Below are 57,671 nucleotides of genomic sequence, written 5' to 3' on the forward strand. Positions count from 1 at the left end.
TGGAAAGATTGATTTTTCAAAGGACCTTTATCATCGACATTCCCTTGAGTTAACATAAAATCAAGAATTTTACCCCGATCATTGATAATCAGGTGAAGTTTGAAACCAAAAAACCAGCCGACAGAACAATGCCCCTTAGTTAAGAGAGAAGCTAGGAATAGTGTGCAATCACTATTAAAATAACACACACAATTAGTACGATTGAAGTAAGTGTAGATAAGTACAACTTTAAGAAGTAGGATGGAGATGGAATCTAAGCTATTTCCTTTTTAGAACCACAAATAGAGTTTTCTCAATTTAAAAAAATAAAAACATGATGATATTTTTACATGAGTGTAAAAGTCATTTACCTGTTACCCCGAGTATTTATCCGTACTTTTATATTAAGGAAACTTATTGATAATAATTAAAATAAAGAATTTTGAATAATACTTTCCTTATTTATATCTTAGTACCATAAAAATATACAAGACAGGAGTTAAGGATGACAAAACAGGATCTGGTAAACAAAATCTCACAGGATACTGGCATAGATAAAAATTCAGTACTACAAATTGTGGAAGCTTTGATGGAAACCAATTAAGGTTTCCATGGCTAACGATCAAAACATTTATCTGAGAGGGTTTGGAAGTTTCATTGTTAAAAAACGGGCCAGGAAAATAGGACGGAATATGACCAAAAACATTCCCCTGATTGTCCCTGAGCATTTTATCCCTGCCTTTAAGCCTTCGAGGAAATTTATGGATCAAATTAAAACGAAAAAGATCTGATCTTTTTCGTCTTAAACAACCGATAATAACTTCTTTGTGCTTGTTTTTTCTATTTACTCTAGTGATGATCGACCTGAGGATGTATATTTTGTATTCTTGCATCCTTGTTTTTTCACAGTTTTCTTGCTATTTTCTCTCTGAAATAAATGCCTGTATTGTGAATTCCAGCGTTACCGTATATCCCATTTCCCCCGATATTAATACTGGCCCAATGGTCGAATGCTACCTTTGCTAACATTTACAATAGCTCCAGGCCGTATTTTTATTATTTTTCTGAATCCGAACTTATATATTTGTATCATTTTAAGTTAATAAGATGCAAAGATAGTGAATGTGTTTTAGTGCGGAAATATTTCCACTTCGTAATTTTGGGTGTTACACAGTAAAATATTTGACTTTTTGTTGCATAGTTGAGCAACAGTTTGTATCTTTGTAGCATGGAAAAGCAACGTGGAATTCTGACATACGGAGGGTTCTTTGAGGCTTTCATGGAAACATTGACCGATAAGGAGCAGCAAAAGATACAATATGGGTTACTGATGCTGAAAACACAGGAAAGACTGTCGGTGAGATATGTAAAGCTGATACGGGACGGCCTGTATGAGCTTCGTACGGAATATAAGGGTAACCTGTACCGTGTGTTTTTTATTTTCGACAAGGGGAACATTGTAGTATTATTCAACGGATTTCAAAAAAAGACACAGAAAACACCAAATAACGAAATAGAAAAAGCATTAAAAATAAAAGACGAATATTATGCACGAAAATAATCATCAAATAGTGGATTATGATGTAGTATTGGATGCTAGATTCGGTAAACCTGGCACTCCGTCACGCATTGAGGCAGAGGAAAAAGCTTATACTTTCTATACAGGGCAAATTATAGAGGATGCCCGTAAAAAAGCCAAGATCACACAGGCAGAACTTGCACGCCGTTTAGGTTGTAACCGCTCTTACATATCACGAGTGGAGCATGGTGAAACTGAGCCAAAGATATCGACCTTTTATCGTATAATGAACGCTTTAGGTTGTAATATCGAGTATTCGATGAACTTGTAAGGTTTTTACATTTTATTCCTGCCTTTAAGCCCTCAAAGAAATTTATGGATCAAATTAAGACGAAAAAGATCTAACCTTTTAGAAAATTTAGATGCTTCATCAAAGAAGGAAGGCAGCCATCAGGCTGCCCTTCACTCCCATTACCCTTGTTTGTCGCTGGCAGGTCGTCATCCCTGGCGGAGCCCGCTTCCATACTCGAAGGGTAATCAAATTTACAAAATATTTATGTAGTAATCAATCTTTTAGTTTATTTTTAATCCATTAGCACCGGTATTTTGTAGATCAAATCTTTATCTATGGTAAACAAGAAATTTCTTCCGCCTTCGGTTTCTTTCATCTCAAATTTTAACCTTTTATTATCCGGGACGGTAAATTTACTGGTGACAATTACGATATCCTTGGTTTGCTTTGCCACCAAGCGGTCAAAATTATTTAAGGTGAACACGGGTTCTATATTGCTGGATTGAAGGGTTGCTGACCGGATTTTCCTTTTACCCTGGATGGTTAAGTTGAAATAATCTACATCGTAGTTTATATTTGAATTGTTGTTTACCTTGAAATGGAAATACAAGCGGTCTTTGTACACGAATACATTGGTTAGGGATACAAATACATTTTTCTCCATTTCATCTACGTTATAGATGTCTTGTTTCTTGGTCAGTACCTGTTTACAGGCCTGTTCTATATCTTCCTTTTCCTTCCGTTCCCTTAAAATGGAATCATTTCTTATGATCTCTCCTTCGTTTTTTCCTTCCTGTTTAACCAATAACCCACTTCCGGCTGGTATATTGTAAATTAACGTATCGCTGTTAGGGGCATATTGAAGCAAAAAACTGTATATCGTTTCATCTTTTGTTTTCACCACCAGGCTAGTTTCCTGGAAACCTTCCGTTTTTGTGGCCAGTTTAACCATGTTTTCTTCTTTTTTCCAGAGTATGTCTTCCAGCCCAACGTCCACATATTTGACTTCCGAACTGAAAATAATGTGAACGGTCTTGTTAAATGAAAGGTAAATTTTCCTGGGCATGGTTTGCCCAAAGGAGCTTATGCCAATTATTAAGGCCAGGAAAAACAGGAATGTTTTTTTCATTTTGTTGCCCTAAGGATTAATTTATAGTTTTCTGTTAATACTGCCGTATTTTCATCTATTGCTTTTCTTCCCGTAGTTATGGGGACGCTTACAAAGGGGGTATTGATCTTGACCTGTCCCAGGGCATTGTTTGCTTCTTCTTTGACTGCATCATGCAGGATCAGATCCGGCACATCTACTCCTTCCAAGCCATCGCCATAGTCGTAGGCTACAAAATTTACAGGGTATAGTTTCCCGGTATATCCAATCGAGGGTACGCGGATATTTACCCTTTGGCTGCCCATGCTTACAATCCCGGATATGAAGGTATTTCTGGGGATTTTTACTCCATCTATGATAAATTCCTGAATGGCCCTCATTTTTACGGTTGAGCCGTTTTTCACTTTTTGCTGGTTGTGTATAACAACCATAACATCAGACGATGTGTGGGTTTCTTCGTTTACCTGCACAGTTTGATCCTGGGAATCGTTAAAATTATTTCTATACCTGGCCTGGCTTTTTACAGGGGTTTGAATCAATACCCGTTTTTCCATGGGGCGTATATCCGCATTTTTCTTTATAGTAGGAGGCTTATGATCATTTGTTGTCTTTGACTTTTCTTGTTTGGTCTTTGGACTTTTTAAATCCTGGGATTTTTCTTTTATCTCCTCTTTCTTTATTTCATTTTTATCACTTTCCCCAATATTATTGTTGCTTCCTGCTTTTTCCTTATCCTCAAAAAGCTTGCTCATGTCCACGTTGATGTCCTCTTTTACCTGAATTTTGATGCTTTCTTCATCCACCATTTTTTTCATGTTGTTGGATATTTTTCCGGTATCCTGGTTTAAAATTTCAACGCTTGCCGTATTAATATCATTCCCGTTATTTTTATCTTTTTTCTTTCCTGGAAACACAAAAAATGCCATTAAAATGATCATTCCGGCCACGATGACCAGGAAGATTATCCCGAATGTATTTTGTCTTTTCTGTACCATTTTTTATTCTTTTATTTCTTTAAAATCGCTTTGGGTCAGATTTTCTAATACAAAGCCGTGAGGGTTGGTGGCAAAAGTTTCTGATACCCTTTTTAAATAGAATTCTATGGTTACCTGAAATTTTTCGCATTGCATCTCTTCCCTCATGTTGATCTGAATGGGCACCCGACAAAAGTAAGGTTCCCGGCTTAGGTCTATTTGTATGTCTTTGTGGTTTACGATGGCTTCCTGCCTGATTCCCAGGCGGATGATGTCGCTGTACCAGCCTTTTTTCTGAAATCTTAAGTATAGTTCCTTTACTGATTTGTCCCCTATCCACAGGGCATTGTTGATGTGGTCTTCTACATTCCACTTGTCAAAATCATAAAAGTTTGAGATAAAATACAGGATTTGGTTTTTGGCTTCTATCTCCTCTGCCTGCCTGGCACTTATAAAGCTCATCTTCCTGGGTGTCCCGTCTGCATCCAGGATAGGCCTGTTGGTTTCCAGCAGGGATTTGGTTTTATATACAAAAATCGTGTAGGAAACGATCATTACCCCCATCAGCAAAATCATCCCGATCACCACATAGTCTTTTAGCCTGTTGTTCTTGGTGATATCGTTGTATTCATCAAGTAAATGCTTCATATTATTCTCCCTGAGTGTTTGCAAATAGTTTGATCAATAAATTTAAAGACCCTTTGATAATCCCTATTTTCACGATGATCCCGACTAAACTGACCATGGTGGTTGCTGCCGTTACGGAAAAAGAGGTAAAATTGGAATTCGTGTAGCATTCGTTTGTGACCACATCCATAAAGGTATTGGCCGCATATATCGGGATGATCCAAAGGAAATAGATGGCATAATACCTTAACCAATTGTAAATGGCATTGTGCCATTTATCGTAGATGCTAAATACCACCGCAATGGGGCCCAGCAATTTTAACGCGAACAACATAAAGGCCCTGATCATCAGGGAGGCCATATAAACAAAGGTCCCGAAAAAATCTCCTATCCATCCGAATATTTTGATCAATACGGAACCGGGATGTTTTATAAACTGGACCAACTGGCTGGTGTTTGACGCGATATAGTCATCCGAATACTGGTCGGCATCCAGCTTCAAACCGTCATATTTGTCTTCCACCGTATCCTTCAGGTTATTTCTGGTTTGCCTGAGCTTTGCCTTTAAGTCCCCTTCCGGGGTAATATTCCTTTGTATATAGGTGTCTCCTTCTTTTAGTACGTTTTCTACCCCATCCATGAAGTAATTATAACTTCCAAGTATGGCGCAAAGGACAAAGGGCCGGATAATATCCCTGGGACTGAAGATCTCATTTGCATTTTTTGCTTTCAGGTACTTGGACAGGAGTTGTACCACAACAAATATGATGGCCGCACCTTTGATGAAAGCCAGGGTGAATTCCACAAAAGTGTAATGGTTTATTTTATCCATTATCGTTGTGACGAACGAAAATGCATCATTCATGTCTTCCTGTCTTAATTGAACATCTTGTATGCCCGGGTCGATTCTCTTTCTTCATTGGTTGTCTTGGCTTCAAAATACTGGATCTTCATGACCGTTTGCTGGAAAGATAAGCGTTTGTCCATGTCTTTCAGTTCCCTTATGCGGTCTGCATCGCCCATGCTGAATTTCCCCGGAGTAAGTATATCCTTTACGGTTGAGATTATTCCTTCTGCACCCTGAACCACGATCAATAACTGGTCGTTTAGCCTTTTTAATTCTTCAGGGCTTAAGCTCTTTAGTTTTTGTGCTTTTACACTGATTTCATATTGCTCTTTTATTAAATCAACCTGGCGTTGGTAAACCTTTTTGGTCCAAATTGCAGTTTCCAGGCTGGCATTGATCGTTTTTAATAATTTTTCAGCTTTTTGCAAATACGTTATTGTGGTGGTCAGGGAGGTTACCATGGAACTTGTATTGGCGACTGTCTGTCCTTCCATGATCGTAGTTTTCACCAGCTGGGCATTATTCACCGGGTCATATACCACCGAGGCCCCTGCTTGTGGCAAAGCAGTTCTGCCGTTTGTGAGGAACAGGATGATGGATAAAAGCATCATTTTAATGGCTTTCATGTTCAATCATTTTTTTAATTGATGATTCAAAATTTCCTGTTTTTTGATATTCTTCAAACAGGGGTTTCTTTTGGTCTTTATCGCTGACATAAGCCCAATACACTTCACGGGGTACTTCAAGGCGGTAACAGTTCATCTTTTTCCCCAACTTGATGGCAAACTCCGTGTAGGGCGGTTTCCCCTTCTGGTTGGAACGTAAGGAAAGCAACTGCGATACATCGTGATCCGACAATTTCAGGCGGTGTTTTAAACTCTCCAATCCTTTGTCTTGTTCAAAAATAAAGAAGGTATGGGTATTGTTTAGGATGGCTTTTCCTATGGTGTCGTCCGGAATATTGTCTATCGTTTGAAGTATTAGGCCCATCCCGCCTTCATATTTTCTCACGGTCTGGGCTATATAGTCCATTGCCGTGATCATGCTCTGGTACTTTAACAGCTTTGCCGCTTCTTCATATACCAGTACTTTTTTGTTTTCACTGTTTTTCCAGATTTTGTTATCAATGGTATCCCTGATCATCAGGAACATGATCGGTAAGATGGTGGGATTGTTCAAGGCTTCGGACAATTCATAAAAGACAATGCCTTTTTCTCCCCCTCGGTCAAAAAGGCCGCTGTCGGCATAGAGGAAATCATATATCCCGGTCACATACTCATTGCATACATGCAAAAACTCATCCCTGTTGAAAAATTCAGGATTGATTTCCAAACGGTCCAATATCCTTTCCTCTTTTTTAACATAGTTGTAAAAGGAAGGAAAAGAATATCTTTCCTGGCAGTTCAGGTAATAATCCGAAATGATTGAATTCATGGATACCCTGACGGTATCCTCCGGTTTTTTTTCTTTGAGCCAATGAATGAAGACAAAATCTGAGAGGGTCTCTATTTTGGCAGCGGTCAGCCCTTCCTTTGAGGAAAGTAAAAAGGGGTTGATCCCAAAGGGCTCACCTTCCTTATACCGGATATATTGAACCTTGTCCTTGTACAGGGTCGCGATACCTTCATTGGAGTCTCCGATATCACAGAGGATCAACGAATAATTTTGTTCTATGTAGGTCCGGTACATGTGGGTTGTAAAAAAGGATTTTCCCCCTCCTGTCTCTGCGATCACGGCAAAGTTCCTGGCAAGGATCTGCTTGGTTGCATAAGGTTTCTCCCACAAGTCTTTCAGGATGGGGGTATTGTTTACCCGGTCATTTAACAGAATCCCCTTTTCATCATGTTCATAATTCCCCACCAGCTGTGTAAAGACCAAGGCCTGGTTGATGTCTGTCATATACGTTTCTCCCTTGGGCATAAATGAGGCATTGCCGGGGATGGAGCTTAAAAAATAGTGGGCATGGTCTATATAGATGGGCGAATAAGGGATCAGGTCCAGTTCGGAAAAGGCAGTGGTGATCTCTTTTTCTATCTTGTTCAGGCCTTCTGTTGTGTTTGCAAAGGTAAACACGTTGTAATGTGCCCTGCAGAGCCTTATATTTTCATTTTCGGCCATTTCTTCGAGGTAGCCGTCTATCGTTTTAAAATTGTGCTCGTTTTCCTTGGAAAATTTTGAAAAGGTCCGAAATTCCTGGTCTGTCTTTTCTATTTCGATTTTAAGCCTATGGTGGTCCTCTTTAAAGATGAACTGGTTAATTACATGGTTGCACTTTAGTTCCAGCCCCAGGGAGTGCGTAAAGGCCTTATAATAGATATACCGGTCTGTGGATATCTTGCCGTCCTTTTTGCAGCTGTATATTTTCTCAGGCAAATTGTCCTGGTTACAGATCGCGTAACAGTTATAGTAATTACTGCCTATTTTGAAGGGTTCGAAGTTGATATCTGTCAGTTTGCCGGGCTGATACCCGACCAAAAAATTAAAAATAATATCCTTGATCGTGTATTCATCCAAGGGGCTCACCTTAAATTGCCTGGAGGTGTTTAAGGTGGCTATTGCTTTGTCTACTTCCTTTTGAAAACTAATGATCTTTTCAAGATCTTCCCGGATAATCCGGTTTTTATTACTAAAAACACTTAAGGAGAAATTCTTTTGGAGGCTTTCCAGTCCCGGCAAAATCACATACATGAAGCAAGTATGCTCCAGGTATTTTTTCCCTTCATAATATTCCTGGGTGGCTTTCTGCAGAAATGTGAAACCCGGCAGGGATGCCTTCTCTATTGTTTTTTCAAGATATACATTTTGAATATGGATGATGGTGTTTGAGGGCAAAGTCTTAATAAACCTGTACAGTTCCGTCTGCATCATTTCGTAATCATTTTCAGACGGGCTGTATATCTCAGGCAGTTGCATACTGAAATACAGGACGATATCCCCATTGCGGTTCAATACACAATTGCCATCTATTTTATAGATGTTGTACAAGTCTTTAATATCAATAATCATCGAAACGGCTTAAAAGAATTTATTTTTATTGAGACCTTATCACCATAAAATTTTTTGCTGAAGGCATTCATCTTTTTCTCTGTTACCTGTGATAACACGATATAGGAAAACAGGTCAAGGATAGTGATCAGGATGACCTTGGTCAGCGAAATCCCTGAGAATAATGAAAAGGCAGAGAAGAAAAGTATGGCGAAAAAGATTATAAAATTTACCACCGGCAAATTGTAAACCAGGGGTTTTCTTTCTATAGCCCTTCTGGTTTTATATTCTTTTATCATTATACAATAAGTGCCTTAACCGCTTCGGCAATACCCAATACAAAGGCCGGGTAAACAGCCATTTTCACGCAGGAGAAAAATGCTTCTTTGGCATATTCACCCCCTTTAATAAAATCAGAATATTTTAAGATGCCGGTTACCACAAATACGACGAAAACCAGGGCGATCAATGCCGGCCGTATGTACTGTGTATACATGCTGTTTAGGGTGGTTTCGAACGAACCCGCTGCAAATGCCATTGCGGTGGCATAAGCCATCATCAGGACCAATGATAAAAGTTTTTTCTTGTTCATGGAGGTAATATTTAATTGGTTAAGGAATTGCTGCTCACTAAAGTCAATTATCTATTATCCGGGTCTTGCAGAGCATTATAAAATTCTGCAATCCTGTACATTTCTCTAATTGTGAAAGTTTGTGATTTTAATTTTCGGTCTAATGTGGCCTTTGAAAGCCTGATATGTTCATACAAGGCTTTCTTTTGCATGCCGTAAGCTTCGATAATCCAGGGTATTTTCTTTTGAAGTTCTTCAAAGTCCGATATTATCTTGGTTTCTAATATCATTGAAGGATTTTTTTTGAATTTTGACCTCTTATATATAAATATACAAAAGTTTCATAAAAACACCATAAAAGATAGATATTTAATACCTTAAAAATATATTTAACCCTTGACTCTTATTGAGAGAAGGCTAAGCAAAATCCAAGGGATTGGGAGGATCATAAAAAAACATTTTTTATGAATGTACTTTAAAATAGGTGATTATTAAATTCTACTTATCCTGTGAATTAAGGGTTAAAAATTAGCAACTATTTTACCCTAAATGTTTTTTTCTTATTCCTTTTTATTCTCCACGTATTGCCTGAGGATATTCAATAAAATCCAATGATTTTACTATTAGGTGCGAATGCCTTTTCCAATAATCAAATTGCAGTATGTGTGATTTTTTGCCTATTCCTGGATGTATCAGGTTTTCTTTTTTACTTCGATTTTAAACGGAAGCAGTTTCCAGTCTCAGAAATTTCTGGATATTTTGCTAAAAAATGCAGAGAACAACCCTTTAATCAATCATTTGTCTGAAAACACAGTTGACTTGCGGCCAGGTTTAATATTTAAAAAAATTACTTTGTTTGAATAAAAAAATCTACCTTTAAGTCTGAGAATAATCTTAAAAAGATTTATTCTGATGCAATAAAACAAATGAAAGCAGTCAAAAATAAGATAAATCAATTTACTACAAAATGTTAACGCCTATAGATAAGGCCGATATAACAGCAATTATGCAGTTACAGAGATGTTACCAGCAAGTGTAAAGACACGCTGCTACCAATTTTGATAAATTATAAACTAAATATGACTAAATAATCTAACAGAAATCCCATGAAAATTAATTATGACATAAAAGCATGGAAAGGGAAACAGCCGGTAAAAGTATTGGAAGATAAACTTGATGATTATAAAAAAGAAGTATTAACTAATTTGAATTTAATCCAATATGAAAATGTGTTTGACTATGATTACACCGAAATATCAATTCAAACAGGTCCTTTTGCTGGAATTGATAAAAGAATAAAAATAGAAGAATCATTTCAATCATTTATTTGGATTTGGTCTTATTGCCTAATGACATTATATGATGAAGGTGTTGCAAAACCAAGATTGAAGATTACAAACTCTAAATCAAAGATTAAACAAGCTTTTGATTTATTAGATTATGGATATACATTACTTGACAATTTCCAGAATTGGGATTTAAAGCTTCCAAACCCTCAAGAATATGATATATCTGATTCTTATTATATAGAAAAGGCAAATGGCGTTTACATTTTCGCCATGAATGAATTATATCTGCATGAAATTGGACATATCCATAATGGAGATATTGATAAACTTATAAATCATAATACTGGTAGGTATATTATAGATTTAGCTGAAAGGAAATCTTTTGAATATAATGCAGACAAATTTGCTTTTGAAAAGTTAGTAATTGGTATAAAAAATCCAATTTATAACAAAACAATTGAGTTTGGAATAATCTCTGGCTTCTCAGCTCTCATTATGATTCAAACTACATTGAAAGACTATTCAGGTATGTATCCAGATGCAGATGAAAGATACAAAATAGCGATAGAATCTCTGAATATTCATGAAGAAGATAATCTATGGGGAATTGCTTGTTTGGCATGGAAACTATGGAGTAATAAAAATTCAAGAGATTTAGATTGGGCAGTAGAATACGACACCTACAAAGAATTATTTCAAGCAACAATTGTAAAAGTAAACGATTTTAAGTAAAATAAAATAACACCAGCTGGTAACACGCGGTCATAAAACATTGGGGTTTAAGTGGTATGCCAAGCTCATCCCTCGCTGGCAAGGTTCTTATCGGTTGATAGATTCGCAGCTCCGAATTCCCCAACGTTTCATACCACCAACCGTTGTGTGTAATGCAAAAAAAGACAGTACATGAAATTTAAAACCCAACATTTAAGAAATATTATAGATGCTAACAATGATAATCGATTAGCAATTTTTATTGGAGCTGGAGTTTCAAAAAATTCTGAAACGAAAGGACTAAAACTACCAACATGGCAAGATTTAATTGATGATTTGAAGAAGGATTTAGAATTAACTAGTGAGACTGACTTTTTAAAAATAGCACAACTTTATTATCTTGAATTTAAAGAGTATTCATATCTTAAAAAACTAAAAAAATATTTCCCTGATAGCATAAGACCTTCTTCAATACACAAACAAATATTTGATTTAAATCCTCAAGTAATTATTACAACAAATTGGGATACAATTCTTGAGAAAACAATAGAAGAAAATGCATATATCTATGATGTAATTCGTTGTGATGAAGATTTAGTTAAATCCACTATTCAAAAGAAAGTGATTAAAATGCATGGGGATTTTAAAAATCACAATATAGTTTTCAAAGAAGATGATTACTTGAATTATCAATATAATTTTCCATTAATCGAAAATTACGTAAAAAGCATTTTGTCTACTCATACGGTACTTTTTCTTGGTTATTCATATAATGATATTGATTTCAAACAAATAATGAAGTGGTTGCAAAATTATTCAAAAGTACAACCGCCTAGATATCTAACTGTCTTTTATGAAAATTCAACCCAAAATAAGTATTTAGAAAATCATGGAATAACCACATTTGTGCTTGATGAACCCAATGGTTCAATGAATCTTCAAAGCGACTATACTGAGAATACAAAGTATTTCTTAGACTTGATAAAAAATGATGAAAGAATAAACTTCTTAAAAACAGAGAATGACATTATCAATTTTGTTTTCAATAAATTAAAGGTGCTTTCTGAACTAAATGGTATTTTAATTGAACAAATACAAACCTCATTGACTAATTGTGGTTTTCTGTATGATGATAGCAATAAAACAATATTGGAATTCCGAGATAAAATACTCACATATGACTTAAATAAAGAAAAGAGAAATATTTATAAGGAATTTGTAAAAATACTAAATAAGCAAAACGATAAAGAATTATCAAACAAGACTCTGTATAGTATTTTTGAAATTTTAAGTAAAGCTAATATTCAAGGAATTGTTATCACCGAAGACGACTTATCAACAAGGCAAAAGAAATATATAGTTCTTGATGACTATTTAACAAATAAAGAATTTAATCTTGAATCAAAGTATCTTGATTTCAATTTTTTAATTGAGGACAAATCAACAAATGATATTTATGAATTGCTTCAAAAATCATTCATTTTATATCAGCTTGAAGATTATGAAAAAGCTTATGAGATTGTTGAAAAAACAATAATACAGTGTTTAAAACAGAAAAATTACACTGTTTTATTTATTTCAATGTTTAATAAAAATGTTCTTCTCTGGAATTTGAAATATGGCTTTTTCCAAAATAGAAAAGCATATGAAAACATTGAAGAATATAACTTAGAAGAAAAGTTTAATCAGCTTCCAAAAGACTTACAAAAAGCTCTTAAGCCAATTTATAACTTTTTAAACTCTTGTTATTTGTACAAATTTGCGTACAGAATATCAGAAGAATTAAATAAAAAAGAGGAATCTAAAAAAACTATCAAATCTGGCGGTTTTGTTTTAAACTCTAATATTACTGAATCTTCTTCAAAACATAAAAATCTAATTTTATTTGTACTTCGTAATGGAATAATTTTAGAAGGAAGAAGCGAATTTCAAAGTATCAATAAATATTTTCTGAAAATTTCTATTATAAGACAGGTTCAAAATAAAGCGACTACATTTAATGAAATAGAGTTTTTTTCAGCGATAAAATATTTGTCAAATAAAGAATTAAAGCATCTACTATCTGATTTTTTCAAGTATGATTCTGAACAAAAGGGAAAATTTGAAATTTCAGAAGAAAATAAAGATTGGTTAATTAATAGGGTATTAATAAATCTTATAAATAGATATATAAATTCCGATAATGCGTTTAACACATTTGAAAAATACTTAGAGAATACAATCTTCTTACTTTCATTAACAAAACTATCAGATGATGAAATTTCAAAAATTTTAGAAAGCTTTAATATCATTATCGATAAAGCTAAAAATACAATTGGAATTTACGAATCAATAAATCTTTTCTTGGAAAACCAATATAATCTTCATAGTACATCCATTAATGAGAGTTCATTACTTAATTTGATAAAATCCATAATTAATAAATTTGTAAGCAAGCAATATAATGGATATGATTTTCATGCTATTACACGCAATGAAATTTCGAATTTATATGGTTATGCAAGAGAACAAAAAGCAATTTTTAAAGAAAAAGCATTGATTAATAAATTAATTGATGCATCAAAAGAACTACCAATAGAAGAACAATTAAATATTTCAGAATCTCTTCTTCTTAGTATTTATGATATTTCTACTGATGAAATTAAGACAAAAATTAAAGAATATATTTTGAGCATAAAATCAAGTGAAACAAAAGAAAAACATGATTATTTAATATTTGAGCTCATCTTAATTATTCGTGATTTTAAAAATTTAGAAACATCTTTAATCAAAGAGCTTGAAGAATATTTTGAACCATATAAAGACTCAAAGTCATTTTCTTCAATTTGGTATTCAATAGATGGTCAAATAGATTATTTAATAAAAGAAAAGCAACTAACTCAGCTCAAAGAAGTTTCTTCAACGATAAAAACGTTAATAGAAAACTTTAAGAAAAGTGAAAGATTTTCAATATTTTAATGTGAAAGAAAGCACTACACACAATAAATAGGACTCTGAGCGGTCTGCAAGACCCAGCGATGAGTCTGTGTTGGACTACAAACGCCGGGCGATGGGCTATGTACTTAATGAGGTTTTTTGATATTTTTTAAAGGCAGGCTAATTAACCGTTCTTTGAAGTTTTGTAAATTTTGCAGGGTTCGGAACTATCTGCAATCTGCAAAAATAGAATTATAAAAAAACAATGTTTTTCTTTGCTTTTTCTTCGCTATAAGACATAGCTTTCCCAGTTATGCCGTCAGCGTAAAAAAAGAGTTATTAATTAAGAATGTTGCAACACTTATTCAGGAAATAATCATCCGGAGATCGTATCCGGGGAAGTTCCCTTACGATAACCATTCGTCCTGTTTTGCATGCCGGGCAAAGGCAGGGATTTATGCCGGTCAGCCGTTCAAATCGTTGCAGGCCGGTTTCATTTGTCTTTTCCTTTTGCATTATTATGGTCTCGATGCCTAGTTTGTCTTCAGGAACAAACTGCAAGTTAAGGTTTCATTTTGAACTATGGTTGTAAATGCCATTTTATAAACAACTTTTTCAAAATCAGGAACAAGCACGATGGCCTATTCAACAATTGTTAAACCCGATATTTTTCTCTTAATCAAATTTTTTTTGAATTAATCTTTGGAGTATAAATAGAATCGGGTACTTTAAAATAGCTATCCGCACAGGCGGATTTAGTTCAACAATGCGTGGTTTACGTTAATTTGAAGCGACAGTGGAAAAAACGGATGATACCCACCCAGTGAAAACGGCCATACCCGTTCACTTTTTTGCATAATCAGTCAAGGCGCTGTAAAAATAGATTATTTTTTTCTCAAAGTATCTCCTAAAAGATCAAAACGTAGAGCCGTATGTACAATTCTGTCTAGAATGGCATCAGCCGCAGTCGTATTTTTCTTCATTACGTCATACCAATCAGCAACAGGAAGCTGACTGATTATAACAGTTGACTTTCTTGAATGCCTGTCCTCAATGATTTCCATGAAGTCCAGCAGTTGCTGTCCGTCCAGAACTTTCATACCAAAGTCATCCAGTATAAGCAGGTCGGTCTGTGCCATCCTGTCAAAGAACTTTGGCAAGGAGGACTCTATGCGTGCCATGGAGATGTGTTCAAAAAGTTTTTGCATGTTGAAGTACGCGACCTTGTAACCGGAAAGACAAGCCTGATACCCCAATGCTGTACCGAGCCAGCTCTTTCCAGTGCCCGAAGCTCCTGTGATAGTTACGGGCACGCCTTTTCTTATGTACTCACAGGTGGCCAGCCTCATGATCCTGTCCCTTTCCACACCTCGTGCAGCATCCATGGACAAATCTTCAATGCACACCTGATAGCGGAAGCGGGCGTCCTTGATAAGCCGGGCATTGCGGTTCTCCTTTCTCTGGTCCTGCTCCGACTGCAATAGCAGCTGCAGGCCGTCACTGAAGGACATGGAGTCTACCTTTCTTGTTTCCTGTAACGAGAGCCAGCATTGTGCCATTCCCGGCATCCTGAGACTCTTCAGTTCATTTGCGATTTCATTCATAACACTTTAATTTTTAAAAATTATACATATTACTTGAATTGTTCTTTTCCTCTGATGTTGGCATGGTCGGGATGGGCAGGGATGCAGTCGATGGATTCTGTCTCATTGACTTCCTCCACCCCCTTGCATTTGCTTTTTACTAGTTGCAGGACGAAGGGATATCGATACTTCTGATATATCAGGGCTGTCTCGCACGCCTTCCTGAACAGGTTTGGATCGGTCGTTCTCTGCAGGTGCAGCAGACCCTCACAGCTTCTGTAGAAGGTCTCAGGAGGCACGGTTGCCGTCGCAAACATATATTCGATGACCTGGCCAAGCTCGTCCATCGCTTTCTTGCCACGTGTGACATAATACTCCGGAGACCGGTCACGGTAAGCCAGCGAGTTGGACGCGAGGTGTTCACGTACCAGCGTATAATGTCCGGCGGAGTAATCTCGTTGATGCGTTGCCACACATTCCCCCTGGCAATACACCTTTACAAGTGTCCGGGTATAAATGACCTTGACTTTTTGTCCGATGAAGGAGTGCGGCACGGAGTAGTAGTGCTTGTCTCTTCCCAGATAGATGCACCCGTTGACGCCCACCTTCAGCTGGGTATAGGAGCGTATCTCGAAGTCGGCGGATGGAAGCGGACGGAGCTCGGGCTTCTCAATGGCCAGGAACTGTTCCTCACGGGTATATGGATGCTGCTGCATGCGTTTCTGATTGTGGACCTTCATTTTCTCCGCTACGGCTCTGTTCAATTCCTCCAGCGAATAGAAACGTTCGTTGCGCAAAGGGGCATAGACCCTCTGATAGACAAGCTTCACATGATCCTCGACAAGACTTTTGTCCTTTGGGTGTACCGGACGTGCCGGCAAGACAACGCAGCCATAATGGTTTGCAAGGTCCTCCATGACGCGGTTGATCTCCGGTTCATAGGGGTCGGTCTTGATGACGGCGGATTTCAGGTTGTCCGGGACAATTATTTTTGGAACGCCTCCAATGGATCTGAAACAGCTTGCAATGGCATACACCAGATCCTCGCTTCTTTGAGAGGGAACGCCCAGAGCGTAGCCATAGTCCGTTGCGGGCATACATGCGACAAACATCTGAACCGTAATGATCTCGCCCGTCTCCATGTCGGTGTACTCCATCGTGTCCCCGGCAAAGTCTATGAAGATCTTCTCTCCACCAACAAAGGTGTCCTTCAAAACGGTTGAGGACCTTTCTTCTTCGGCCAACTTGTTCTGCCTGCAGTGAAAGCGGAACTGCGTAAGAGAGTATCCCTCTGGGTTCTCCGCCTTGTATTCCTCCCACAGGAGCTTGAGAGTTACATGTTTGCGAGCCTCTTCCTTTTTCAGGTAAGGGAGTTTCTCCTTAAGCTGCTCAAAACGCATATCCGTGTAGGCCGGACTGCCGCCGGTCATGCGGTGCTCCAGCACGGGGTCGTCAAGCCTGAGAAGTCTGTTGATGTTCATACTGTCGGATTCCGCACGTTTGACGTAGCGGTTCACCGTTTCCTTGTTCATCTCCAATTGCGTGGCTATCTTACGGTTGGATACCCCATCCAGATGCAACTGGAGCACTTGTTTGATCTTGCTCATTTCTTTTGTCTTTCCTGCCATGACTTTGATTATGCTTACTTGGGTACTGTTACACAGCACAAAGTAAACCGGACAAAAGTGAACGGACATGCTCCGTTTTTTAAAAAGTCTGGATAAGTGAACGGCAATGCTCCGTTTTGCTTTATCATCCAGTTCCTTACGAAGACAAATTGGGTGGCAATGCTCCGTTTTTAGGTGGATTTTTGCCTTACCAGAATTGTCTGGGTGGTAATGCTCCGTTTTTTTGTCTGTTTTTGCCTGTTCTTGCAGGAAATGAACGGACATGCTCCGTTTTTTAGGCCCTTTTTAGGACAAAAAGAAGGTTATTGAACTCCGTCTTTTTGGGTGGGTATGCTCCGATTTTTCCACGACAGAATCCGCCGGTAGGTTTGCAGCCGTTGAAACCAACATGATCACGTTTCCCGCACTGTGTCTATCCCTGACAGTTAGTGGTAATTTTGAATTTTTGGAAAAAGTAATTGAACAGAAAAGTAACTCGTGGGTTAATAATATTGGATAAATATTTAATAAATTTTAAAATCATATATTATTTCATACTTTTGTACAATAATCAAGTATGGCAATAGTTAAAAGATTAAATTAAAAGGAAGGTTATGAGTACCATATTGGAAAGTTTAAAGTCATACTTTCAAAACAATTCCAGAGAGCAAATAGAAAGGGATTGGGCTGAATTTGAAAAGTACGATAAAATAGGACTTAAAGTAGATGAGTTTTTAGAACGATGCAAATTGTTATATGAACAAGATACAAAAGATACCTACTGGGAATATAATTGTTTAAATCAAATAATTAAAAATCCGAAGTTCGCTTCGGATTTTTTTTTAATTTAGTTTTCTAAAATTAACTATGACATTAAATGAATAAAGCCGCATTTACTTTAGAAAAATATCGATTTGAGAAAGTAATGATTGATTTTTCAAAAAAATCATCAAATGATTTAGACATCGGTTTTGAACCGTCTGGAAAATTTTTCTCGTCTGACTCTAGTTATGAACTAAAATTTGTATTTATTGCTCATAACGAAAATCCGAAAAATGCATTTGTTCAAATTGAATGTATTGCTCAGTTTAAATTTGAAGAAAACATAAAATTTGAAGAGATCCCATCCTATTTTTACAGAAATAGTATTGCCATAATCTTTCCGTATGTTAGAGCTTTTATTAGTACTGTAACTTTACAAGCTAACATTCCACCAATTGTAATTCCAACAATGAATTTATCTTCTTTGGAGAATCCTTTAAAAGAAAATACAATACAGATTTAACTTGACATTACATTGAAAGTAAAAACCGTATACCAAACACTTGAAGATAGAGGAAATCCAGATGAGATAGAACAAAATGCACCGTTTCCATGTCATTGGGAGAATGCTTGGCTTGGTGACGGTTACTACTTTTGGGATACCTTTATAGAAAATGCTCATTGGTGGGGAAATGTAAGATATAAAAATAACTATGTAATTTGTAGCTTCAGTTGTGACTTTGATACAGCAACCTGTTTCGATTTAGTTGGAGATACAGAACACATGTTAGACTTCTCCAATAGCATTGAATTTCTAAAACAGCAAAAATTAATTGATGTTAATACAACTGTCCCTAGAGTCTTAGCTCTTTTGAAAAGCAAAGTCAAAGGATTTAATTATCAGGCGATAAGAGTTTATGGCATAAAATCAATTTCAGATTTTAAACAAGACTTTGAGAAATATAGACATCGATTGGTTTTTGAACTTTCAAAACCCCAATATTTAGACTATAAACCTGCAATACAAATTTGCATATTTGACAAAAAAGGAATTAACCTAAGAAATACAAAAATTGAATTTCCAGACGAATACAATTATGACTTTTTAGTTTAAAAACTACCGCTAATAAATAGGACTCTGAGCGGTCTGCAAGACCCAGCGATGAGTCTGTGTTGATTGCCACTACAACCTGTTTCTGCCTTACCGGTTAAAATCAAATATAAATCTGGAAATAAACAGTTCCACTTCCACTATAGTCAAGCCACTTAACGATCTTTTCAAGATCAAACATTTATTAATCGCGCAGCGTAAAACAACCATTCCGTTTTGGCTGGGTTCTGTCTGAGCAAAGTCCGCCTCCTGGCGGACGGCGCGAGTTCAGCCAGCCAAGCATTTTTCTTTGGTTCCGTTTCCTTTGTTGCCACAAAAGAAATGAATGTATAATCTTTTTGTGACGACAACTAAGCGAAGCGGCCTCACTCTCCGGCATTTTAAAGAGAATAAAAAAGAATAAGGCAATTTGACCGGATTAAAAATCTACCGGCCAGGTTTAATATTTTTTTTAAAATTACTTTGTCTGTATAAAAAAATCTACCTTTAAGTATGAGAATACTTATCCGTTGTGCAAAATTGCAAAAAAACATTCTGTGAAGAAATTACACTTTGATTATAGTTTCCTTTTGTGAAACTTTATTTGTATATTTGCAGATAAGTTTATGAAAGTACATTTGATTAAAAAACAGTCTATTGAGGACTATGTCTTAAAAAATGCAAGAAGTGTTGCATCATTTGAGATTTAGTTATCAATTATTAAACGAGTTGATTGGAATGAGCCTAAAGAGATTATCTCGACTTTTAATAGTGCAGATATTCTTGGTAAAGGTTCAGACAGAGTTGTATTTAATATTGGCGGAAACAATTACAGACTGATTTGCAAATATAACTTTGGAAATACAAGAGTTCATCTCTTTGTAAAGTGGATTGGTACTCATGCAGAGTATACAAAACTTTGCAACGAAGGAAAACAATACGAGATTGATGTTTATTAAAGTTTTAAAAAGAAAAATATGAAAACATTAATATATACAGTAATAAAGGATATTAAGCAATACAAAAATTATTGTGACACTTTGGAGAAATTGGTTCTTCGAAATGATAAAGAAAATAATGACGAGATTGAACTGCTTACTCTATTGATTGAAAAATGGGATAATGAGCATAATACATTTAATGATTCAGATCCAATAGTATTACTTAAATTTCTAATGGAAAATCATGATTTAAAGGCAAAAGATTTGGTAACTATTATGGATTTATCAAAAGGGACAATCTCAAAGATTTTAAACTATCATAAAGGACTTTCAAAAGATACAATAAGGAAGCTTTCAGATTATTTTAAAGTATCTCAAGAAGCCTTTAATCGACCTTATAAACTGATTAACGAAGTGAATAAACATTTCCGAAATGCAAGTTTAATGAATACAAGGAAAAATATGATAGAGGCATAAAAGTAACCGTTCGGCAAAATGCACCTTTCAAAACCTTTAATTAATATTATGGGTGATGCTATTTACAGTAGTTTTGTGGCAGAAGTTCTGCCAATCTATTGGCTTTGTGCTCAGAAATACGTGAGAGAACGTCCCTGAACCAGGTAAAGGGTTCTACTTTGTTGAGTTTGCAGGATCCAATAAAGGAGTACATCATGGCCGCCCTTTGTGCGGCTTCATGTGATCCGGCAAATAGATAATTCTTCCTTCCCAGAGCCACCGGACGTATGCTATTCTCCACAAGGTTGTTATCTATTTCATAACGGCCATCTTCCATGTAACGCAACAGCCGGGGCCATAAGGCCAGGGTATAAGATATAGCTCCCCCTATAACACTTTTGGGCAAAACCTGTTCAAGGTTTGCTTTTAGCCAGGTTTCCATTTTGGTTAGCACGGGCAATGCTTTTTCCTCCCTCAGGGATTTTCGGGCTGTTGCATCCATCCCCTGTTCTCGGGCACATCGCTCCATGGCATACAAATCCTGCATCAGCATAAGCATCTGCTTTGCCCTATCCGGATCATTATCTAAGGAATCTTCAAATTTACGCCTGGCATGCGCCATGCTGAAAAGCTCTCACACTGTACGTACGTGTCTCGTATACAGCGGTTCATTATAATGTGGGGCAACTTTGATTTTTTTTGAGTACACATGTTGATAAATTTTATCTTCAAGCTCTGTATATTCAATGATATTAAACTATAGGGTTCTGTTTTTAACCCAAAACGCCCTTAAGGGATAAACAAGTTTATATATTAGACGTTGTTCTTGTGTAATAATTTCGCAGCTACCATTATATAAACTTTTCATAGAAATATCTTTACCGTATGTAGTTAATAATTTTGACGAAAAATTAACTTCAGCAAAGTAAAAGTCATTATCCGGGACAAGAGATATCTTATTGACAAAACCGCAAAGCATACCATATTCCATATATGGAAAATCATCTAATTTAATAATAACTTTCTGTCCAACCTTAACTTTGCCAGAACTTTGTATAGGTAATTGTATCTTGGCAATATAAGAAATTGAACCAGAAGGTATGATAGTAAATACGACATCCCCTTTTTTTACATTTTGGTTTTTGTTCCATATACGAGTAAAAGTCATTATGCCATCTGTTGTTGATTTTAAAATATATGTTTTTTCCCAATCAGAAATATGTGAAAGTAAAACTTCATAGCTTTCTTTAAGATTATTATGTTGTTGGGTTGTTTGTTCTAAACGTTGAGATGATAAATCGAGAATATCCTGATTTAATTTTGTAACTTGAATGTTTGCATTAATAATTTCGGTATTTACATTTTCAAGAGTACTTTTTGACTGCAAATAGGTAGTCCGAGATTTCTCAAAATCAGCTAGCGCTATAACTTCATGTTTATATAATAATGAATCTCGCCTGAATTGACTTCTCGCAATACTTAATTGTTCTTTTGAATAATACAATTTTTTATTTAATTTTTTGATATAGCTATTTTCTTGAGATATCTCGAAGTTAAGGCTTGCTATTTTTTTTCGTTGGTAATTAAGAAAAACAAAATTGTTATAGTCACTTAATTGTTTTATGAAAGATGAATAATATGGCTGAATCTCGCCTAATTTAAAATAATCATATGTAATTCCTGAAAAGATAGTATCCTTAAACTGAAATATTGAGTTTAAGGAGTCTGTTAAGTTTTTAATTGCGAAAACTTCCTTATAATCGGCATTACTCTCTATAACTGCTAATATCTCATTTTCATTTACATGTTGATTGTCCCTAATAAATATTTTTTCAATCCGACCATCTGAATGTGCTACTATAGAAGAAGGAATATTATTTGCAGTAATTTGAACTTTTCCTGAAACGATATCAGGGTATTTAAAAAACCAGCATCCTATAAGGATTATCATTAGAAAAATAAATATTATGGTAATGCCAAATCTGACAAACCATTTAGGTACAATTCCAATAATATCATTAATCTCATTGTTCTGTAACCTAAGTTTTCCAATTTCTGTTTTTAGTGGTTTATTATTTTCCATTGTTTAATTACCAAGTTCAAGTTGGTTTTTAACTAAATTGAAATAAGAACCTTTTATTGAAGTAAGTTCATGATGAGTGCCTATTTCGGTAACACAACCATTGTTTAGAACAATAATTTGATCAGCATTTTTAACGGTACTTAAACGATGAGCTACCACAACAACTGTCTTACCTTTAAAAAATTGTAAGAGATTTTCCATTATGATACGCTCATTATTCGCATCGAGTGCATTGGTAGCCTCGTCAAAAAACACGAATTCTGGGTTTTTATAAATAGCCCTTGCAATTAAAATTCGCTGCTTTTGTCCCTGACTAAGTCCATTACCTTCCTTCCCAATTATTGTATTATAACTTAATGGCAAACTCTCTATGAAGTCTTGAATGTTCGCCATTTTTACTGCATATAGAAGTTTTTCTTTGTTTATTTTTTCATCAGAAATGGCTATGTTCGAAGCAATAGTTTCGGAAAAAATAAAGCCATCCTGCATAACAACCCCACACTGACTTCGCCACCAACTATTGTTGTAGTTCAGTAAATTAATGTCTCCTATATTAACACTGCCTTCAACCGGTAAATAAAAACCAAGCAAAAGTTTTAACAAGGTTGTCTTGCCACTTCCACTTGCACCCACAATCGCCGTTGTTTTTTTCTGAGGGATAGTTATATTTACATTATTTAACACTTTTGGAGAATGAGGCCCCTCATATTGATAAGTGACATTTTTTAGTATAATACTTCTATTTTCGGGTAGATATGTAAGCTTAGTTTCTTCTGGTATTTCTTCATCTTTTTTAATATGGATTTCACAAAGTCGCTCTATGCTTATTTTAGCAAGTTGACTACTTTGAATAAATTCAATCATTTGTTCTATAGGACTATTTAATTGTCCTATAATGTATTGAATTGCCAGCATCATACCCAATGTCATTTGGCCGTTGAGTACAGCAGTAGCTGCCATTATAGTGATAATAATATTTTTAGTTTCATTAATAAAAACAGATCCTGATATTTGGTATTGTGTTACAGACAGATTATTAAGGTTGATATAAAATAAATTAGCTTGTATACCTTCCCATTTCCATCGTTTCTGACGTTCGCAATTATTAAGCTTTATCTCTTGCATACCTTCAATTAACTCTAGCGTATTATTTTGATTAGCCGATAGTTGAGCAAACCTTCTATAATCCAAATCTTTCCTCTTTTTCATAAACAAAAACATCCACAGACAATATAATGTACTACCGAGCATAAATACAATGAAAATTTTTATCTCATAAATAGCCAAAACTACCCCAAAGATAATAAGGTTAAAACTTGAAAAAAGCACACCTAACATTTGAGAAGAAAAGAATTGTTCTAGCCTTTCATGATCATTCAAACGCTGCAAAATATCCCCAGTCATTTTGTTGTCGAAAAAACTTATCGGTAGCCTCATTAATTTGGAAAGGAAATCAGATAAAATTGAAATATTTATTCTTGCACTAATATGTATAAGTATCCTAGACCGAATAAAATCTACAGTTGTTCGACTTATAAATAATGTCATTTGCGCCATCAGGGCAAGGTAGATAAAATTTAGGTCCCGTGTATTGATACCAGTATCAACAATAGCTTGAGAAATAAAAGGAAAAATTAATTGAACAATACTACTAAATAATAAACTCACAAATAATTGAAAGAAAAATTTCTGGTAGACTAAAATATATGAATATAAGAACTTAAAACCGGATGTTTCTTTGTTATTAGCTATTGTTTTGTAGAATTCTGACGTAGGTTCAAGCAACAAACAAGTACCAAAATCTCCATCATTATTTGAATTATTAATCCAACCTCTTTTAAAATCGCTAATTGAAAATTTTAAAAGTCCATATGCTGGATCGGAAACATATACCAGTTTTTTTTTTATTTTATAAACAACGATAAAATGGTTTTGGTTCCAATGGACAATGCATGGTAATTGAGCCTCATTTGCCAAAGACTCAAACTTTAGATTTACACCAATTGTTCTGAAACCTATTTTTTCAGCCGCTTCACTAATACCTAATAATGAAACACCTTCACGCGTAATAAAACAATTTTCACGAAGATATTGAAGGTTATAATTTTTGCCATAAAACTTTGACACCATATGAAGACATGATGGGCCGCAATCTGTCTGATCATGTTGATGGATGAATGGGAAGGATGACATTTCTATTATTTATCTAACCATGTACTAACTGACGTTAAAATTGATGGCCAATTAAACTCATTTTTAATGATTTTACCAGATGCGTCATAGGTATTGGAAAAATAGTTATGATCTAAATTATGCAAACGTAATATTGTAAGATTATCCTTTTGATTTCTATAAAAACATAATGGCAAATAATCATTTAAGGCAGAGGCATCGTCATTAGTACCATATACAATTAAAATAGGTTTATCCACCTTTAATAGATAGTTAATTGGAGGATAAAAATTAAAAGAATAATCATTTAGAAAATTAAAATAATTGTCGTCTTGTGGAAATGAATCCTTTTTTAAGTACCACTGACTGACCAATTTTTGATGCTGATATATTGAATCGAGCTTTTGTTGTACATTATTAGATGGCAATTCATTTAACATTTCTTTCTTCTTTAAAGAATATATAGATATACTTTGCCGATCAAAAGGATTTGACGACATACAAACCACTTTAGTGATTAATTTGGAAAAATTACACGCAAGTTTTGCAGCTACTGAATATCCTTGGGAATGTCCGACTATATAAACTTTATTAGTATCAATAAAATCTTTTTTTAATAAATAAGTTATTACTTGAGCTGAAGCCTTAACATAATAATCTAAATTATCATTACGAATAAATTTTGATCTTACTTGTTGGTTATCTGCAATTTGATTTCTGTGATTAAAATCATAAGATATTGGTAACCCGGGCTTTGAGATTATTACGATATGGTATTTTTCCATAAAATCTTTTGGAAATAATGAAGATACGGAACAAAAAAAGTCTTTACCATCAACAAAAAATAATGGACTCTGTCCGGAACCTTGAATAAAAAGCAGCATTGCTTTTTTGGAAGAAATAGGAGAACTTACAATAAAACGAATAGAATCTATGGTCGATTCTTTCGAAGTATCTTTAATTGAGAAATAATTGAAACCACACTTATTAATTGAAATTGATTCTTTTTCTATTTGAGCATTGACAATTTGAAAAGAGAATAAAATAACAGCCAATAAATTAAACATTTTCATAGTATCCAATTTTTTCTATTTTACAATCATTAATTATATTTTCAGGTAAATCAGCCAATAATCTATTTTGTATATGCCTGATAAGATTATAAATTTGGTTACAGTATACGGAAGGATTATCAAAATTATTTTTATTTGAAAACCTATGAGCTAATTGCCCCCCTCCGCATAATTCTTTAATTTCACATTCTAGACAATTTTTAGATAAATAATCATCAGAATGAGCATAATAATAATTTTTAAATAGATTATCTTTAAATAGATCATCTAACTCATTTCTATCTACATTTAAATTAGTTCTCGTAAATCCATTACCACATATCCTTAATGAGTCAACAGCTTCAATATCACCATTTGTTTTTACTGTTAAAACGGCATTTTCATTTGTTCCAAACATCTCGTTACCTAATTCAGTATATCCCAAAATTTTCTGACAAAGGAAATTGAATGGACGAAACATGGGTCTAGTTTCTGTATCATCATACCATAAGTCAAACAGTTTGATTAACCATTCACCAACTTTAGGAATATCATTGGGGTCTTGAACTTGATCATAATTCAAATCTGGAAATAAAAAACTTCCATGAGTAATCCCTATTTTTTTAAAATGTTCATATACTTTAATAGGCTCCTCTTTGGTGTTTATAACACTTAAAATGGCAACTTCATTATAACTATCTTTTAAAGTTTCAATTCCTTTTAAGATATCAGTATATGCAGAGGTTTTATCTTTTCTGTATACTCTATTTTCATTTGCAAATGGTGTCCCGTCCATGCTTACCCCAATATTAATTTTTAATCTTTTAAACAAATCACACCATTCTTCATTTAATAATGTACCATTAGTTTGCAGAGCAAAATCTATTTTTATATCTGTAATAATTTTGTTTGCTAATTCAATAAAATCAGAATAAAATTTTTTGCCTACCAATAACGGTTCACCACCGTGAAAAATTAACAGAAACGTTTTAAGATTATGCTTTTTTATATGATTATTCAATCTATAAAGGAGTTTTTCAGATGTTCTTAGATCAAGAAAGGAAGGTTCTTTCTTAAAAGATTTATCTCCTTTGTTAAATACGTAACAATAACTACAATTTAGGTTACATTTACTTGTAACTTTTAAAACCAAATTTTCTAATTTCATATTAAAATGTATTTAAAAAACAGGGTTATTTTTACATAACCCTGTTAAATTAAGATTATTTTCTTACATAGGTAGTATCAGGATATGCCACATTATCATATTTAGGAGGTTGAAGTGAAGTACCTCCTTTAAAATTTGCAAGTGACCTTTTTGATAACAATTCAAAAATTTCTGATGAGTGTTTTTTTAACTCACTTCTTGTTAAAGAAACTTTTTTCATGATTATAATTTTATTAAATATTAGTCTACTCGTTACCCTTTTCGACTTCCGGGACATAAAATTATGGCCATTAATTATTATTGCATTACAAATTTTATTATTTACACTCTGATATTTTCGGAGTATAAAATAATTACTCAATTTTTTTCTTTTTAAAGGTAAATACAAAAAAACAAGGTTCTTCATAACAATAAGATTCTAAATATTTATTATAATAGATTGGAGCACCGTATTTTTTCATAAAAGCAAGCGTCTGATAAATGACTGATTCGGACAAGCTCAATCTATTAGCTAATTCTTTTGGAGTCCCAGTTGCTTGTAATCTAATTAATTGATCGATTCTTTCAATTCTTTGCAAATATCTCACAATACTCATAACTGTAGTATTTAAAAAGTCCTCTTCATTAAAATTTATTATATTACAATGACAGGCAAATATGATTATTTTTAGTACATGTATTAATTCGTCAAAAGAGCATTTTAGGCATGATAACATGTCTAAAACAATCTTATTATTGTTTTAATTTAAAATATAAACATCAAATAGTTTATTAGATACTAATTTGTAAACTATAAATGATTAATCCAAATTTTAACAAAATATTTTATTAACAAAATATTACTTACTAGCTGCTTTTGATTGTAATTTCCATATAATCTGCCCTTGCAGGTTAGAATCTTTAGGAAATAAAAAAAAATCCAGAAAGACCTGTGTATATTCCAGATGATTTGACTATCCACCGAACTTTTTTGAACGTATAAATTCACTTTTATTTGAATTGGGACGTTCAATAATACATATATATTTAATAATGTGCATAGTATGCAACAAATATTCCGAACTTTATTCCGAACTTTTAATTATCCAATAACCAGTTTTACGAGAACCTTTTCGTTCAATTAATCCAATATCTTTAAGGCTTTCGATAATTTTTTCAACTGCCCTGCTTGAAATCCCAATTGAAACAGCTAGTTCGGAAGCTGTAATATGAGGATTATTCCGAATTAAGTTTACGACCTTTTCCGAACTTTCGTTTAGTTTTGTTAAAGTATTGTCAATTTTAGATTTCACATTATTAAAATCATGTGTTCCTTTAAAAGCTGGATGAATCAGAAAATCAACTTCAAAAAAAGTGCGCTTTTCATCGAAATCAAAAACAGGCTAAGGCGAACCATTATCTTTCATTGCTTTTTTAATTCGGGGAATACCTGTTGCTTTTCCTTCGGTAAGATAAAGTTCTTTGAGAAAATCACCCAGACGGCGGTTTCGGTAACGGCGAGGTTTTATGATACCCAATTTAAAAGCTCCTAACTTAAATGAACGGTATGGACCTTCATTGTTAAAGTTTTAAGAAGAAATTTTGCAATATTTAAGTTTGAAATTTGATTAATAATAATGAACTTAGTATACCAAATATAATATTAACAAAGGAGGTAAATTATGGGAATTAAAACAGGACCAAAAAGAACTACTAAATCAACAGGAGAACCAGACAGGCGCCAACGAGATAATAAGGATACTCCCGGAAATACGCCATCACTGAAGCCACACGAGCATAAGAAAGGGGATTAATCACTATGACCCTGAAGAAATGAAATTATCCTTTTGTCGACAGAAGTTTCGAAAAGAAACAGATGAAGAAATGATAAAGTGTAAAAGTCAAGACTTGATCTGACAGTTGGATATTTTTTACCTCTATGGGGTCAATGCATTTTCTGAGGGATTTTCTCCTGAAATGATTTGTTTCAAAAGGGGGCTTTATGGCCCCCTTTGACCATTCCAGTCGGACAATGTATTCCTAACAGTTGGCCGCCACTGAACCTGTTTCTGCTTCATTGTCAGAGGTAAATTCTAGAGTTTTTCTGGTTATTTAAAATTTTCACAGGAAATACCTTCGTTGCTTCTCAGTAAAAATAAAAAGCTTCAATTGACAGTGATATTTTTAATTAAGTAACCGCTCCAGGTGTTATCGTTATCTTTTACCCTGAGTTTCACCTGTTTTGTGCCGGCAGAGTTAAATGAAAAGTCAACTACCCCATTTGTAGTCTGAAAATTAACCGTATTATCCATGGTGAAATCATATTCAACAACTTTACCACCAAACCTTGCATCTTTGTCGTAAGACGAAGATGCATCAAATTCTATTTCATGACTTGAAAGGTTACTGATAGGGATATAGGTAAAAGAAGCTACTGGAGGCAGATTATCGAATATGATAAAATTCAAACGCCTTTCCTCGCTTTTCAAATACGCATCCTTTACACTACAGGTAATTTGGCAAATTCCTGCTGAAAGGCCTTTAAAAGTAAGGGTATGGTCATCCAAAAAGACAAGAGTATCCAAATGTCCGCTTGAACTGATTTGAAGCCGTTGAGCCCTCTCCGATGTGATTTTATAGGTTAAGGTTAAAATAGTATTTACTTTAATGGAATCTATAGAATCCGTGTATAAAAGGCCATCCTTATACAAGGTCAGGCCAGGGGGAGTATCCATATTATAATAATAATCGTCCCATTTTTCACAGGAGGAAAGCAACAAAAATGCACCCAGAATAAAAAAGAAGTACTTCATGGATTTATAGTTTTATGATTTTTGATATCTGGAAGCTGTTGTCCTTTAATGTGATTTTAATCAAATACAACCCAGGTTTGAAATCAAAAAGATTACCATGATATTCGCCGGAATTGATCATGAGTTTCTTAACCGTCAGGCCTATCGAATTAATAAATTCTACTTCTTTCATATCCAGTGAAGTTTCAATATTCAATACATCATTTACTGCAGTAGGATATATCCGAATCTTTGGCCTAATGGTGTTTTCAGTTATAGCTGATTTAAGGGGATCATAAATGGTAACTGCCTTTGCATTAAGGTAGGAATCCATACAATTGTTTGCGCTTGTTGCAATAAGTTGAACTGTCTTATCTCCAGGACTATAATAGTTGAAATAAATATCCTTATCCGTGTACGAATAGTTTTCCAATTTCCATAGATAACTAGTCGCTCCGGAACTTGCATTAGAATATTTAACCTGTTCGCCAATTGCAAAAGAATCCCGTTCCGTAGTAAAACCGGCTTTTATCTTGTCCACGTTTAAATTAACCTGTTGGGCATCGCTCAAGCAATTCTGGTTATTTTTGGCTATGATATATAGAATTTGATCATTTTGTATATTTTGAACTGAATAATTGGAACCGGTTTGTAGTAAATTTTTATTGGCATCATACCAACCATATGAAAAATCGGAACCTGCAGATAAATTTAGATTTGAACCCCGGCAATAAATTGAATTGTAAGAAACCGCAGGTAGCGGCAATGCAGGCATTACACTAATCAAAACCGGCGAAGTATAAGCACTGCCACAATTCGAATCCGTTACTTTCCTCCTGAAATAGCTGGTACCGGTAATATTACCGGATTGAAAACTTGCACCATTAGCCAGTGTAATATCTGTATATATTGAATTATCGTACGCCAGCTGCCATTGATAAGTGAAATTGTTAAATCCTCCGCTTGCCACATTTCCGGATAACAATTGCGGGGAAGTATTATAGCAAATTGTTTGAGCCTGACCAATAACGCCAGGATCGATGATCCCTTTGACTTCAATTTTCAGGGAATCACTTGTCGCAGTTCCACAATTATTTGTAACCACTCTCTTATAATAGGTTGTTTGCGTAAGGCTTGTTGGAATATAACTGGAAGTTGAAGCACCAGGTATATTATTCCAAATCGAACCATTTACAGAATATTTCCATTGATAGTTAAATATCCCATCACCACCACTTGCAGATGTCCCTGTAAGTCCGGCAGGTATGGAAGAACTACAAATAACCTGGGAATTGTATATCTCACCCGGATCAAGCTTTCCATAAACAGTTATGGTAGCCGGGGAACTGGTTTTACTACCACAACCTGATCCTGAAGTTGTAATTCTTCTAAAATAAGTGGTGGCGGTCAAAACTCCGGATTGATAATTAGCACTTAAAGCACCCGCAATAGTTAACCACTTGCTATTGTCTAGGGATGATTCCCATTGATAGGTATATTTCCCATCACCTCCTGTTGGACTGGTACAAACTATTTGTGCAGGTGTCCCATTATAGCACAACGTTTGGGCTTGAGACAATATTCCAGCATTCAAGGCTCCATAAACCGTTATGGTAACCGGTGAACTGCTCATACTCCCGCAACTTCCAGCGGTGGTTACCCGTTGATAATAAGTCGTGGCAGTCAAAGCACCAGGTTGATAATCTGCACTTGAAGCCATAGCAATATTGTACCATGAGGTTGCATCCAGTGATGACTGCCATTGATAGGTATATGTACCGTTTCCTCCTGTCGGACTGGTACCAACTAATTTTGTGGGGATAGCCCCGTTACATACTGTTTGTGACGTTGAAATTGTTCCTGAGGTTAAAGTACCATAAACTGTTATAGTTACCGGCAAACTGGTTTTGCTTCCACAACCTGATCCGGAAGTGGCCACCCTATGGTAATAAGTTGTAGCGGTTAAAGCTTCGGGCTGATAACTTGCACTTGTAGCCCCAAAAATATCTGACCAAGTATCGTTGTCAGTTGATTTCTGCCATTGATAACCATAAACACCATCCCCGCCAGTTGGTGAAGTTCCCAATAGTTGAGAAGGGGTAATGCCATTGCATATTGTTTGGGATGAAGAAATGCTACCTGAAGTCAAAACATCGTAAACTATTATTTTAACAGGTGAACTTGTGATACTCCCACAACCTGTATTTGCTACCCTCCTATAATAAGTTGTAGAAATCAAAGCATCAGGTTGATAACTTGCATTCACACTGCCAGCAATATCCGACCATTTGTTATTATCAGTAGATGATTGCCATTGATAGGTATATTTCCCATCGCCTCCTGTCGGACTGGTACCGAACAGTTGTGAAGGAATTGACCCATTACATAGTATTTGGGAGGAGGATACTGTTCCAGCGTTCAAAGCTCCATAAACCGTTATAGTCACCGGTGAACTGGTTACACTCCCGCAACTTCCAGAGGTGGTTACCCGTTGATAATAAGTTGTGGCGGTCAAAGCACCAGGTTGATAATCTGCACTTGAAGCCATAGCAATATTAGACCATGAGGTTGCATTCAGTGATGATTGCCATTGATAGGTATATGTACCGCTTCCTCCTGTCGGACTGGTACCACTTAATTTTGCAGGGATAGCCCCGTTACATACTGTCTGCGACGTTGAAATTGTTCCTGAGGTTAAAGCACCATAAACTGTTATAGTTACCCTCAAACTGGTTTTGCTTCCACAACCTGATCCGGAAGTTACAATTCTGTGATAGTAAGTCGTTGTTTTTAATGGTTCGGGTTGGTAACTTGCACTTGTAGCCCCAAAAATATCTGACCAAGTATCGTTGTCAGTTGATTTCTGCCATTGATAACTATAAACACCATCCCCACCTGTTGGCAAAGTACCCAATATTTGTGAAGGGGGAATCCCATTGCATATTGTTTGGGATGAAGAAATGCTACCTGAAGTCAAAGCATCGTAAACTGTTATTTTAACAGGTGAACTTGTGATACTCCCACAACCTGTACTTGCTACTCTCCTATAATAAGCTGTAGCTATCAAGGCATCAGGTTGATAACTTGCATTCACACTGCCAGCAATATCGGACCATTTGCTATTATCAGTAGATGATTGCCATTGATACGAATATTTTCCATCACCACCCGTTGCACCAGTACCGACAAGTTGTGAAGGAGTTGATCCATTACATAGTATTTGAGAGGAGGATATTGTTCCAGCATTCAAAGCTCCATAAACCGTTATAGTCACCGGTGAACTGGTCATACTCCCGCAACTTCCAGCGGTGGTTACCCGTTGATAATAAGTCGTTGCGGTCAAAGCACCAGGTTGATAATCTGCACTTGAAGCCATAGCAATATTAGACCATGAGGTTGCATCCGTTGATGACTGCCATTGATAAGTATAGGTACCGCTTCCTCCTGTCGGACTGGTACCGGCTAATTTTGCAGGGATAGTCCCGTTACACACTGTCTGCGACGTTGAGATTGTCCCGGATGTCAAAGGATCGTAAACTGTAATGGTAACCGGCAAACTGGTTTTGCTTCCACAACCTGATCCGGAAGTCACAATCCTGTGATAGTATGTTGTCTTTGTCAATGCTTCGGGTTGATAACCGGAACTGGTAGCACCAATTATATCTGACCAGGAACTATTGTCTAAAGAAGATTGCCATTGATAACCATAAATACCGTCCCCACCTGTTGGTAAAGTCCCCAATAGTTGAGAAGGGGTAATGCCGTTGCATATTGTTTGAGATGAAGAAATGCTTCCCGAAGTCAAAGCATCGTAAACTGTTATGGTCACCGGAGAACTAATTACACTACCACAACCTGATCCGGACGTGGCTACCCTTCTATAAAATACGGATTCATTCAAAGTGCCCGGCTGATAATTAGATCCTACTGCCCCTGAAATATTTGACCAATTAGTCCCATCATTTGAGGATTGCCATTGATAAGTATAAGTCCCATCTCCACCTGCCGGACTGACACCAACCAATTGTGCAGGCGTAGTATTATAACACAACGTCTGTGAAGATGACAAGGTACCGGAAGTTAAGGCATCATACACCTTTATGGCTACCATATTTGATTCTGCTGAATTCACGCCCGAAGTACATATTCGTTTATAATAAGTGGAAGCTGTGAGCCCGCCGACTGAATAAGTTAACCCGTTAGCAGAAGGTATATCTTGAAAATAAATTCCATCTTTGGATGACTGCCATTGATAGGTATATACCCCGGTCCCACCACTTCCTGAAGAGATATTGGAAAGATTCAGATTTGCGTAATTACAAATACTCTGGGATGTACCTATCGTACCCCCGGAAACATCAGGCAATACATTAATGGTTATCTCATTGGTAAACATTGATGTTCCACATTTCCTGGGGCTGTCCATCCTTCGAAATATGGTTGAAGTAAGCAGCCTAGAAGGAGTATAATTATAGGAAGTTGCCCCATAAATACTTTTATACACATCCCCGGGTGTTTTTTCCTGCCATTGATAGGAAAAGATTCCATCGCTGCCTGTTGCCTCCATCCCGTTAAATTCACCAGGTGTTGTGTTATACTCAATTTGCTTTGTAGTAACTGATGTTCCATTAGTCACCACGCTGACGGAACCTACCTTAGGTTTTGGGTAAAATGTTCTGGCAACGACCATAATATTTTGCCAGGGGGCAACAGTAGAATAAGTATTTGCATTTTTATAATAGGTGGTATAAAATATGACCACATAAAACACTTTAGGTGAAGTAAAACCCGACCAATTATAATTTGGAAAGAGATCTTCGACAGAACAAAGAGTAGATTGTGTTGTGCTATAAGCAGATGATGCCAGGGATTGTCCCATGCCAATGCCGACTAAATTATCATAGAGTTCAAAATCATCAAAAGAAAGGATATAACCACTTTGAACATTGGCCGGATCATAGTAGGTCTCGAATTCAAATTTACCATTGGTACAGGTGTACGTACTTGATTCATCAAACAGCCAATAATGCCAAGTTGAAGAATAAATTTTTAAAACCGGTGAAGTATTTTGACTTACCTCCTGCCCTACGGTTCTAGCATAAATAAATGTTAGAAAAGTTAAAATGGGTATAATTTTTCTCATCATGGGTTTTAAATTAAGTTTATCCTACATGGCAAAGTATTTTAATAATGGAAGTGAGCTAAAAGAAAATGCGAAACCCTAATCCGTATGAAATATAAGAACTACGAATAAGGCTTTTTCTCATGAAATTTTGATCCAGGGCTAAATCCAGACAAAGTTTATTGGTCAGGAAATATTCACAATGGGTACCCAGGCTTAAACCATAAATAAAATCAGACTGATGACCACTGTCGATATCGAAAAGCCTTTCTTTAAGAATCTCCTGTCCGCCAAATAACCCCAAATCAGCGTTACAGAAAATGCTTTTGCGATAAGAAAAAAAATTAGCCTTACCCGTTAAACAAAGCTTATGGGTAGAAAAATCGGTATAATGAAACCGGCCGTATTCAAAAGAATAGGTAAGATCAGAGAAAAAATATTTTGTGAAATAGTATGAATAACCTCCGGAAAAGTAATGTCCCCTGGTTGTAGAACCCAGTGACAGGATTAAACCATTGCTTCCTTTCGAGTGTCTGGCAAAAAAATTCGGATTATCACCACAATAGGAATTTATCAAAACGACATATAGGAATAACGTTTGTAGGGACAGAATTTTTTTCATTAATAAATTTCATTAATAAAATTTTATACTACTCCTCTCCTATTATAAATTTAAAAATTATTAGTTAAAAATGGAAAAAAATCCAAGGGATAATTAAAAGACAGTTTAGAAAATTCCTTGAATTCTATAGAGATTGCAAAAAGGAAGAGCAATATTAGGTTTCACATTATAATAAGCAAAGCAATACTGGAAAATAACGACTTTATAAGATAGTTTATTTGATATGTTTTCTTAGAATAGTATCGATTTGTGGAAGTAAAATTGAAAAGAAAATCAGAGAAAGTACTTACAAGTTTTTATTAGTTTTACTAGTTTTATTAGTTTTATTAGTTTTTTTAATCAACATAAAGATGATTTATATTGGTGATTATTGTAAAAAACACCTTTTGTTTTTTTATTATTTTTTTTTAATTCCCAACTTTAACCAATAATAAAAATAACATCAGAAATTGGAATAAAAGGATGAAACGATTTTTATGTTTTTTATCGATTATTGTCTTATCAAAACTTTGCTTTACCCAGATAATTAAGCCATTCGTTGGAATTGACGGACATTATGGTATCCAGAATAAAATGACAGGTAAAACTTTAATAGATACTAAATTCAAACAAATTAATCAGTTCAATGATTCAATGATTGTTGTCGTTGATGATAAAGGGAATTATGCCATCATTGATACTTTAGAGCATATATTATTGCCCTATTCCAAATATAACACTGGCTTTATAGATTATGATTCTATCAATACTTCAAAATTCACAGAATCTCCATACCGAAATGATAAGGGAGAAATATCTTACTATACTTACATAGTTGATAGAAACAGAAATTGTATTCCCAGTGATTATTATCCCTGTCCATGCTGGAAAAGTATCACCAAGGATACTGTTGCAGAATATCTATCGTTAATCCAAAAGGCAATGTCTTATACATGCAGAAACATGGGCGATTCGGCAAAATTTTACTGCGAAAAAGCTATTTCATCAGCTCTCGCTAATCCTTATGTCTATTTGAAAAGAGCATTTATTGAAATGATTGATCAATCCGGCAAAACTAAGATAAAAAATACTGATACGATTAACGTAAGGGAAAAAAATAGGATTTCTGAATGTCTTGAATTGGCTGAAAAGTATGAAAAAAATTCCTACTACAAGACGTATATTAGAAATATGAAATATCAATGGTACAAAGAACTTAAGGATAAAGCCAAATGCCGGAAAATTGAGAATCAATTGAAACAATCTAATGTTGAAACTTTTCGTCATGGATGTTTTTTAATTCCAACGATTTCGTATATCAACGGAATTGAAGCAGAAATTGGTATTGGAAATGGATATATAAACGAAGAAACTTCCTTTAAGAAAAAGTGGTATCAACAAGGACTTATTTTATATGGCGCCTCTTGGAGTAAAAATTTTGATCAGCACCTAGACGGTTATAAATTGTACTTGTTATCGTTTGTAAAAACCGTAAATGCAGGTATTTACCCAATACTTTATACGAATTATAAGAAATCCGAATTTGTTTTAAAATTTGAAGCCGGAATGGGATATTCCTGTTTCGCTATAAACTTAGGATACAACCTGCACGCAAGCGGAGAGAAATTTAATGAAGCCAACAGATTCACAATCAGTCTAAAAGCATATCTGTCATTTAAGACGCAAAAATCATTTCAAAAGGATTAAGGACTACTTTATCATTGCTCAGAATAATTAACTAATCGAAAATATGAAAAGCTGATTAAGTCACAATAATATCGGTAATGCAGTTAACGTTAATATAGAAAGGAACTTTAATGTTGGGAAAAAAAAAAATTGAAATAATTCGACTGACCTTATATCTAATAGCTTTGAAAGTTAAAGCTTATTTTTTTAAAACTTTAAACTCTACTCTTCTGTTTATAGCACGGTCCTTTTCTGTTTGGCTTTTCTGAAGTGGTTTTGTGCGACCATAACCTTTGTATATGATCCTACTTTTATCCACTCCCTTGGAAATTATATATTCTACAACCGACTTAGCTCTTGATATGGATAATTTCAAATTATAATCATCTGTACCCACATCATCAGTAAAACCATCTACTTCAATTTCAGCCAATGAAGCGGTTCCCATATATTGTACCAATTTATCAAGTTCTTTGAATGATGTAGGTAATAAATCCGATTTACCAAATTCAAAATAAATATTTTTAATTACAACTGAAACCCCTATATTAATGTGCTTATAATTAATACATTCAGTAGATTCATTGGTTGGTTTAACCTGAAATTCTTTTTTATCATTTTGTGAATTATCTATAACAGAAATAACACTCACATCGTCAATAAGGTAATAACAAACAAAGTCTTTACTTTTAATGTTATCATACTTAATTGTATTATCACTTTGAGGATAAAAGTCACCAATAATTATATATTGTTCTCCTCCTTTTGCTGTATAAATACCACTAACCTTAACCCAACTGACTGTGTCTTCAATTACTTTTCCTTTAGGATTAGTAATCTGTGGTTTAAAACGATACATTTGATGATAGTCATTAACCTTGATTTCTTTGTCAGAAAAATACAATCCCAAGCAATCAGTTGATACAGTGGAATAATCTGCTCTATTGACGAAAAATTCTGTATAATATTGTTGACCCACTTGTAAAGGATGAATAAGTTTTGTTTGCATAAATTCGGGATTTACAAAATTTAATTTTTTAAACTTTGTATTAGATACAAAGATGCCCATATAACCTGAACCACTTTTTGCATTTTGATAATTACATGCCAATATTTTATGATTGAATACCCATTCAGATTTAGGAACACCAAATTGAATACTGCATCTATTATATAAATCAGGACTATCAAAAAAATAATCATGATTACAATTGGTCCATTTTTTACAAAATAGAAATGTAAGCGTCCCATATATTGAGCAATCATTCTTTTTTTTAGGTCTAAATTCCCAATACCCATCTTGAGACATAGATATAATATAACTAGGAATTGTCATTGTCCTAACTTCTTCCGCTGTATAATATTCCTCAAAACTAGGATTAGGTACCAGATTTTGCGTATGTGCAATCTGGTTTAATTCTAATACAAACAGAAAAATATACAATTTTTTATTTAATTCCATAAAGCCATTTATGATACCAAGGTCTTTGAGTCGATGCCATAAACTGGGTTCCTGTACAAAGTGGTTGTCCATATCTAGAATATGCCTGAACATGTAGATTATGAAAAATTGCAGTTTCAGTCCCTTGACCCCCAACAGGATTTTCTACTGTAACGGAATAGTGGTTATGATTAATTCTAAAATCCTTTATCCCACCAAAACCCATCTCACTACCCATTCCAATAATATGCTTTCTAACTGTATTACCAGGTGTTCTTACTTCAACTGGGGAAGCTTTGGTTGAAAAATCAAAATCCCCATCATATATCCGACTTACACATAAATCATGCTTATGACTATTTCCTCTAATTGTCCCCGGGTCTATATTAGTAGTATAATTACTACTAGGATTAAAATTCCCCGGTATATTAGTACTGAAATTATATTCTATATTTACCATTTTCCCAGCAGGAACAAGTTTTAAGATATCCTTAGCATCAGTGAATAAATACCTGCCTAAGGCGTTAACCGACTGATATATGTTTGAAGTCAGCCTCGGTAAATCATTTAGATGCCAAGCTTCATTTGGAGAAATCCATTTGTAATGCGGTTCGTATCCAAACCATTTATTCCATAACCATTCTTTACCTAATGACCAATTTAATCCGACAAGAGCAGCAGAAAATGCAGCCCCAGAAACAAATCCTTTTTCAAAACTTCCGCCATAAATTAAATTATCAAAACCACTCATCATCCCATTCCCAAAAATTGCAGCAGTCCCACCGATTGAAGTAAAACCATAACCAGACAACAAACTTCCACCTAACATAGCATAATTGCCAACAGTGTAAAGAGTAGTATTGTTATTGATTTCACCATAGGATCTCATAAAAGCACCCGCATCTATAAGTAAAATGCCTACCATAAGAAAAGGGAAATTACCATTTGGGTCAGAATACATTAATGGATTATTAAGTCCATAATTATAACGATTAAACGCTTGGCTATAGCCAATATCATCCATATAATTATCCGGGCTTATAAATAAACCCAAAGATGGGTCATATATTCGTGCATTCATATTAATAAGTCCTAAGTTATCTAAATGTTCTTGACCAACATAACCACGTGAAGTAAGACTAATGGAATTTTCCAATTCTGCTGTTGTAAGTTTTGTCCCTGTATACGGATTACGCCGGTTACCCCACACATCAAAACTTAATCTTTGTTCATTGGTCCCTAGATTGTCAGTAATACATTTCAAAGAACCCAGATAATCAGAGTAAACATAATGTATTTTGTCTCCATCCGACTTCTGTTCAAAGATACCTATTAATGAGTTTCCTGCAAAAATATAATTGAGATGACGTACAGCACCGTTTTCCATAATTTGTTTTTCATAATTATCAAAATAATACCAGATATATTTAGTCGTATCATTCTGTGAATAAACGGTTTTAAATCTTTGGTCATCAACCCCATAATCTATAGAAAGTGATTTGCTTTTAAGACTATCGGTTTCCATAATTGCAGACACTTTTCCTAACTGGTTATATGTAAGGTCGTGCCTGGGTGGCCTATATCCTGTAGCTGCAGCCAACTTATCAATACAATGTTTGGAGGTTTCGTTATAAATATAGGTCCCGACATCCGATTTATTGTCAATACGGTCGTTTACACCGCTTTTATATGTCATATGCAATGTTTCTGTATTTCCTACTGATACCGTAGATAAGCGATTTACATTATCGTATGTAAAATTTTCCTGGAAACCATTCATCGTTGAACCATCAAACATATATTCCTTCCTGTAATCCAGTTGTTGCTTATTGTTAAACTGGTAATTAAAATCAACCACATTATCGGCAAAAATTCTATTAAGCCTATTTTCCCCATCATATCCATAAATTGTTGATTTACCGTTTCCCAATGTAACTTTTGTAATTTGGCCAAGGTCATTGACGTCAGAATTATTTAGCGACCAAATATTGATACCATCTTTTGTAATGGAGATAAGATCATTGCTTATATCATTGTAGCCATAAGTCAAACTCATATTATTGGGATAGGTAAGTTTGCTTACCCTGCTTTTATTATCATATTCGTATGTAAAAGTAAATTTATCATTTCCTTTGCTACGGGTTTTCTCGATGATCCTGTCAAAGCTATCATATTTATATAACATTCCTCCATTTGAATTATTAACTCCTGATAATAATCCTATTGTCCCCGGGGCATCATATGTATAGTTGGTAATAAGATTCCCAATAGTTTTTGTTTTTACACGTCCTATACTGTCATAAACTATTGTGGTTTGATTATTTAAAGCATCTGTCTGTGATGATAGTTCCCCATAAATGTTATAATCGTAACTGGTAGTTCCGGCATCAGGATCTGTTAAAGTTTTCTGTAAACCGGTTTCATCAAAATAAGTAATTGTTTCAGCTCCTGAACCTCCATTGGGTTGTATACTCCTAGGGTTGGAATTTTTATAATACAGATAACTGATACTTCCCCCCGGGTCGGTTGTCGAAGTTAATAATCCTGCTGCGTCATATGTTTCTGTATAGGTTTCCCCGGTACTATAATGAGTTGTCGTTTTTCTGTCTATATCATCGGAATAACTGATAGTATCCGTAACTGCATCCGGTAAAGTTTGTTCAGTCAATCGACCATAGCCATCATACAAGTTGGTGGTTGTTTTAGTCGCACTTCCTGATGGCGGATATGGGTCGGAAAAAATCCAGCTCTGACCTAATGAATTATATTTACAATCAGAATAGGTAACTTTCCCATTAAAACCGGATACGGCTTCTCTTAGCAAATGTCCTACTGCATCGAAATATTCGGCACTGATAAAATGGTTGTCTTCATCAACCGATGACACATAATAAAGAGCATTGTCCGGTTTATAAGAGGTAAAATTACCATTATCTGCCCAATTTATTAATGAAACTATTTTAGTTGCATCTGAAAAGGTCGTACTTGTAAGACCATCCCAATCATCAAATGTAAATGTGGTTGGTAAACGGTTCAAATCCCATTTTACCAATGGATTTCCCCAATTATCGTAAGAGGTCTCCGTATAATGATTCAAAGAATTAAATTGCTTTTTTATAAATCTTTTATCATCGGTATATACTGCCGAATCTCTACGGTCACCAACAGTTGTAGAGATAACATTTCCTACTTCGTCATAAGTTAATTCTGTAGAAACGGCTTTTGTGGTTCCAGAAAAATCTGTTTTCTTTTTTACCGTACCGTTATCATTATACTCAAATGCTGTAGTAATAGAGAATTTACCATCCGTATCTTTGTGCGTTTGTTCGGTTACCACATTATCCGGTGCATTAGGGTAAGGGTTCAAATTATTTTTTAACCTTTGGGCATACCCATTGTAAATATTTTTCTTGGAAGCTACAATTTTATTACTGGTAGGATTTGTGTAATCAGTATAGTCAATTTCATTTGAAAGAATATTCCCGTTATTATCATAAGAAACAATAGAAGTAGTTGTGATTTTTTTCAGATAATCGGTTTGAGTTGAGATGCTGGGATATATAAATACATGCTTCAGCCCGTTAGGGAAAGCAGTCAATGAATAGGAAGAGAGTGGAGTATTTGAATCTGAAACAACTGTTGAACCAACAATTGTCTTTGAATAAGTCGGAAAAGGTTGAATGTAATTTTTTGATCCTGATGATAAAGAAAACTCATAGTCTTGTTCAGAAGATGTATTCGTAAGGGAATCATATACCATAAATTTTCCAAAACCAAGAAATCCACGTTGTAAATCTTGAGTAGCATTAGCATATGAATATTTCTTTACAATATCCGATGATACGCCATTTGGAATTGTGACCTTTTTTACTAAATATGCAGAGTTTCTTAATAATGCTAATGGAAATATAGGATTTGAATTTGAGGAATAATTAATTCCAACTGCTGTTGTAATATATGAAATACGTGTATTTTGACCTAAACCATCGAATAAGGAAGTCACCATTCCCCCTCCAAAATTGGTATTGGGTGTAGAATATAACCGCCATCTCTGGGTCATATCTGTAGCACCATAACAGTCGTATCCAAAATTCATAAGATCAGGACGCCCATCTCCATTAAAATCACCAGAAACAAAAAGTTTAGCCTGTGCATCGTCCTCAGTATGCGATGTTGCAGTAGTTTTTGAAAGTGAAACATTATCCCCGGTAGATTGATACCAATAGGTATTGAAATAATTAAATATGCCCCAACTTTCTCCTGTAAAAGAATTATGACCAAATTCATAATCTGCATCAAAAACAATTAAATCAGATTTTCCATCATTATTAAAATCCGTAACAATACAATTATGAGTTGCATCATCTTTATCTGTATAATCTTCATTCTGAGCGGTGACTGATGGTAAAAGTTTTTGGTCAAAACCTAAATTCCCATTATTTAATAAAAGGTACCAATTTGGAGACTCATGCTGGTTAATGACGAAATCAACCAAGCCATCGCCGTTAAAATCACCCGTTTTTATGATGTCACAAGTACTGTTTAATATGCCATCTACTAAATCCCCAACTGTAAAAGTGTTATCCCCATTATTTAAATAAATGATGTATTCATTATCAGTTAAAACCATAATATCATTTAATCCATCTGCATTAAAATCTGCAATAAAAATATTTTTAGGAGCATTTGTCGTAGAAACATTAAAGTTAATCCAATTATTATCCCAATTTGTCGAACCAAACCTTATTTTCCCAGGATAATTCATACTTGACGATTGACTATCTTCAATATATATAATATCATCTATTCCATCATTATTCAGATCTCCAATAGCATAAATTGGAAGTTTATCAGTACTGGATAGTAATTTTTGTGCAAAAACTGGAGTATTCTGATTATAATTAAGTACAAAAAAATCTATTTCATTCCAAGAATTAGTCTTATTAAAATATGGAACAATAATATCTGGAATATTATCACCATTCAAATTCTGAACACAAGACGTTGAAGAATAGCATTTAAAATCATCCCAAACTAAATTAGGTATATATTCATAGTTTGGTCCAAGCGAAAAAGATGTGATTCCTTCAGGAGAAATAGAGGCATAAAAAATTTGTACGACATTAACTTGAGACCAACTTTCTCCCCCATTATAATAAGAATAATGTTTATAAGGGAAAAAACTTATTAAATCAGTTAGTCCATCACCATTAACATCTCCAGTTGTCCAGTTCCTTTGTGAAAAATTAACTTGATTATAATAAGAATCTTCCGGTAATAAAGGATTGTTTAGAGTTACTTTGTCAGAATTATAATCTCCCCATTTCAAATAAGTAGGATTTAGTTTAGTTCCATTCCCATTGCTTTCGGTTATTTTAGAAAGTCTTGAAAAAGCATCTTGAGTATATTCAAAATTATAAGTGCGAAATACCTGGTTTCCAGTTTTTGTAACAATTTTATACAATTCCTGGTCAATTTGTCCTTTTAAAGGGAAATAATGGATATTAATGGGATCATTACGGATTTCATAGAAGAATTCTAAAGAGCTGGAAGTACCTACTCCGGATTTATTGGTACCGTAAGAGATTTTTTTCAGATAAGTTACTAATCCTTTTTGCTCATAGGTATAACTAATAGTATTTCCAGACACATCCACCACAGAGTCTAAGTACCAAGCCAATATGGCATTTGTCCCATTTGCACTATAAAGTGTACGTCCATTGGGACTTCCATATACATATTTTGTCCCATTTTTAGTATAAACTTCAAACCAGTTAGGACTATTTTTTCCGTATATTCCTTTAGATATAATATGTGAAAATGTCTCGTTTTCAGTACGATAAGTTGATTCATCTGCACCGTAAATCCCAGTATTAGGAACAAGCCTGTTTCCATCCAAAATAAAGCGGTCTGTAGTATCAATGGCTAAACCGCTAACCCGATTATCACTATATAGATTTTTAGGAACGCGGGTTATTGCAGAAAGTCCTGATAGATTACATCCCCATCCCAACAGTCCATTTCCTGTTTGACTATTATAAATAACGGAAATTTTAGGCTCTAGATTATTTAATCCTTTAGGTACAGATATAGGTATTTCGTAAGTAGCAGCTCCTGTAGGAGTAACATTAAAAAAACCGGTAAGTGTTCCGAAAGGCAAATTGGTATCAACTTTTCGGGTCGAAAGGTCAGGAGTGTTTGTTAAATAATTGGCAGGTAAATCTAAACTTTCATCAACGCTTGCATTAAATGCAGGATTAGAACTGGAAGCATAGCCATTTAAGGAACAATAAAACCCTGCTTTTAAAATAATACTATCCCTGGCATTTAAATTTACACAAGGAGACAACACAGAAGAATCCTTGGTTATTGTGACACCTACTTCATTTGTACATTGAGCTTGTACAAAAACAATATTTATTAAAAAAATGCTGATAATAAACAGTAAGTAAAGAAAACTTTTTTTCATTTGTTTGTTTTTTTATGCTTTAAAAGTCTGATTACTCAAACTTTTAAAAATCAATGTCTCTATTCTTTTATAATTTTCCATGTACTTATTTTATTTCCTAGTATAATTTTTAATATATAATCACCCGCCTGATAATTAGATAAATCAAGTGACATGTTACTGTTAACTGTTTTTTGAGAGATTAGAATTTTCCCTGAAATATTGAAAAGATATAAAGCTGAATTCTTTTCTTTATCATAACCTTGAATTTCCACTGTTAAATTTCCTTTTGTAGGGTTAGGATAAATAAGAATTTTTTGTTGACCCAATTTTTCTTCGAACATTTGTTTTTTTGTATTACTGGTATCAGTTTTAGCGACTAATGCAGATTTCTTTTTGGGAAGGGTTATTGTGCGTAAAACACGATTTCCAGCATTATCATACATATAAGATATGGTATCGCAATCATAATTTATTTTTGTTCGTGCATTGATATGATTAATATCAAACAATGAATATATTATGGGGAAAAAAATTAATATAGGTATAAAAGTTTTCATATGTAAAAGATATAAGTTAGCATTCAGTTTGTAATTCGATTTTGAAAACTATTCTATGGTTCTGTAAATATTTATGTTATTTTTATATTATCAATTAATAAAGTGAATATTACAGTTATATTATTTTATATTAAATATCACTAGTGTCCACAAAACTTAATAATTAACTTTTATAACAAACAGATAATATGCAGATTTCATTAGTAAATGCCATGTCCACGATTTGAATTTTTATTTCGCAATTATGAACAAAACATAAAACTTAACTCATTTATAATAAACATATTTGTAAATCAAAATTAATACTTTTGAATTTTAAGTGGACACTAATGATTAAATATACATGTTAAAATTATGAAATATTTTAACTTTTAATTAATTTTTCTTTATAAATTTAATGTTAAAATTAATATTTTATATATTTAACATAAATAACTCATTAATAATGATATAATAAAATTATAAAATGAAAAAAACAGTTTTAATAACAGTATTAGTAAGTTTCTTTATTAATTCTTTTGCCCAATTAAAAGTTAGTTCAAGTAATAATGTAGGTATAGGGGATGTCTCTGATCCCGGTATATATAGATTATGGGTACAAAACGGAAATGCCCGCTTAATGTTTGGAGCTAATACAAATGGTACGGGAGCTAACTTATTCAGATTGTGGAATAATGTAGGATCAGCATTGAGTATTAATTCATATAATAATTTGTATTCATCTTTTATTACAGATATTGGAGCGAATTATGCAGTAAACGGAGTAAATGGTTATACCCAATATTGCATCGTAGGTTCAAAGTATGCACCCATGATTCGTCTTAACGCAGATGAAGGGTCAATATCATTATTCGGTGAAAATGGTCCTACGACTAGTTCAAGCAATCGTAGTCTATACCACTGCCTCGGGGTTTATATAGCTTCTAATGGCAATGTAGGAATTGGAAACTATTCTCCATCAAGTGCACTTGATGTAAACGGGGATATTTACATATATGGATCTCTTGCAATAAGTTCAGATTCCAGACTTAAAGAAGACATTACAACCATTACTTCTTCTTTAAAAAACATTTCAAGTTTACGGCCGGTAAAATATAAATTAAAACAGGAAATAAATGAACCCACTTCCTTATTAGCTTCAAATAATCTTTCAGATTCTGCCAGAATGTCTTTGTCCAATATTAAGCAAAATACAGATACCGCTATTTTTAACCGCTATCATAATGGTTTCATCGCTCAAGAAATTCAAAAAATATATCCGGAACTGGTATATACAAATAAGAAAGGGATATTAAGTGTTGATTATATCGGTTTAATACCAATATTAACGAATGCTTTAAATGAACAGGAAACATTAATCGAAAAACAGTCTGCAACCATTAAAAGTCAGAATGATGACATAGCCCTAATTAAATCTCAGTTGGTTGAAATAGAGAAACTGTTAGTAAAACAAAAAAATTAATGATAAGTATTTACTATTGACGAAAGAACCGGCGCAGCATATTAGATGCTTATATCTTTAGAACGCTTCTATCCGATGTCCGGGTGATAACAGAGACCTGGATGACGGATTATAATGAAAATAGACCTAAATATTCATTGGGAGACATGTCTCCCAATGAATAAGACTGAAATAAATATTACTAATTTAGCAGTCTAATTAATGACGGCCCTAAAAAGGGGAAGCTGACATCCGATCCGGTATATGACAGGTTTAAAATTAATTTTGAACCAAAAAATCGCTTTCAGCTAGAATTTCATGGAAATTTCTCTGTACTTCCGAAGATGTGACGGAATTTAAAATTTTCATGGGCATTTCAATTTCATCGTACATTTTGTACCGGGCATTAAATGTTTTGTGGTTGGCATCAGCAAATACTCCATAGAACTCGCCGGCTTCCAATTGTTGAAATACCTGCGGGGGATAGATGTCTACCTCCCTTGGAGATCGGGTGGACGAACTGATAAAAAGATCCCCTTGCCGAATTGACTTGCTTGAAAATTCCTTGAACTCCTTACCAAACATTTTACTGTAACGTTCGGCCGTTTGAGGATCCCTCACCAAACCGTACATTTGATTGGCCAGGTTGGCCAATATCTTATCCCTTCCGATCCGTCCGTAAGTCCCCTCCCCTTGCACCATATCCTGGCAAATAAAAAAAGTGATGATTTTATTTTCCCTTGCAGTAGCCGGGATATTATCAAAATTAGGAATCTTTATTGTAGTTCCTTCATCAAGCATCACAATGCTGGGGCTTTTGCCTTCCTGGTTCATCTGCTTTAAAGCCATATTAATGGTCAGGGCAATAACGGGAGAAAAAACATCTTCCAGAACCTGATAATTTGAGATGCACAACAGTTTGGGCTCCTGTGGATTATTGAGGTCAAGGCTAAAATCATTCCCGGAAAGCACGTAAAACAACTCTGGCAGTGCCAGTTTTCTCATCCCGCTGGACATACTGGCCGCCACACCGGCCATCTGCTTTTCTGAAACGGCACTTTGCAAAAATGGAGCGGCAATAAGGGAAGCTTGTTTATTTTTGGATACAAAATCATATACTTTGCATATATCCTTATTTAAAGAAATAGCTACAGCATAAGGTAAAGAACATTGCTCAGGAAAATCTTCCTTTAGTCTCCACAGGATGCCGGCAAGACCAGATTCAGCGGCATCAATAAAAAAGGGGTCTTTGGATTCTTCAGAACCCTTAACAAGGTTTCTAATCAAGGTAGAAGCAGCTTGAGATGCGTAAGCAGGATTTTCAAGCATTTCTGGAGCTACCGGATTAACCCTTTCCGAATACTTTAAATCAAAGAAATTTACAAAATGTAACTTAACCGAAGAATTGTATTTTTTATACATCGTTAAAGCACAGCAGGTCAGATCAAACTTTTTATAGTCGTATATCGCCCCACAGACATTTAAGCGGGCACAATTTTCAATGGTGGGCTTGGTTATACTTTTGGTTTTCCCGGAACCGGCCCCCCCAAAAACACCAAAGCCCCTAAATGGGTTTTCAATGATTAATTTCCCTTGATCGGTATGATATATAAATTTAAAATCATCCGCTTCAATTTTTTTGTCAGAAATAAAATGTAAAAAAATGGCCAGGGCCAACGGAGGCAAAACATAGATGGCCAAAAATAAAAACAACCGAAAATTCCAGATTTTATTTAGGAATAAGCCAAAAAACAGAATGATTAAGGATATTGATATAATTCGTATTGGAATTTTGCGGAGCTTAATAATGAGATAAAATATACCGGTGAGTATTAAGTCAGCAAATAAAATAAAAAGTTTAGTCTGTAAGGTCATAATATTTAAATTATAAAATATACATAAACTAAGTTAGCTACATATAATATAAATGTAATAGATATTATTTATTTAATTTATATTATATATAATATATTACTTATATATGATCTATTAATAATGAATACTATATATTTTATACATAATATTTAAAATATAAATATTATATCTACTATTAAAACATTTATAATATAAATCATATAATACATAATTATCAAATATATAATATAATAATTAAATTAATTAATAAACATATTTAATTTAGTAATCCTATTTATGTTATGTATTATATAAACAATATTCATAATACAAATACACTTATTAATATTAATACTATTTATACAATATTAAATATATATATATTATTTATTTTATATTTACTATAAATATTATTTATAATATGTTCACTATAATCATTATTTATAATATTAATACTATATTAAATATATATACGAATTATAATATTTTAATTAGTTAATTTAGTTAAATTATTTATAATATATAAAATATATGAATTATACCTAATATTCATAATACGCCAGCTATTCAACACAATTAAAATAGCACATTACATTTCAAGTCCCTGGGAACCTTTTACCAACTCTTTTGAAATTTTTACCGGATTTCCAGCAATAATATTTTTTACCCACTGTACCAGTTGAATGGTGGGTGGCTGATGGTTAAATTCTTCATTTTTTAAATCCCCTACCCCCATGATATCTATTGATGAGTTTCCAATTTTGTAAAGACTGCCTTCTTTTATCCCTTTTGCCAGATTAATCAGGGATTGTGTTTCTATATCCTTGGTCTGCTCATGAAAGTTAGCCAAGTTTTTCAAATAACTTTCATATTGTACATGGGATAAATGCAAGATATGTTTGTCTACTTTATGACTTAAATAAAAATCCTCTATGCTTCTGGAATATTTGTACTTTATATCAAAAAGTGTCTCACATTCAAGCATATATTTATCCCGGTTAAAACCGACCTTTACCGATTTCCCGTTAAGTTTGTGTTTATTACTTTCTCCTTTTGAATTAGCCAGAGGGCTTATACTTTTTGACATGGACCGATCCTTCCGCGAAACTATGATATGGCAATGGGTTTGTAAACCTGGTTTAGGTTCCCCTTCCTTTGCATTATGTTCTTTTACCTGTTTGTCAGTATACTTATATTCTCTGATTTTTTCTACTTTTGCAAAGTAAAGGATATCCTCTCTACATAAATCTTTATTAAAACCTTGGGCGTAGAATTCCATGCAATCATTGACATAATCCTTGAAAAGTTGATTGTATTTCTCTTTTTCAGAAGGGGACATTTGGGCTAAATCATTAATTTTCTTACTTGTTGCCTTAAACGCCAAATAACTTAGCTCTTTTTTTGAGGGATTTATGCTGAGCATAAAAAACCTTGCTTCTTTTTTGTGCAGTCCCTTAACGTTTTGATCAATACTGCTGATTACCTGAAAATCAGAAAAATCTTTGCCTTGAGAATTAAAGAAATTTTCCTGATCAAGTAATTCTTTGCCCTCATTTTCTTTGGATAAATATTTCACCAATTCGCAGCAACTCCGGGTGTTTCCCCCGATATAATTTTTCGTGGAATGAATCTTAATATACATTACATATTAAGTTTTAAACGTTCGAATTCTGCTTTATAATTATTGATAACCGATTCATCAAAACTCACCCCTCGGCCAACCAATTTTTTCCCAGTTTTTAAAAAATCTCTGAATAGATCTTTACTATACTTAATTACAATTTCGGCTTTTTCTTTCAGATTTTCAAGTTCTTCACTATAATTTTTATCTCCCTCCGGACTGGGCTGGTTTTCTTTGCTTCCTCCAGTTTGTAAATGTTGGGAACCTATGCTTCCTGAATGGATTAAGGATTCTAATCGGATTAAATCCTTTTTGGTAATGGCTTCATGCTCAAAATAACTTTGTATTTTTTCATTATTTAACGTAACCTGCTGTACAAGTGGCTTTAAAATCCCTTTTTCTTGTTCCTTGATAAAAGAAACGGTTGTTTCCCTTAATTTTGAAACATCATTCTTGAGTTGTGAAAATTGTTTATCAAAACTATTGGCATTCAGTTCTCTTGGGTCTATGCCCAAAGTGTCAAAGTAGGAGATCATATTTTCTACTAAGGAACCTTTGGATTTCCAATTTAATTTTTTTTTCAGTTCTTCCAGCTTATCATCATAAACTTCGCTGATAGCAACGGTTTTATAGGACATAGCGCGATTATTTAATGGTAATACAACAATATTAATTGATTTAAAGATATTTACTTATATAATTCTAATTACTTATAACTTATTTTATAACAAATATATCTTATTTTTAATTATATACAATTAAAGTAATAAATAATATTATAATATATTATAACTTTCATTATTTATTTTACTGGTTTAAAGGTTTATAATATTTTGTCAATCACACTTTGTGTGATTTCGTCTTGCTTTACTATAAACCTTTTTCAAAGCATTTCTATGCAACTGTATGAAATTTCATTTTATTGGAGATTATAAAAGCATTGTATGAATATTCGATTCTTAATAATTTGAAGTTGTATTAAAAATAAAGGAAATAAGTAATGGATCCCTGAAAACATAGGTAATATAATTAAATGAAAATGTGCAAAATAAATTGAATTGGGAGATTTTGGTAAATCAAAATTGAATGTGCTTCTATTTTTTATTTTGTCGAAGCTTGATCACCTGGAATTAAAGGATAATTAGGAGATTTTGGTAAGTCATCAAAGGATTAATCAACGTTTAAAGGTTTATAATAATCACTTAATGTGCAATATAGATTATATTGGGTGGTTTTGGTAATCAAAAACGCAAAAGTTACGGTTTAGTGGCAATACGATAAAACAATTTAAAACTGAATTGGGAGGAAAAGGTAACTAATTAAAAGTACTTTTTAGTATATTGAATTTCAATACAATGGAGTTTGATATATACTTTAAATTGGGAGGATTTGGTAACAAAAAATAGAATCTTTATTTTTTTGAACTATACACTTTGCAGGATGATCAGCAAAGGCATTAGGAGAAAAAGGTAATTAGTGTGATTGCTTTTTAAATTTTAAATAAAAATTAATAGACAGCTATTCAGATATATGATTGGAATTAGGAGAAATAGGTAAGTAAGAAAAAAAGAACGATATTGATTAATGATATAATGACTTGTAAATTAGTATTTTAAAAATGATTTGGGAGAAATTGGTAACTAAATGAACTTTTGCAAAATTAGAATTAGGAGAAATTAGTAACTAATTGAGTGCGCCGGGGGATCTTTTTTTGTTTAGATCGGATTTTTCTTTCAAATTTTTCTTCGAATTCATTTTTTTCTGTCAAACAGACATAAAAAAATGACAAAGTGTCAGTTTTTCTTTTAACCATAAGGTACCTTTTTATTTTTGATAAAACTTTGTTTAATCTTTTGATATTTGTGAGATGGGTTAACTTATTATTTTACAATTCATAACATGACCTGGATTAGGAGAATTTAGTAACTTTATTGGGAGCTTTTAGTAACCTCTTTAGGAGAAATTGGTAACATAAACTTGGAGAAATTAGTAACTTCAATTTCGGCATTAGGAGTAATAAGTAACTATTTTTAGAATAAATTGGATTCATTATCACCAAATTCATTTTGAAGTGATTTAATCACGTACCCTACAACATCGGTTATCTTAGTCACATTGTTCAAATAATATTCTCTCAAAGAGACTATTTTCAATAACATCTGTTCAGAACTTGCTTTATTAAATAATGGCCTGATTTGTTCAATATTCCTGTCATTAAACTTAAAATGAGTACGTAATAGATTAAAAGCATAATCTTTTCGTTTGTCTTCTTCTACAATAAGTTCAGGGGTGATAATTTTAAAATTCAGGTGTGTAACGGTGTTCCCTTGTTTGGTAACAAAATCATCGGACTTACAATTAAACCAGCAATCAGCTTTTTCAAATAACTCATTCTGTACCGGCAAGAGTATATTTTTCTTGATATCGGCAAAATATTTGTATTTATCCTCAATCCCCAACCATTTACGGAAATCCTCAAGGGGAATGGTAAATCCACCCTTTTTCCTCCAACTGCAAATTAACTTATAGACACGTGAAGTATATTTATTGGAAGCATTTTGGGCTATTTCATAAACGTATCTGGTATAATTGATGGGCTGGCCACCTTTATTTTGGTCAATTTCAACCAATAGCTTGGCCACTCGTTTGTCCACCTCTATATAAATTAAGCTGTTCCTGGTGCTGTTTGAAGGTATATCAGCACTCAACAGTCCTTTGTATACGACACGTTTTTCCTGTGTCTTTTGATTGATATAAGGAATCTCAACCACGATTGAAGCCAATTGCTTGATAGATTTTTTTACTTGGTCGTAATGCTGCGGTATGGTGATTTCCCTGAGCGGTATGGTGATTTTTATTGTAGGTTGTTCCTTGTATTCTTGAAAAAGTGAATATTGCCCGTAATCTTCTCCTTTTAAGCTCAACTTGATGGGTTCCTGAAGATAATAGATGACCGCGTTGAAAATACGCTCCTGGATAAGGGAATAATCATATATGGCGTTGGTAATTCGGTTGGGTTGATAAATATAACTTCGTATAGCAGGAAGACTAATTATTTTCTTTCTCTTTTTTGTTTGAACCTTTGTTAAATTCAGTTTATCCATAATGAATGGTGTTTATGAAAAGGCAATTTGAACGACTTTAAAATGAAGATATTATTTGTTCCATGCATAAAACTTAGGCCATTTCTAATTTCTTTCGCTCCTTGGCCAAATCATATTTCACCTGGAGGCGCAGCCAATATTCTGCACTAATCCCCAAAGCTTTTTCAAGCTTAATGGCCAGGGCTGGATTTATATTCCGCTTTCCGTTCAATATATCCGAAAAATGCGAAGGATAAACCTTAATATCCATAGCAAAATTAGAGGTCAAAAGTTTGCGATTTTCCAATTCAACACGTAACACTTTCCCAGGATGAAGTACCCGATCGGGATAAGCATTCAGGCCAACTTTTTTAACAATTTTATAGTCTTCCATAACCAATAAATTAATTCAATTCTTGATCTGTTGTATAAATAACGAGTTTGGGATTTTTTCAAGACAATTTTCTAAAGCCAAGGCAAATTAACACCCTCCTCAAATTAAAATCTATAATGTCCATTCCTATTGATATAAACAAGGTATTTTTTTGCAATTGCCATGAAATAATAATCACAAAATCATACAAGCAATAAATCTACAACAGTAAATTTCATTTACCAAATTTGGTAAACATTATTTGTTAACTATCATGAGTAAGTTATTAAGATCAGGTTATTTTACAATCAGATAAGTAATTTCATTTTACTAATCTGATTTGCGGGCTTTTTCCAAAATCCAAAGGGTTCAAGGCCCGCTTATCAACCCAAAAGAGGTAAAGTTATCTGAAAAGGAGGATGGAGTATCTTGCTATTCAAATGTACATCAAAGATTTTCAAGCAATTAGATAAATAATCATATAATTACTAATTATACTATATATCCTATATGTACTATAAATCCTATTTTTTTTCATTAAATATTTATACTATTTTAAATAAATATCCTAACTGTAATATTATTTTTAAATAAGATAATTAAATGAATATTTAACCTATAAATATTATATATCCTAATTATCCTATATACAATTTACTAACTTTAGACAATATTTATAATATATAACCTATAAAATAGAATTAATATTTAAAATAAGATCACTATAATCAATATATACAATATATTTAATTTTGACATTAATATCACTATTCCCATTATATAATTTATATATTATATATTCAATCATTATAATATATATCCTATATGAAATATATAAGCAATTAATATATATTACATATATAAATTATATTAAATAATAAAATTATAACTACTTTAAATAATATATTTACTAATCATCCTATTTGTTGTATTAAATATAATTTTCATATATTTAATATATATTTTAAATCAAATATATTCAATTTATATCATAAATATTTCTCATAAAATATAAATGCTATAAATAATACTTCATATATTTGCAATATGTAAAATATAAAGGATGTTGGAATGGAAAAAATTGTATTGATTAACCACAAGGGGGGAGTAGGCAAAACCACCTCTGCTATCAATATTGCAGCCGGCTTAGCTTTAAAAGGCAAAAAAACAGTAGCCATAGATCTGGATCCTCAGGCAAACTTGACAGAAAGTTTTGGGAAATTTAACCTTCCGGACAATATTTACCAATCCTTTAGCAAAGGAGAACCCTTGCCTGTACTTGAACTAAAGAAAAACCTGTCACTTGTTCCAGCAAGTCTGGATTTAGCGGGGATTGAGCTGGAAATCTCTTCCCGCCTGGCCAGGGAAAAAATATTTTCAGACCTTCTCAAACCCCTGGAAAATAAATATGATGTAGCCGTATTTGATTGTCCTCCCTCGCTGGGTCTGATTACAGTTAATGCACTGGTGGCTGCAGATGATGTATATATCCCCATGATTGCAGAATATTTGGCTTATAGAGGAATAGACAGTATAGTCGGTATAATCGAACAAATCAAAGAACACTTTAATGCCAAATTAAGGATCAAAGGGGTATTTTTTACCAAGTTCAATGATAAGATTGTATTATCATCAAACATCAAAGAAAACGTAGAAAGTATTTTTGGAGATACTCTGATGAAAACAGTGATCCGTACAAATATTGCCTTGGCCGAATGCCAGGCTCAGGGTATAGATATTTTTGAGTATAATTCAAAAAGTAACGGGGCAATAGATTACAGGGATCTGGTGAATGAAATTTTAAAACAGTAGGAAGATGGCAAAGAAAAATTTTGGAAATAGCTTGAAACGGAGCAACAATTTGGGCGCCGGCATACAAAACCTTCTAGGTACCAGCGTTTCAGCAGAAGAAACAACATCAGAAGTTCAGGAAGAAGAAAGGGAAAAAGAAAAGAAGGAAGTTAAAAAGAACAACATTAAACAGCCCAAAGAAAAAGTAGTTGTTCCAGAAACCGAACCCATTCCGGCAGAACCGGTAGAAATAAATATTCCAGAAAAACCAGCAGAAGAAGAACAAGTCCAAGGACTTGAAAAAGCAAAAGAAAAAAAGGCAAAGGTTGCCTTTTCCAGAACATTTTATATTCCTGAGGGTGATTACAAAACCATAGAGAATTTTATCCGGTATAAAATCATGGAGGGAGAAATAAGGTTTTCCCAAAAAAATGCGTTAAACGAGGCCCTGAACCTGCTCCGGGAGGTTGTAAAAGCCAACATTAGCGTTGAGCCATTACAAAACGAAAACAAAGCAGGAGAGACCCTTCGCGTTCATTCATTCAACATGCTCATAGAGGATTATAATTTTATCAATGAAGTTTTAAGGATCAGACGGATGCAGGGGCAAATAAAGTTTACCCAGGCCAATGTCATCAGTGAGGCATTAAATTTACTGCGGAAAAAATACCCTAATCTTTAAAGTAAAATAAATTACAATCTTTACCTTATCTTTCTTTTACACACAAGGGAAAAAGGTTCGTATGATAGTATCAGATGATACTATCAAATATAAAACAAAACATTTCATTATGATGGCAATGCAAAAAGGCACAAATAAAAATAAATATGTGGCCTTAGGTCCAATAAGGAAAACTAAAGTTTTAAAACTCCGGAATGACTTGGTTTCTAATATTTGGGTAAAAACGTTCAAACTAAAAGCTTTTTAGCCAGAATTAGCTTCTTAAACAAAGAGAAGATCGTTTTTACCCTGTTTGGGGGATTTTCAGCCAGGGCAAAAGCCCCGGCTGTTTAATTTAAAGAAAAGACAATTGGGATTTTTCGGCCTCCTGCATTTTGACCTTTAGGTTTTGCAGCTTTTTCAGCTCTGTTTGCAGGTAGAATATTCTTTGATGTATAGGGTTAAAAATCCTATTCATGTTAGGCTCTGAAATATCGTTTTTTATCTCAAAAAGAGTGGGGAAGATAAAAGCCGGTTTTGCAGGGATAGGGAAAAGTTCAAGTTGAATATGTACCCTTTTAGACAGTTCACGGCGTTTGTTTTTCAGTGCTTTTCTTTCCTTCTGAATCATTAAAGCAACTTCATTAATCTCTTCATCAATAAAAGTTAAATGGTCCATGGTCTTAAAATTTGAGGTTAAAAATTAAATTTGAGCAAGGAAACCGCTAGGCGGTTTCCAGTTTATTTTCCTTTTCAGGGTTTCCCACTATTTGGCTTCCGTATTTCATGCGTATTTGTTCAATATCCAAGGGCCTGTGGTTTGGACATTTATACTCCGAAGGCCTGTAGTACCACATCACCTTTTTAGGGGCAAACAAGAAACCTGTAGCCTTGAGCCTTGCCCGGTGCGGGTAGGTATTCCCGCTTATCCAGATCCAATCTCCCAGAATTTCTATGATGATTCCTTCCAGTCCTATCACCTGGTTGATGATTTCCGGGTAGATGATAAATTCTTCCTGTTGTTTTTCGCTAAGGTCTTCAAAATCAAACATCCTGTTTTTGATAATGAATTGATATTCCGCGTTAATCTCCTGCATGGTAGCGGTTTCCCCTCCCTTGTCCGGATGGTGGATCAATGCCAGTTCCTTGTAAAGTTTTCTAACCTCGATCAGGTTTTTGCAAGTGCTGAAAAATTGTGTTTTCATCATTTTAAAATTTTAAGTTTTGAATTCCATTTCAAGTTCAATTTTTACTGTTTTATTTGATTGATAATATGTTTATTACGTTCCACGTGGAACTATATATCTGATTTTTAACTACTTATCATCGGCAAATAGGAAGTTTAGCCTTTTCACTTAAAAAATCTCTTAGATACTGGACTTACCCGGTCCTGGCTTTTTACAGTTTTTTTATTTCAAAGAACTTTTACATCACCGTTTAAATGAGGTCTGAGCCATTTTCACGTAAAAAGGATAAAAGCACATCG

46 protein-coding genes and 3 pseudogenes are annotated in these 57,671 nt (G+C 34.1%); 15 read left to right on the forward strand and 34 right to left on the reverse strand.

Going from position 1 to position 57,671, the window contains the following annotated elements; translation table 11 throughout:
* Window positions 1-149, reverse strand: a pseudogene (locus Q8907_00005) (transposase).
* A gap of 335 nt (window positions 150-484) precedes the next feature.
* Between Q8907_00005 and Q8907_00010 the strand changes: the two are divergent.
* From Q8907_00010 to Q8907_00020, 3 genes and pseudogenes are all read left to right on the forward strand, one after another.
* Window positions 485-770: pseudogene (locus tag Q8907_00010) on the forward strand (HU family DNA-binding protein).
* 437 nt (window positions 771-1,207) lie between these two features.
* Window positions 1,208-1,540, forward strand: a complete 333-nt coding sequence (locus tag Q8907_00015; GenBank protein ID MDP4272646.1) for a type II toxin-antitoxin system RelE/ParE family toxin — start codon at window positions 1,208-1,210, stop codon at window positions 1,538-1,540.
* On the forward strand, window positions 1,527-1,829 hold the full coding sequence (locus Q8907_00020; GenBank protein ID MDP4272647.1) for a helix-turn-helix transcriptional regulator: 303 nt from the start codon (window positions 1,527-1,529) through the stop codon (window positions 1,827-1,829). Before Q8907_00015 ends, Q8907_00020 begins: the two co-directional genes overlap by 14 nt.
* Window positions 1,830-2,082: 253 nt before the next feature.
* Here Q8907_00020 and traN read toward each other — a convergent pair whose 3' ends face one another.
* Genes traN through Q8907_00065 form a run of 9 tightly spaced genes read right to left on the reverse strand, consistent with a single transcriptional unit; the run spans window position 2,083 to window position 9,192 of the window.
* Window positions 2,083-2,919, reverse strand: coding sequence for a conjugative transposon protein TraN (gene traN, locus Q8907_00025; GenBank protein ID MDP4272648.1), 837 nt, complete (start codon window positions 2,917-2,919; stop codon window positions 2,083-2,085).
* A complete protein-coding gene (gene traM, locus Q8907_00030) occupies window positions 2,916-3,893 on the reverse strand; it encodes a conjugative transposon protein TraM (protein ID MDP4272649.1) in 978 nt (325 codons plus the stop codon). The genes traN and traM overlap by 4 nt, the downstream gene beginning before the upstream one ends.
* Window positions 3,894-3,896: 3 nt before the next feature.
* Window positions 3,897-4,520 (reverse strand): hypothetical protein, encoded by a 624-nt coding sequence (locus Q8907_00035; protein MDP4272650.1) that lies wholly within the window; start codon window positions 4,518-4,520, stop codon window positions 3,897-3,899.
* Window position 4,521: 1 nt separating this feature from the next.
* The gene (locus Q8907_00040; GenBank protein ID MDP4272651.1) at window positions 4,522-5,364 is read right to left on the reverse strand and encodes a type IV secretion system protein; all 843 of its coding nucleotides are present in this window, start codon (window positions 5,362-5,364) and stop codon (window positions 4,522-4,524) included.
* Window positions 5,365-5,375: 11 nt separating this feature from the next.
* The gene (locus tag Q8907_00045) at window positions 5,376-5,972 is read right to left on the reverse strand and encodes a hypothetical protein (GenBank protein MDP4272652.1); all 597 of its coding nucleotides are present in this window, start codon (window positions 5,970-5,972) and stop codon (window positions 5,376-5,378) included.
* Complete coding sequence (locus tag Q8907_00050; GenBank protein ID MDP4272653.1) at window positions 5,959-8,352, reverse strand: TraG family conjugative transposon ATPase; 2,394 nt, start codon at window positions 8,350-8,352, stop codon at window positions 5,959-5,961. Before Q8907_00050 ends, Q8907_00045 begins: the two co-directional genes overlap by 14 nt.
* Complete coding sequence (locus tag Q8907_00055) at window positions 8,349-8,630, reverse strand: hypothetical protein (protein MDP4272654.1); 282 nt, start codon at window positions 8,628-8,630, stop codon at window positions 8,349-8,351. Before Q8907_00055 ends, Q8907_00050 begins: the two co-directional genes overlap by 4 nt.
* Window positions 8,630-8,923, reverse strand: coding sequence for a hypothetical protein (locus tag Q8907_00060; GenBank protein ID MDP4272655.1), 294 nt, complete (start codon window positions 8,921-8,923; stop codon window positions 8,630-8,632). Before Q8907_00060 ends, Q8907_00055 begins: the two co-directional genes overlap by 1 nt.
* 47 nt (window positions 8,924-8,970) lie before the next feature.
* The gene (locus tag Q8907_00065; protein ID MDP4272656.1) at window positions 8,971-9,192 is read right to left on the reverse strand and encodes a hypothetical protein; all 222 of its coding nucleotides are present in this window, start codon (window positions 9,190-9,192) and stop codon (window positions 8,971-8,973) included.
* Window positions 9,193-10,008: 816 nt separating this feature from the next.
* Between Q8907_00065 and Q8907_00070 the strand changes: the two genes are divergently transcribed.
* Entirely contained in the window at window positions 10,009-10,923 is a 915-nt protein-coding gene (locus Q8907_00070; protein MDP4272657.1) for a hypothetical protein, read from the forward strand.
* A 171-nt stretch (window positions 10,924-11,094) separates the two neighbouring features.
* A complete protein-coding gene (locus tag Q8907_00075; protein ID MDP4272658.1) occupies window positions 11,095-13,860 on the forward strand; it encodes an SIR2 family protein in 2,766 nt (921 codons plus the stop codon).
* Between the two features lie 297 nt (window positions 13,861-14,157).
* Here Q8907_00075 and Q8907_00080 read toward each other — a convergent pair whose 3' ends face one another.
* From Q8907_00080 to istA, 3 genes are all read right to left on the reverse strand, one after another.
* Window positions 14,158-14,379, reverse strand: coding sequence for a hypothetical protein (locus tag Q8907_00080; protein ID MDP4272659.1), 222 nt, complete (start codon window positions 14,377-14,379; stop codon window positions 14,158-14,160).
* A gap of 323 nt (window positions 14,380-14,702) precedes the next feature.
* Window positions 14,703-15,422: an IS21-like element helper ATPase IstB gene (gene istB / locus Q8907_00085; GenBank protein MDP4272660.1), complete on the reverse strand. Its 720-nt coding sequence runs from the start codon at window positions 15,420-15,422 to the stop codon at window positions 14,703-14,705.
* Window positions 15,423-15,451: 29 nt separating this feature from the next.
* Window positions 15,452-17,029 (reverse strand): IS21 family transposase, encoded by a 1,578-nt coding sequence (gene istA, locus Q8907_00090; GenBank protein MDP4272661.1) that lies wholly within the window; start codon window positions 17,027-17,029, stop codon window positions 15,452-15,454.
* Window positions 17,030-17,622: 593 nt separating this feature from the next.
* Between istA and Q8907_00095 the strand changes: the two genes are divergently transcribed.
* The 5 genes from Q8907_00095 to Q8907_00115 all read left to right on the forward strand — a co-directional run bounded on the left by Q8907_00095 (window position 17,623) and on the right by Q8907_00115 (window position 20,278).
* Complete coding sequence (locus tag Q8907_00095; GenBank protein ID MDP4272662.1) at window positions 17,623-17,859, forward strand: hypothetical protein; 237 nt, start codon at window positions 17,623-17,625, stop codon at window positions 17,857-17,859.
* A 26-nt stretch (window positions 17,860-17,885) separates the two neighbouring features.
* Complete coding sequence (locus Q8907_00100) at window positions 17,886-18,293, forward strand: protein-export chaperone SecB (protein ID MDP4272663.1); 408 nt, start codon at window positions 17,886-17,888, stop codon at window positions 18,291-18,293.
* Between the two features lie 12 nt (window positions 18,294-18,305).
* A complete protein-coding gene (locus tag Q8907_00105) occupies window positions 18,306-18,884 on the forward strand; it encodes a hypothetical protein (GenBank protein ID MDP4272664.1) in 579 nt (192 codons plus the stop codon).
* A 695-nt stretch (window positions 18,885-19,579) separates the two neighbouring features.
* On the forward strand, window positions 19,580-19,819 hold the full coding sequence (locus Q8907_00110; protein ID MDP4272665.1) for a type II toxin-antitoxin system HigB family toxin: 240 nt from the start codon (window positions 19,580-19,582) through the stop codon (window positions 19,817-19,819).
* Between the two features lie 18 nt (window positions 19,820-19,837).
* Entirely contained in the window at window positions 19,838-20,278 is a 441-nt protein-coding gene (locus Q8907_00115; GenBank protein MDP4272666.1) for a helix-turn-helix domain-containing protein, read from the forward strand.
* A 58-nt stretch (window positions 20,279-20,336) separates the two neighbouring features.
* Here Q8907_00115 and Q8907_00120 read toward each other — a convergent pair whose 3' ends face one another.
* The 11 genes from Q8907_00120 to Q8907_00170 form a co-directional block, all read right to left on the reverse strand.
* The gene (locus Q8907_00120; GenBank protein ID MDP4272667.1) at window positions 20,337-20,879 is read right to left on the reverse strand and encodes an IS66 family transposase; all 543 of its coding nucleotides are present in this window, start codon (window positions 20,877-20,879) and stop codon (window positions 20,337-20,339) included.
* Between the two features lie 135 nt (window positions 20,880-21,014).
* Window positions 21,015-22,340, reverse strand: a complete 1,326-nt coding sequence (locus Q8907_00125) for an HlyD family efflux transporter periplasmic adaptor subunit (GenBank protein ID MDP4272668.1) — start codon at window positions 22,338-22,340, stop codon at window positions 21,015-21,017.
* Window positions 22,341-22,343: 3 nt separating this feature from the next.
* Window positions 22,344-24,533 carry a peptidase domain-containing ABC transporter gene (locus tag Q8907_00130; protein ID MDP4272669.1) on the reverse strand — a complete coding sequence of 730 codons (2,190 nt, stop codon included), beginning with the start codon at window positions 24,531-24,533 and terminating at the stop codon, window positions 22,344-22,346.
* A 5-nt stretch (window positions 24,534-24,538) separates the two neighbouring features.
* Window positions 24,539-25,585 (reverse strand): hypothetical protein, encoded by a 1,047-nt coding sequence (locus Q8907_00135; protein ID MDP4272670.1) that lies wholly within the window; start codon window positions 25,583-25,585, stop codon window positions 24,539-24,541.
* Window positions 25,572-26,732, reverse strand: coding sequence for a radical SAM protein (locus Q8907_00140; protein MDP4272671.1), 1,161 nt, complete (start codon window positions 26,730-26,732; stop codon window positions 25,572-25,574). Before Q8907_00140 ends, Q8907_00135 begins: the two co-directional genes overlap by 14 nt.
* 55 nt (window positions 26,733-26,787) lie before the next feature.
* On the reverse strand, window positions 26,788-26,952 hold the full coding sequence (locus Q8907_00145) for a hypothetical protein (protein ID MDP4272672.1): 165 nt from the start codon (window positions 26,950-26,952) through the stop codon (window positions 26,788-26,790).
* A gap of 133 nt (window positions 26,953-27,085) precedes the next feature.
* Window positions 27,086-27,328 carry an HTH domain-containing protein gene (locus tag Q8907_00150; GenBank protein MDP4272673.1) on the reverse strand — a complete coding sequence of 81 codons (243 nt, stop codon included), beginning with the start codon at window positions 27,326-27,328 and terminating at the stop codon, window positions 27,086-27,088.
* A 786-nt stretch (window positions 27,329-28,114) separates the two neighbouring features.
* Window positions 28,115-28,249, reverse strand: a complete 135-nt coding sequence (locus Q8907_00155) for a hypothetical protein (GenBank protein ID MDP4272674.1) — start codon at window positions 28,247-28,249, stop codon at window positions 28,115-28,117.
* 627 nt (window positions 28,250-28,876) lie between these two features.
* On the reverse strand, window positions 28,877-29,524 hold the full coding sequence (locus Q8907_00160) for a hypothetical protein (GenBank protein MDP4272675.1): 648 nt from the start codon (window positions 29,522-29,524) through the stop codon (window positions 28,877-28,879).
* A 4-nt stretch (window positions 29,525-29,528) separates the two neighbouring features.
* A complete protein-coding gene (locus Q8907_00165; protein ID MDP4272676.1) occupies window positions 29,529-34,649 on the reverse strand; it encodes a hypothetical protein in 5,121 nt (1,706 codons plus the stop codon).
* Window positions 34,650-34,704: 55 nt separating this feature from the next.
* A complete protein-coding gene (locus tag Q8907_00170) occupies window positions 34,705-35,247 on the reverse strand; it encodes a hypothetical protein (GenBank protein MDP4272677.1) in 543 nt (180 codons plus the stop codon).
* A gap of 462 nt (window positions 35,248-35,709) precedes the next feature.
* On the opposite strand from Q8907_00170, the gene Q8907_00175 reads away from it, so the two are divergent.
* Complete coding sequence (locus Q8907_00175; GenBank protein ID MDP4272678.1) at window positions 35,710-36,933, forward strand: hypothetical protein; 1,224 nt, start codon at window positions 35,710-35,712, stop codon at window positions 36,931-36,933.
* Between the two features lie 178 nt (window positions 36,934-37,111).
* Here Q8907_00175 and Q8907_00180 read toward each other — a convergent pair whose 3' ends face one another.
* From Q8907_00180 to Q8907_00190, 3 genes are read right to left on the reverse strand one after another with little or no spacing between them, the layout of a single operon-like run.
* Window positions 37,112-38,374, reverse strand: a complete 1,263-nt coding sequence (locus tag Q8907_00180; GenBank protein ID MDP4272679.1) for an OmpA family protein — start codon at window positions 38,372-38,374, stop codon at window positions 37,112-37,114.
* On the reverse strand, window positions 38,361-44,822 hold the full coding sequence (locus tag Q8907_00185) for an FG-GAP-like repeat-containing protein (GenBank protein ID MDP4272680.1): 6,462 nt from the start codon (window positions 44,820-44,822) through the stop codon (window positions 38,361-38,363). The genes Q8907_00180 and Q8907_00185 overlap by 14 nt, the downstream gene beginning before the upstream one ends.
* A gap of 59 nt (window positions 44,823-44,881) precedes the next feature.
* Window positions 44,882-45,361: a T9SS type A sorting domain-containing protein gene (locus tag Q8907_00190; protein MDP4272681.1), complete on the reverse strand. Its 480-nt coding sequence runs from the start codon at window positions 45,359-45,361 to the stop codon at window positions 44,882-44,884.
* Between the two features lie 466 nt (window positions 45,362-45,827).
* Here Q8907_00190 and Q8907_00195 point away from each other — a divergent pair, with 466 nt between their 5' ends.
* Both Q8907_00195 and Q8907_00200 read left to right on the forward strand, forming a co-directional pair.
* The gene (locus Q8907_00195) at window positions 45,828-46,823 is read left to right on the forward strand and encodes a tail fiber domain-containing protein (protein ID MDP4272682.1); all 996 of its coding nucleotides are present in this window, start codon (window positions 45,828-45,830) and stop codon (window positions 46,821-46,823) included.
* A gap of 38 nt (window positions 46,824-46,861) precedes the next feature.
* Window positions 46,862-46,987 (forward strand): annotated as a pseudogene (locus Q8907_00200) (integrase core domain-containing protein).
* A 94-nt stretch (window positions 46,988-47,081) separates the two neighbouring features.
* Here Q8907_00200 and Q8907_00205 read toward each other — a convergent pair.
* The 5 genes from Q8907_00205 to Q8907_00225 all read right to left on the reverse strand — a co-directional run bounded on the left by Q8907_00205 (window position 47,082) and on the right by Q8907_00225 (window position 53,754).
* Complete coding sequence (locus tag Q8907_00205; GenBank protein MDP4272683.1) at window positions 47,082-48,515, reverse strand: type IV secretory system conjugative DNA transfer family protein; 1,434 nt, start codon at window positions 48,513-48,515, stop codon at window positions 47,082-47,084.
* A 730-nt stretch (window positions 48,516-49,245) separates the two neighbouring features.
* A complete protein-coding gene (locus Q8907_00210) occupies window positions 49,246-50,298 on the reverse strand; it encodes a DUF5712 family protein (protein MDP4272684.1) in 1,053 nt (350 codons plus the stop codon).
* Window positions 50,298-50,915: a BfmA/BtgA family mobilization protein gene (locus tag Q8907_00215; GenBank protein ID MDP4272685.1), complete on the reverse strand. Its 618-nt coding sequence runs from the start codon at window positions 50,913-50,915 to the stop codon at window positions 50,298-50,300. The genes Q8907_00210 and Q8907_00215 overlap by 1 nt, the downstream gene beginning before the upstream one ends.
* A gap of 1,392 nt (window positions 50,916-52,307) precedes the next feature.
* Complete coding sequence (locus Q8907_00220) at window positions 52,308-53,381, reverse strand: replication initiation protein (GenBank protein ID MDP4272686.1); 1,074 nt, start codon at window positions 53,379-53,381, stop codon at window positions 52,308-52,310.
* 73 nt (window positions 53,382-53,454) lie between these two features.
* The gene (locus Q8907_00225) at window positions 53,455-53,754 is read right to left on the reverse strand and encodes a HigA family addiction module antitoxin (protein MDP4272687.1); all 300 of its coding nucleotides are present in this window, start codon (window positions 53,752-53,754) and stop codon (window positions 53,455-53,457) included.
* 1,050 nt (window positions 53,755-54,804) lie between these two features.
* On the opposite strand from Q8907_00225, the gene Q8907_00230 reads away from it, so the two are divergent.
* Window positions 54,805-55,545: a ParA family protein gene (locus Q8907_00230; GenBank protein MDP4272688.1), complete on the forward strand. Its 741-nt coding sequence runs from the start codon at window positions 54,805-54,807 to the stop codon at window positions 55,543-55,545.
* 4 nt (window positions 55,546-55,549) lie between these two features.
* Window positions 55,550-56,206 (forward strand): hypothetical protein, encoded by a 657-nt coding sequence (locus tag Q8907_00235; GenBank protein ID MDP4272689.1) that lies wholly within the window; start codon window positions 55,550-55,552, stop codon window positions 56,204-56,206.
* A gap of 334 nt (window positions 56,207-56,540) precedes the next feature.
* On the opposite strand, the gene Q8907_00240 is transcribed toward Q8907_00235, so the two are convergent.
* Window positions 56,541-56,864 (reverse strand): hypothetical protein, encoded by a 324-nt coding sequence (locus tag Q8907_00240; GenBank protein ID MDP4272690.1) that lies wholly within the window; start codon window positions 56,862-56,864, stop codon window positions 56,541-56,543.
* Between the two features lie 46 nt (window positions 56,865-56,910).
* Complete coding sequence (locus tag Q8907_00245) at window positions 56,911-57,393, reverse strand: J domain-containing protein (GenBank protein ID MDP4272691.1); 483 nt, start codon at window positions 57,391-57,393, stop codon at window positions 56,911-56,913.
* Between the last annotated feature and the right edge of the window lie 278 nt (window positions 57,394-57,671).

The organism is Bacteroidota bacterium, from assembly GCA_030706565.1.
Lineage (GTDB): Bacteria > Bacteroidota > Bacteroidia > Bacteroidales > JAUZOH01 > JAUZOH01.

Bases quoted from the DNA above. Each gene is read 5' to 3' on its own strand.
- Q8907_00015 (MDP4272646.1), top strand. From the start codon at position 1,208: ATGGAAAAGCAACGTGGAATTCTGACATACGGAGGGTTCTTTGAGGCT.
- Q8907_00020 (MDP4272647.1), top strand. From the start codon at position 1,527: ATGCACGAAAATAATCATCAAATAGTGGATTATGATGTAGTATTGGAT.
- traN (MDP4272648.1), bottom strand. From the start codon at position 2,919: ATGAAAAAAACATTCCTGTTTTTCCTGGCCTTAATAATTGGCATAAGC.
- traM (MDP4272649.1), bottom strand. From the start codon at position 3,893: ATGGTACAGAAAAGACAAAATACATTCGGGATAATCTTCCTGGTCATC.
- Q8907_00035 (MDP4272650.1), bottom strand. From the start codon at position 4,520: ATGAAGCATTTACTTGATGAATACAACGATATCACCAAGAACAACAGG.
- Q8907_00040 (MDP4272651.1), bottom strand. From the start codon at position 5,364: ATGAATGATGCATTTTCGTTCGTCACAACGATAATGGATAAAATAAAC.
- Q8907_00045 (MDP4272652.1), bottom strand. From the start codon at position 5,972: ATGAAAGCCATTAAAATGATGCTTTTATCCATCATCCTGTTCCTCACA.
- Q8907_00050 (MDP4272653.1), bottom strand. From the start codon at position 8,352: ATGATTATTGATATTAAAGACTTGTACAACATCTATAAAATAGATGGC.
- Q8907_00055 (MDP4272654.1), bottom strand. From the start codon at position 8,630: ATGATAAAAGAATATAAAACCAGAAGGGCTATAGAAAGAAAACCCCTG.
- Q8907_00060 (MDP4272655.1), bottom strand. From the start codon at position 8,923: ATGAACAAGAAAAAACTTTTATCATTGGTCCTGATGATGGCTTATGCC.
- Q8907_00065 (MDP4272656.1), bottom strand. From the start codon at position 9,192: ATGATATTAGAAACCAAGATAATATCGGACTTTGAAGAACTTCAAAAG.
- Q8907_00070 (MDP4272657.1), top strand. From the start codon at position 10,009: ATGAAAATTAATTATGACATAAAAGCATGGAAAGGGAAACAGCCGGTA.
- Q8907_00075 (MDP4272658.1), top strand. From the start codon at position 11,095: ATGAAATTTAAAACCCAACATTTAAGAAATATTATAGATGCTAACAAT.
- istB (MDP4272660.1), bottom strand. From the start codon at position 15,422: ATGAATGAAATCGCAAATGAACTGAAGAGTCTCAGGATGCCGGGAATG.
- istA (MDP4272661.1), bottom strand. From the start codon at position 17,029: ATGGCAGGAAAGACAAAAGAAATGAGCAAGATCAAACAAGTGCTCCAG.
- Q8907_00095 (MDP4272662.1), top strand. From the start codon at position 17,623: ATGAGTACCATATTGGAAAGTTTAAAGTCATACTTTCAAAACAATTCC.
- Q8907_00100 (MDP4272663.1), top strand. From the start codon at position 17,886: ATGAATAAAGCCGCATTTACTTTAGAAAAATATCGATTTGAGAAAGTA.
- Q8907_00115 (MDP4272666.1), top strand. From the start codon at position 19,838: ATGAAAACATTAATATATACAGTAATAAAGGATATTAAGCAATACAAA.
- Q8907_00120 (MDP4272667.1), bottom strand. From the start codon at position 20,879: ATGGCGCATGCCAGGCGTAAATTTGAAGATTCCTTAGATAATGATCCG.
- Q8907_00125 (MDP4272668.1), bottom strand. From the start codon at position 22,340: ATGGAAAATAATAAACCACTAAAAACAGAAATTGGAAAACTTAGGTTA.
- Q8907_00130 (MDP4272669.1), bottom strand. From the start codon at position 24,533: ATGTCATCCTTCCCATTCATCCATCAACATGATCAGACAGATTGCGGC.
- Q8907_00135 (MDP4272670.1), bottom strand. From the start codon at position 25,585: ATGAAAATGTTTAATTTATTGGCTGTTATTTTATTCTCTTTTCAAATT.
- Q8907_00140 (MDP4272671.1), bottom strand. From the start codon at position 26,732: ATGAAATTAGAAAATTTGGTTTTAAAAGTTACAAGTAAATGTAACCTA.
- Q8907_00145 (MDP4272672.1), bottom strand. From the start codon at position 26,952: ATGAAAAAAGTTTCTTTAACAAGAAGTGAGTTAAAAAAACACTCATCA.
- Q8907_00150 (MDP4272673.1), bottom strand. From the start codon at position 27,328: ATGAGTATTGTGAGATATTTGCAAAGAATTGAAAGAATCGATCAATTA.
- Q8907_00160 (MDP4272675.1), bottom strand. From the start codon at position 29,524: ATGAAGTACTTCTTTTTTATTCTGGGTGCATTTTTGTTGCTTTCCTCC.
- Q8907_00165 (MDP4272676.1), bottom strand. From the start codon at position 34,649: ATGATGAGAAAAATTATACCCATTTTAACTTTTCTAACATTTATTTAT.
- Q8907_00170 (MDP4272677.1), bottom strand. From the start codon at position 35,247: ATGAAAAAAATTCTGTCCCTACAAACGTTATTCCTATATGTCGTTTTG.
- Q8907_00175 (MDP4272678.1), top strand. From the start codon at position 35,710: ATGAAACGATTTTTATGTTTTTTATCGATTATTGTCTTATCAAAACTT.
- Q8907_00180 (MDP4272679.1), bottom strand. From the start codon at position 38,374: ATGGAATTAAATAAAAAATTGTATATTTTTCTGTTTGTATTAGAATTA.
- Q8907_00185 (MDP4272680.1), bottom strand. From the start codon at position 44,822: ATGAAAAAAAGTTTTCTTTACTTACTGTTTATTATCAGCATTTTTTTA.
- Q8907_00190 (MDP4272681.1), bottom strand. From the start codon at position 45,361: ATGAAAACTTTTATACCTATATTAATTTTTTTCCCCATAATATATTCA.
- Q8907_00195 (MDP4272682.1), top strand. From the start codon at position 45,828: ATGAAAAAAACAGTTTTAATAACAGTATTAGTAAGTTTCTTTATTAAT.
- Q8907_00210 (MDP4272684.1), bottom strand. From the start codon at position 50,298: ATGTATATTAAGATTCATTCCACGAAAAATTATATCGGGGGAAACACC.
- Q8907_00215 (MDP4272685.1), bottom strand. From the start codon at position 50,915: ATGTCCTATAAAACCGTTGCTATCAGCGAAGTTTATGATGATAAGCTG.
- Q8907_00220 (MDP4272686.1), bottom strand. From the start codon at position 53,381: ATGGATAAACTGAATTTAACAAAGGTTCAAACAAAAAAGAGAAAGAAA.
- Q8907_00225 (MDP4272687.1), bottom strand. From the start codon at position 53,754: ATGGAAGACTATAAAATTGTTAAAAAAGTTGGCCTGAATGCTTATCCC.
- Q8907_00230 (MDP4272688.1), top strand. From the start codon at position 54,805: ATGGAAAAAATTGTATTGATTAACCACAAGGGGGGAGTAGGCAAAACC.
- Q8907_00235 (MDP4272689.1), top strand. From the start codon at position 55,550: ATGGCAAAGAAAAATTTTGGAAATAGCTTGAAACGGAGCAACAATTTG.
- Q8907_00240 (MDP4272690.1), bottom strand. From the start codon at position 56,864: ATGGACCATTTAACTTTTATTGATGAAGAGATTAATGAAGTTGCTTTA.
- Q8907_00245 (MDP4272691.1), bottom strand. From the start codon at position 57,393: ATGATGAAAACACAATTTTTCAGCACTTGCAAAAACCTGATCGAGGTT.